Origin of the sequence: Pseudomonas sp. 67(2021) (assembly GCF_017491835.1) — a bacterium.
GTDB lineage: Bacteria > Pseudomonadota > Gammaproteobacteria > Pseudomonadales > Pseudomonadaceae > Aquipseudomonas > Aquipseudomonas atacamensis.
This window is the reverse complement of the sequence record NZ_JAFGYL010000021.1, coordinates 1-57,671: the sequence shown is the minus strand read 5'-3', so window position 1 is coordinate 57,671 and position 57,671 is coordinate 1. Positions and strand designations below refer to the sequence as shown.

Here is a 57,671-nt window from a genome sequence, read left to right as displayed (position 1 = left end):
TCATCACTTACGCCCTGGTCGCACTGGCCGGCCTGAGCATGTTGCTGGTGGGCTTCTATCACTGGCAAAAAGGCTACCGCCCGGCGCGTCTGTTCGTCGCCGCCATGGTCGTGTTCAACATTGGCACCCTGGTTATCCTGCCGGCGCTGCTGGGGCTGACACTGGTTACGCCGCAAGGCCTGATCATGACGCTGATGGTGTTCATCTGCATCAGCGGCCTGCTGATGAGCATTGCCTTGGGCGAGCGACAGCGCAGCATCACCGAAAGCCGTTTCAGCATCAGCCGCGACCTCGCGGCAAGCAACGCCGAAATCAACGCCAAAGCCGAATTCCTCGCCAAGATCAGCCACGAAATCCGCACACCGATGAACGGCGTACTGGGCATGACCGAGCTGCTGCTGGGCACGCCGCTGTCGGTCAAGCAACGCGATTACGTGCAGACCATCCACAGCGCTGGCAACGAACTGCTGACGCTGATCAACGAGATCCTCGACATCTCCAAGCTCGAATCCGGGCAGATCGAACTCGATGACGTGCAGTTCGACCTCAACGCCTTGATAGATGATTGCCTGAGCATCTACCGGGCCAAGGCCGAGCAACAGAACGTCGAGCTGATCAGCTTCATCCAGCCGCAAGTGCCACGGGTAATCAGCGGCGATCCGACGCGCCTGCGCCAGACCTTGCTGAGCCTGCTGGAAAACGCCCTGAAGAATACCGAAGAAGGCGAAGTGCTGATCGTCGTTGCCCTGGACGAGCGCAGCAGCAAACCGCGCCTGCGCATTGCCGTGCAGGACAGCGGCGTACCGATGGAGCCGGAAGAGCGCGAGGCGCTTCTGCACGCCGAGCTGCACAGCAAGCACTTCCTCTCGGCCAATCGCCTGGGCGGCAATCTCGGCCTGGTGATTGCGCGCCAACTGATTCGTCTGATGCAAGGCGAGTTCGGCATCAAGAGCGGCGCCACCCAGGGCAGCACTTTGTGGCTGACCTTGCCACTGGACCCGGATCGCCTCGAACATCCGACCTCCGATCTGGACAGCCCGCTGCAGGGCGCGCGGGTGCTGGTGGTCGACGATAACGACACCTGCCGCAAAGTGCTGGTACAGCAATGCAGCGCCTGGGGCCTGAATGTAAGCGCCGTGCCGTCGGGCAAGGAAGCGCTGGCGCTGCTGCGCACCAAGGCGCACCTGCGCGATTACTTCGACGTGGTCCTGCTCGACCAGAACATGCCCGGCATGACCGGCATGCAACTGGCAGCGAAGATCAAGGAAGACCCGAGCCTGAACCACGACATTCTGCTGATCATGCTCACCGGCATCAGCAACGCGCCGAGCAAGATCATTGCGCGCAATTCCGGGATCAAACGGATTCTGGCCAAACCGGTGGCCGGTTATACGCTCAAGACCACGCTGGCGGACGAACTCAATCAACGCAACAAGGGCCAGGTGGTGTTCCAGCCGCAGGTCGTTACGGCGGCCACAGCGGCCAAGGTGCCGAGCGACTTCCGCATCCTCGTCGCCGAAGACAACACCATTTCGACCAAAGTGATTCGCGGCATGCTCGGCAAGCTCAATCTGCAACCGGACACCGCGAGCAATGGCGAAGAAGCGCTGCAAGCGATGAAGGCCCAGCGTTACGACCTGGTGCTGATGGACTGCGAAATGCCGATCCTCGATGGCTTCTCCGCGACGCAGCAACTGCGCGCCTGGGAAGTCAGCAATCAGCGCATCCGCACACCGATCGTCGCCCTCACCGCGCACATTCTCGCCGAACATAAAGAACGCGCCCGCCAGGCCGGCATGGACGGGCACATGTCCAAACCGGTGGAGCTGTCGCAACTGCGTGAACTGATCGAGCATTGGGTCGCCGAACGCGATCAGCAGAACCGGGCCACGACCCAGCCGTCGTAAACCGACAGATTGTCCGGTGCCTGATAGACTCCCCCCGACTCCATCGCCAGTGAGCTTGCATCATGCTCCATGTGTTGTTCAGCGTTTATCTGAAGATGCTGGTGCTCTACAGCCCGTTCTTCGTGTTGTCCTGCTTTATCAGCCTGACCCGTGGCTATTCGCGCAAGGAACAGCGGCGTCTGGCGTGGAAGGTCGCCCTCGCCACACTGATTTCCAGTGTTCTGCTGTATTTGTTCGGGCGGGTGATTTTCGATGTCTTCGGCATCACCGTGGACGCCTTCCGCATCGGTGCCGGCAGCGTGTTGTTCATTTCCGCGCTCGGCATGGCTCAGGGCAAACCGGCGGTGCAGGCCGACAATGTGCAGCAGGACGTGACCATCGTGCCGCTGACCATTCCGCTGACGGTCGGCCCCGGCACCATCGGCGCCTTGCTGGTGATGGGCGTCAGCCAGCCGCACTGGGACGACAAGCTCACCGCAATCATGAGTATTGCGCTCGCCAGTTTCACTGTCGGTGTGGTGCTGTACCTGTCCAATCGCATCGAGCGGATTCTCGGCGATCAGGGCTTGCAGATTGTCAGCCGCTTGATGGGATTGTTCGTTTGCGCGCTGGCAGCGCAAATCATCTTTACCGGTGTGAAGGGTTATCTGGTGCCTTGAGCATTGTCGCAGTGCAACCGCCACAACAAACGCCGCGTACGGTCACCGTTCGCGGCGTTTTGTTGTGCATGGCGGCCTCAGCGCAGCGCTGCGATCACCGCTGTCAGGCTGACCGTTGCCTCGACACCGCGCGCAGTGGCGAAGGCTTGCAGCCCTTGAGCCAGCGTCAAGGTATGTGGCCGCCCGGCGATGGGCAGCATCAGTAGCAGTGGGCGTTGTCCGTCGAAATTACGCACGATCAGACTGTGTCCGGAGTCCGGATCGGTCAGCACCACATCGTCATCGACCCGTGACATCCACCAATGCCCGCACTCGTCCAGATCCAGATCCAGCAGGCAAGGTTCTGCCGTTTCAGCATCTGTAGCCTGTCGTCCATCGACCACGATGCAGTCCAGGCGCTGGAAGGACGCTTGCGACAGCCGATAACCCGAGGTCTGCGAACCGTAAGCCAGCAGCAGCCTGGCGACGCCTTCGGGCAGCAATGGCTCGATCTCTGTCATGTCATCACCCACCTCGAGCGCCAGGACTTCGGCGTCGCGCTGGGCATAACTGCCGGGCAGCCAGACGCCGTCGTTCGGGCCGGCGCTGAAAATCAACTGGTCGACCGGGTCGAACAGCATCGGCTGCTTCGACCCGCGCGTACCGAGAAATGCCGACCACTGCCCGTCGCTGCGCCCGGCCAGATCGAACAGCCGGTCAAGTTGCGGCAGGTAATACAGGTAGCGTCCGGTTGCACTTGCCACTTGTATGACAGACGCGTGGGCATGTCCGTGCAACAACGCTCGCAGGCGCGCACGTAACTGTTCATCACTCTGACCCGGCACATGAGACCAGCGATTTTCCACGCCAACGATCATTGCCGGCTGGTTATCCAGCAATTGCAGATGCACCCCGTCGAGGGTCTGCGCGACCAGCCCTTCACCCTGGCGTCGCACCTCAGCAAAAGTCCATGACGTCCAGACCTTTTCAGGCCTGCCGAGCGCCTCCGATTTCAGCAAGCGATGGTCCTCGGCAAACACTCCCCGCAGTGCTTCGATCGCCATCAGCGGCTGGCGATAAAGTTGTCCGGCGCTGACCTCAAGCAACCAGACAGCGCTTTGATCCGGGGTCAGACCGAGCAGCGCCAGCTCCTTGCCCTGACCGATATCGGCCACAGCGATTCTGCCATCGACACACCATGCCGCCAGGAACGCCTGACCTGCCACATCACGTAAACCGAAGATCGGCAACGGCAGCAACGGCGCTTTCGTGGCCAGCGCGGGTAATGCGCTCAACCAATCGGAATGTCGCTGCAACCAACGCTGCCCGACACCGGCGAACCGCAGAATCGACGGCTTATCGGCCTGATCAAGCCACGCCTCATCGCTTCTGTGGGCAAGGGAAGGTACCCCGTACTGAAACACAATCGCGTCGTCGATCGCTGCCGCTGCCGGCACGTCGACGATATCGATTTCGAACAGTCGGCCGTCGTCCTTGGTGGCGATGAAACGCTGATTGGTCTGAGTGACCTCCACCACATCGTGTTCGATCACCACATTCTGCCAATGACCGGCACGGGGTTCGATGCCGCGGCTGATCGTCCGCTCCTGCGGGCTATAGAACAGCACCGCGCTGTTTTCCGCGCTGGACGGCACCAGCATCAACAAGTCCTCGGGCCAGGACCGGTCCTGCCCGGCCTGAATGCACTTGCCCGTCGCCTTGTTCAGCCAGGCCCGGTCGCGCCGACGCAACCCGGCATAGCCTTCCACGACAATGAACGGAGCATAAGACCAGCCGCTACTGCTGGCGGCCGTATCTGGCGATTCGCGCCTGAACGGGGCATCGATTTGTCGAAGCGCTTCGCGCGGTTCGAACCGATAATCCTCTGCCGCGAAAGTGATCTTGCAAGCCGTCAGCTCCACATCCCGACCGGTGATCCGATACTCGATGGTGGTGGTGCCATGCAACGCTTCTGCCGTCAGCTTCTGCACAATCCGCAGCGCACCATCGGCTTGTTGTTGGCAGCCAATGATCGTCGATCCCATACGCGGATTTTTCAGTCGGTAGCGATGCTGGACAGTACCGGTCAGCACATCGACCCGCCACAGCGATGGATGATCGGGATGGTAGAACCACGCATGGCGGGCGCTGACGCCTGCCAGAACCACGCCCTCATTGACCTCCTGCGGCAGGTTACGTGCGAACAGCACCCGGTCCCGCGCAGTGTCGTAATAGCCGGTGGTCACCACTGGTTGGCCCGGCGAATTGAACGGCACTCTGAAGTTACGCAACGGCAAATACGCTGCGGTCAATTGCCCGCTTGTGACCTGAGCGCGCAGATAGCGCTGAACCGGCGCCGGGATGCCGCTGGCTGTCATGTCGGCGCTGCGCAGCTGATCCGCAGCTTCGTTTTCGTAGTCGAGAACAACACCGATCAGATGCAGGCTGAGGCCTGTCCAGTCGATCCGGAACAGCCCCTCGGCCAGCTCGATGACACCGTCGAAACGATTCAACATCACGCCATCGACCAGCATGTCAGGTGCGCTGTCGATGCTGTCCCGTGGCTTTTCCCGAAAGCTGACCTGTTCCACCCGGGCCCAGGACGCTTGCACCGTCCATGTCACCCGTTCCCAGCCCTGCGCTTGTTCGAAATTCACCGCCAGCAGGCCTGGCACCAATCGAATCCGGTATTGCCCCTGCGGCGCGGTGATCCGGTAGGCAATCTTCTCGCGCCACTCTGGTGGCAGGTCCGGAACCACCAGTTGGCTGACCTCAGCGCTCAACTGCACCTTGATCGTCGTGGCCATGAAGACCGGATGCAGCTTGTAAAGGATGTGTGGCGCAAACGGCGTGCTGAACAGGTAAAACACCCGGTTACCGAGCGCGTCATATTCCAGCTGATGTGCCAGACGGTCATGCAACCGCGGATAGCGGGTCGTGGAAAAAGGCACGGCCCCGGCGCTGCCGAGCTGATATTCGTAGCCGTAGTAACAGACGGGTGAACAGGGCAGCACCAGCGCCTCGGGCAAGGTCCCCCAGACGCTGCCGACAGCAGGCCGTTGAAAGGCTCTGGGGATGTTGATCGCGGCATGTCGCCTGGCTGGATCATCGTCGTACTGCGGCAGCTCCAGCGCACTGCCTTTCCAGGGGTAAAACTTCTGCCCCTCGAACGCCACCCTTCTGCTGTGCAGATCCACCTCGGTAATCACGGCCAGCGCGGGGAACTGCAAGACCGCGCCAGCGCGTTCGTAAGATTGCTGATAAGCGTCGTGAATCTGCGAGAGGTGCTCGCCAATGGCCGCAGCCTTGTCCATGATCTGCCCGAGATTGCTGGCAATGGCGGTCACCCCGATACCCACGCCCAGTAGCGGCACGGCCAGCGCTGCGGCGAACGCGGCCACCGTTCCGCCCGCTGCCAGGGCGACAAGATCCAGACCCAGCGCCGCCGTGTTGAACGCCAGGGACGTGGAGAACCGCGCTCGCTGCTCATGATTCTCTGCCTGCGTCAGGTTGTAGATGTCGAAGCCGATATTGGCCACGGAAAATGCCACACCAACGCCCGTCGTGGCCTGTCCTGCCAGGCGTGCGGCGAATGAGCCCTGCTGCAACGCCCGCTCGGCCGCTGCTGCCTGACGCACCAGCTGGACGATCTGCACAGCATCGCTGGCGACACCAAAGCCCAGCTGTGCATAACTGACGTACACCTGGATCTGCAGAGCAACGGTCAACGCCGGCACGGTATCGCCAGCGCGGTAATCGCGCTGGCGCATTTCACTGATCAGCGTCTGGATCGCAAAGGCAAAACTCAGCCGGCTGCCACCGTCGTGGTCAGCCGTCTGCCCGGGCCTGGCCGCACCGCCCTGCACGAGTCGTTCGACGTATTGCCTGATTTTCTGAAAGCGCGAATCGCGGGTGATCACCGTCAGGGTGTTTTGCGCATTGCGCGGATCGATCAGGGTAATGCTGTGGCCGCCGTCGGCTTTGTTGCCGAGGGTATCGAGCAACGGCACGTAATCACCCGCCAGCTTGTGCTCAAGGCGCAAGCGCTCGGTCGCCTGCTCGAACTCGCTGGCCCAGTAGCGTGCATCCAGTTGCGCGAGACTGGCGCCCAGTCGAGCGTTTTCGCCCAGAGATCGGGTGCGGGCCAACGCTTGTTTGTGCCAGATCGACGCTCCCTGCGGATCGGCCAGTGCAACGTTGTGCAGAAAACTGTCCACGCGCAGATCCGATGATAGCCTGCGTTCGGCGATCGCCGAGGTGTCCAGTTCGATCACGTTGAATGGCGCGTTGGCCGCATCGCCCAGACTATAAAGCTTCGCCAGCGCGTTATCGTCTGCGCTCAGATAATGCTCTACGCCACGCTGCAACTGCGCACCATCGGCAAACCCATAGATAGCAAAGTTGGGGTCGTAGAAGCGATAGGCCGCGTGCTCACCGGTTCGCACTTTGGCCAGCAGCAGGGCGTGGTCGCCGGTGTCGAGCAGCAACACCGCAGGTGCCGCACTGGCGTCAAGCGCAGCCATGATGCCGTCCAGGCGTTGCACGCCGCGAGCGCTGCCGACCTCGCCGGTGGGCAAGGCGCGCAGTTCGTCCAGCGCACTGCGCAACGCCCGCGAGCCAAGTTCGTCGGGACTCGCGCTGGCGCTGGCGACATGCCCGACCAACGCCCGCTCCGCCGGCTCGCCAGCTGCAACGGCGGCGCCCATCAGCAGCACCAGCGGATAACAGCGGCGCCCCGGGTCGCCTGCGTTGTGCTGCAACAGATCCTGCGGCAACTGCTTGACCGACACCGCGCCGGCCTTGAAAAAGACGTCACGCACCTGGCCGCTGCGCTGCAAGATCTGCGTGCGAAACTCCTGCCGGGCGCTGCGCTTGATCTGGCCGATACGCTCGCCCCACTGGCGCAGCGTCAGCGGCTCGGACATGGCTTGCACCTTGAGTTCGCGAGTCGTCGATGTGGCCGTCGGCAGGTCGCGTCCCAGCCCGTTCTCGAACGCCGCCGAGCGGCGCTGGCGCACGGCTTTTTCAATCGCATCGTAGCGCGCGAAAGTGCCGTCGCGGTCAGTTGCGATGGCCAGGTCGCGCACCTGTTGCCAGGTATCGGCGAAGCCGCCCTCGTCCACGCTCGTCGCGCCGAAAATCCCCCCGAGCACGACCCGCATCGCGGGGCTCAGTTGCTCCAGCGGCAGCGTGCCGTGGGCGATGCGGCTGAACAGTTCGTTGAGATGGCTGACGGAATCCGCGCCACGGGAGCTCGGCGCCACGACAGGTCCTTGCGCCAGCACCTGTTGGCGGGTGTCGAAGTCGATGACCACGGCTTGATCGAAGGTAACCTCCCCGCTCAGCTTGTCTCGCATCGCTCGGATGAACGGCTCGCCCAGATCATCCATCAAGCGCTGCAGCACCGCGGTCAACAGCACCGGTTTGCCTTCGACAACGGGCCAGCCGCGTTCGAAGGTCAGGCTTCGATCACTGAGCAGGTCGGACAAGCGTCCGGCATAACGGGATTTGAGCTTGCCCTCGGCCCACCGGGCGTGTTCCATCTCCAGCCAGTCTTTTTCCGTGCCCCTGACGATCCAGCCGGAAATGGTTTCCTCTTCGGTATTGACGTTGTAGCCCTCGCGCAAACGCTGTTGCGCCAGCACCTGACGAGTGAAAAACGGATCGCAATTGGCTTCAATGTATTCATGCAATCCGGCGAGGGCCGCGCCGGGGCCGGTGAGCGTTACCGTTCCCCCCGCGTCATTACGAATGCCGTCCTGGTAATAGGTGACAACCGCTTTGAGCAATTGGTAGGCATAAGCTTCATTCCAGTTGGTGAAGTTCGACCTGACCAACATCTCTTCGATGACTGCCGCAGCGACCGTGGTCAGGGTTTCACTGTCGGCCCACCCGGATCCCGAGTTGGCCATGCGTCTTTCAACTTCAGTAAGCACGTCGTAATTAAGCCGAATGACTTGCATGATCGACATCGTCATGCCGCTGCCCGGCTGGGCGATGAAATGTGCATTCATTTCTTCGCCGATTTGCAGCCCCATGCGAAAGCCGTTCTCACCGGCCTCCACGGTCTGTGGCGGCACGAACAGTTCAAGCACGTCCGGTTCGCTGCGAGCAAAATCCTCGAGAAGTTGTTTATGTTGTTCTGGGAGACTGCCGGTTCTGTCGGGGTAATGCTGCGGATCGCGTCCAGGCATCAACTGCGGGTTGTTGTTCAATAGAAGTTGCAGAACACCGATTTTCTGCGTCTGGCTGTAATCGCTGATATCGACACCGCCCAACTTATCGAGCAGTGGCGGCAGATAATCCATGTCGGTATAACGCCCGCCTTCACGAAGTTCTGCCTGCAAGCGCACCACATCGCTCGCTGCGGCAAAGTTACCGCGCATCGACACTTCGCGGCGGTAAACGTCCGCCAGCAAGTCATCGGCAAAGGCGTGAGATACATCGCGTAATTGCAGATCCGCGCCAACCATCGCCAGATGGCTGTCGAGGCAGCGCTGACGAAAAGCCTGCAGCGTCGCGCGGTCCTTGCCATAAGCACGCACCATCAGATCGATGCGCGCTTGATCGGCTCGCCCCTTCCACTTCGGCTGGCTGAGGTAGTCGAACATCTGCTGTTTCAACACCCGTGCGCGGTCTTCAATCATCGTCGCCAGTTGCCCGGCATGCTTGAGTGCAGCGCCACCGGACGCCATCGCATCAGCCCTGGCACTGTCGAGAATGACCCGGTTCATCTCGAAAGCCAGCAACGCATCGCTGTCGTACCAAAGGTTGAAGCGGTAACCCTCCGCCGCCATCACCTGACGCCAGATATTCATGTAATCGCGCTGATTGACCCCGACTTCGCTGCCGCCAACCCAAACGAAATGGATAACCTTCGGAACCGGCCGGGTCAGCCCCGACAACATTTCCACGGTCGTCGAAAGCCGTGACAGATAATGTTGCAGCCCGCGCGCAATGTCATCGACAGCCACCGGGACAGGGGTTTTCTTGCGTTTGAGCAGCGCTGCAAGTTGCTCTTGAAACAGGCTCGCCAGGGTCAACAACGACACCGGATCGGTCGTTTGACTGGCTTGCTGGTAACAGTCGTTCAGCGCTTGGTACTGCGCCGAGGCAGAGAACTCCCGTAACGCCCTGGAGATCACCGAATACTCTTGCGCAGATACGAACGCTCGCCCGAACGAATAATCGTTTTTCAAAGCCATTACACACTCCTTGTTTATTAAATGGCTCATTGACCGCGCACACTTTCGCGCCGCTGCAGAGCGGTAGATTGATTTGAACGACACTCGACAAGTGCTGTGAACACAGCACCCTAGTGGGCGAATACGCGCCACACAAACAACAAGGAATACAAAGCTTGTCACCGGCAATATCTGATAACACCGGAGCACTACGCTGTAACGGCAGCGAAATAATTAGCGGACCGGCGCGACCGTCGGGCATAAAAAATGGCCCTGCCCTGTGGGACATGACCATTGTTTATTGCTGGTGGAAAACAATTGAAACTTCAATCGGACTTACAACCGCTCAAACTTTCCCGTCGCTGAGAATTGCATGAGCGGAGGGTTTTTCAGGACAGCGGTTTTTCACCATACCAACGCGGCGTGTACACCCATTCACCGCCCCCGGCACGGGCGAAGGTGCAGGTGGTCGAAGAGCCGATCAACACCATGGTGCGCATGTCCACCTGTTCCGGTGTCAATGCGCCCAGGGTCGTGGTGCGCAGCGTCTGCCCCGGCCGGCCGATGTCCCGACCGAGCACCACCGGTGTTTCAGGCAAGCGGTGCTGCGCAACGATCTCCAGCGCCCGGCCCAACTGCCACGGGCGCGCCCGGGAAATCGGGTTGTAGAACGCCAGGGCCAGATCCGCTTCGGCGGCCAGATCCAGACGTTTCTCGATGATCGACCACGGCTTGAGGTTGTCCGACAGCGACATCACACAGAAGTCGTGGCCCAGCGGCGCACCGGCCTGAGCCGCAGTGGCCAGCGAGGCGGAAACGCCCGGGAGGATTTCCAGATCAACGCTGTGCCAGGCCGGATCGTTAGATTCGTGCAGGGCTTCGAGCACCGCAGCGGCCATGGCGAACACGCCCGGGTCGCCCGAGGAAACCACGATCACCGAGCGGCCTTCGGCGGCGAGCCTGAAGGCATGGCGGGCACGCTGCATTTCTTCGCGATTGTCGGTGCAGTGCTGCACCTGATCATCGCGGAACGGGCCGGCCATCCGTACGTAGGTTTCGTAACCCAGCACATCGGTGGCGCGGGCCAGTTGGGCTTTCACCGCTGGCACCATCAGTTCGGCGGCGCCGGGGCCAAGGCCAATGACCGCGAGGCGACCACGCGGGCGGCCGATCTGCGCGACGTCCAGCGGTTGCTCGGCAATCGCGATCGCCAGATGTTCTGCGCTGATCACCTTCGCCGCAGGCACTGCAACCCGGGCCAACGTCTGAAGATCGTTTTGCGCCGCGACGAAGCGCAGCGGCACGCCCAACTCGAGCGCAGCTTCGCGCAAATTCGATGCTGCCATTTCAGCGTCTGCTGCCACCAGACACGCCAGTGCCGGCACGGCGACGCTGGCCTGTTGCAACGCAGTGCGAATGGCGTTCGGCAGATCCGCCACCTCAGCACTCACCGCCACCGCCACACTGCGCGGGTAGATCAGCAATTCATCGGCACTGGCCACCCGCTGCGCACTGCTCACATGAATCGACCGCTGCGCCTGCGGATCCTGCGGCAACTGCGCCTGATCCAGCCATGGCGCCGCGCCTTCGATGCGCACGCTGTGCCCGGCGAGCAGGTCGGAAACGAAGCGTTTGCCCGATTCCAGATCCGCCAGTGCATAGCCGCTCGGCGGATTGAGCAGGCAGGTGCCAAAGCGCAATTCGCCGCTGGTGGTGATCGCCGGCGCGACTTGCAGCGCCGCCGCAATCTCCCGGGCCATGACGTTGACCCCGCCGAGGCCACCGAGCAACGGCACCACCGCGCTGCCGTCTTCGGCCACCGCCAGCACAGCGGGTTCAGCGCCTTTCTCCAGCAACAGCGGCGCCAGTGTGCGAATGACAATGCCGGCCGCGCACAGGGCAATGATCGGCGTGTCCTGTTGATACAACGCGCGCAGGGTCGCGCCGAATTCCTCATAGCGGCTGTCGGCGCCTTCAACCCGTCCGGCAAGGCCATGGATTTGCGCCGCCGGATAGACCTGCTGAATGCGCCGCGCCGTGGCGAGGCTGCCCTGGCCGAGGATGACGATGGCGGGAGTCGCTTGGCTCATCAACCTTGCCACCGTTCGCCCGGGACGATGATCAGCGAGAAGTACGGCGAGGACATCGGCTCGACCTGATCCATCGGCACGATCTTCTGATTGGCCATGGTCGCGCGCTCGACATACAGCGCGCGCTCGGCGAGACCGAGTTCTTCCAGCACCTGACGCACCTTGGGAAAGTTGCGCCCCAGTTTCATGATCACCGCCGCATCGGCATCGGCCAGACGCCGCTTCAATTCTTCATGGGGCAGCACGCCGGAAAGCACCGACAGGCTCTGATTGCGATACACCAGCGGCGCGCCGAGCACCGAAGCGCCGCCGAGCATCGAGCACACGCCGGGCACGACTTCGGCCTCATAACGGCTGGCGAGGCGGTCGTGCAGGTACATGTAGGAGCCATAGAAAAACGGATCGCCTTCGCAAATCACCGCCACATCGCGGCCGGCATCCAGGTGTTCGGCGACCGCCACAGCGGCTTCGTCGTAGAAATCGCTGATGACCTGTTCATAGGACAGCGGCGCCGGCAACGCCTCGGTGGTCACCGGATAGACCAGCGGCAGCAGATTCTGCGCCTCGACCAGATGCGCCTCGATGATGCCGAACGCATTGCCCTTCTTGCCCTTGGCCACGAAATACGCGACCACTGGCGATTCGCGCAGCAGGCGCAAGGCTTTGACGGTGATCAGTTCCGGATCACCGGGGCCGACACCGAGGCCGATCAGACGTCCTTTGGCCTCCATCATTCGATCTCCGTGGCGAGGGCATTGACGGCGGCGGCGGCCATGGCACTGCCGCCCAGGCGACCCTGCATGATCACGAACGGCACGCCGCGACTGTCGGCGGCCAGTGCCGCTTTCGACTCGGCAGCACCGACGAAGCCGACCGGGAAGCCAAGGATCAGTGCCGGTTTTGGCGCGCCGGCGTCGAGCATTTCCAACAAGTAGAACAGCGCGGTCGGTGCGTTGCCGATCACCACCACGCTGCCTTCAAGGTGCGGGCGCCACAGTTCCAGCGCGGCGGCCGAGCGGGTGTTGCCCAGCTCACGGGCAAGCTCAGGCACGCTGTCGTCGCGCAAAGTGCAGATCACTTGGTTATTGGCCGGCAGACGCGCGCGGGTCACGCCTTCGGAGACCATCCGTGCGTCGCAGAGAATCGGCGCACCGGCCGCCAGAGCATCGCGCCCGGCCTTGCCCGCGCCCTCGGAGAATTGCAGACCGTCGACGGCCTCGACCATGCCGCAGGCGTGGATCACCCGCACCGCCAGTTTTTCCAGATCGGCGGGAATGCGCGCCAGATTGGCCTCGCGGCGAATGATCGCGAAGGAGTTGCGATAGATCTCCTGACCGTCGCGGATGTAATCAAGCATCAAGGGGGCTCCGGGAGCGGGCGTCGAGCAGGGTCGCGGCCGCTTCAATAGTAAGGTTGCAGGCGTGCAGCGTGCCGAATCCGGGCTGTGCTGCATCGCGAAAATAGAGGTCGTAATGACCGGGGGCGGCCGCCAGCAGCGTGGCTGGCGCGCAATGGGCGGCGGCGCAGGAGCGCGAGCAGCCCGACAGGTGCACGCTGAGCCCTGCGGGCAGCAAAGGTGCCAGTTGCCGGGCATCCTGTTTGGTGTCGGCAAGGCCTTTTCCGCAGCCATCGGCGCCGGTGCAGGCGATCAGGCGAGCCAGTGGTTCGGCCTCGGTCGTCAACAGACCCAACGCCCGCAACTGCTCAAGCACGTTGTCGGTATCCGTGGCTTTCACGTTCGGCAGCAGCAGGCTCTGCCACGGCGTGAAGCGCAGACTGCCATCGCCAGACTGTCGGGCCAGTTGCGCCGCGCCACGCAGCATCGCCGGATCGAGACGGCCCAGTGGCGGCACCGCGACGACGTAGCAGCGGCCTTGCGTGTTCTGCTGATGAGCGCCGATGTGCAGCGCGTCTGCCGACGCCGGGCGCTGCCAATTGCTGATTGCCTTGAGCGATACGCGCTCGCGCAACGATTCCAGAAACGCGAGCCTGGGCAACTCATCGAGCAGATGGCGCATCCGTGTTTGCTCTGGCCGGGCCAGGTCGAGGAACAGTTCCAGCGCGGCGACCACCAGCGCGTGAGCGTTGTCCTGAGTCACAGCGCCAAGAGGGCGATCGGTCGGGCAACCGGCCAGACCGAATGCCCAGAGGACTTCGCCGTCACGCTCGAATGCCGACAACCACAGATCGTGCGGATGTTCGAGCATCGCCAGCGCTTCGCCGCCATCGAGCTGCACGGCGAACTTGGCGCTCAACTCATGGAAGCGCGGATGGCTTTGCAAGGTGTCGAGGATTTGCCCTGCGAGCGAGCGCGTGTCGATCAGCATCTGCCGATCGATGCCGGCGGCCGGGCTGAGCATCAGATTGCGCACATCGTCGCCGGCAGCGTTCTTTGGCCCGAGGCCAGCGGCCAGCAAGCGCTCGATCAGCGCCGCCGATTGCGCACCGATGCCGCGAATCTGCAGGTTGCCGCGATTGGTCGCTTCGATCGCACCGCTCGCAAACGCTTCGGCGACAGCGGCCACCGCATCGGCCTGATCCGCGCTGATCGAACCGCCATCAAGCTTGATCCGGCAGATACCGCCGTCCAGTGCCTGGACGATACGCAGCAACCCCGGGCAGGCCGAGGGGCGTAAGGCAGTGGACATCGGGCGTTCGTTCAAGGGGCTGACCAGTTGTGTGGCAGAAGCGCTTCGCGGGCGAAGGCGCGGTATTATGCCTGCTTTGCCCACCGGTATGAAAAGTCTGCCCTCTGTCTCGACCGGTGGGGCAGGCAGGCTTCAGTTGTTGCCTCTGCCGCGCTCTCAGGTCAGGGCGATAATCTGCTTTTCGCGCCGCTCACCCAATAACGCAATAATCCTGGCTCTCGAGAAACGGTAATCATCGGCATCTATAAGAGCCTTGTAGCAATCAACAGCAAGGTTGCCCACTATCTGCTCAGCATTGAAGCGTCGCTCAAGCACATTGCCCGGAACAGGCTCTTTGACGGCAAACGAAATGACGACCATCGTAAGCGTCGATTCCGCAGATACGCTGCCAAGCATGAAGCGAATCGACTTGCCCTCTTGCAGAATATTTCGCTGAAGCAACTCAAGGGCCGCACCGTTGCTCTCCAGTTGCGAGGTCAGATTGGCAATTACCTGTTGGTTCAAAACTGCCGGCGACCATCCTTGCAAGAGATCTTGAGTCAACTCCAGCAGAGTAAAAGTATCGGGCGTAGTGACCGGCGCGCTGATAACCGGATCGTCGAAAAACAAAGCACCGGTGACTTTCAAAGCCGTTTTATTGGCGTCATTCCATGCATCGCATTCAACAGCATCGGGAACTTTATGCGAGGCGACCGTTTGTGAATAAAGCAGCGCATCGAGACTGTCATCAATGTCAGATGCCGACAGCTCTTTACTCACCAGCACTAGTGCCCCTGCGCATACGAAAACCTTCGAAATCGCGAACATTTGCATCTCCCACAAAAAAACCAGAGGCTTGCGCCTCTGGCATTAATCACTTTCAGACCGATTGGCCAAATTCGTAGCTGAGCGCTTTCTCACGCTGCTCAGTCAGAGCCTTGACAATCAATGGTTCTACCATTGCATAGTCTTCCTCATCCATATACATCGTGGCGCCGGCGTTATAAATCTCCACAGCAGATGTTGCCCATTCTACAAACAGTACTTTGGTAGGTTGAGCCGAAGCCAGATATTGCACAGCAGCGATTGCCAGGGTGATACCACCTTCATCATCCTGCGAAGCCGCACTCATGCAAAAGTTGCCACCTTCGGCTTTCTTCGAGTTGTTCTCGAACAGCGTCAGGGCCTGTGGTTCATTTTTCAGCGCATCCATGGTCGCATCTGCCACAGAGGACAATACTTTAAGGGCTGCCTGGCCCTGCCCGACCGCAGCACCAACAGCGGTATGCAGAACAGACAGGACAACATTGTCCATGGTCAGCTTTTGCGAAGTAGCGGTATATCGATTATAAGGCTGGCTGAAAGCAAACCAGCCAGCCAGTTTCATCAATCGCATAAACTCGTTATAGCGCTGTTCTTTTTGGTTGGACGCCGGATATTTGAGCAAGGCAACCAGATCGGCATACATGTAGGTGTTTTTAACGATTCGCTTGCTGCGCTTGGACATGCTTGCATCAAAGCCTGCAATACCCGAGCCCATGATTGCAGCATTCAGTTCATCTTTATCAATCGGCAAGCTACTGCCAACACTTGCCGAACGCGAACGCAGCACTGGCTGCGCAGCGATAAAGTCATTGGTTTGTGCAATCAAACTAAACCGCTCAACAGCGGGCATTACATCTTTATTCAGCTCAGTCATAAATGGATTCCTTTCATGGTTAAAACACCGGCTTGGTGTGGAAAACAAACTAGCCACAGCACCGGAGTTAATCAAATCGAAAATCCATGCATTTAATTTCAGACCGTCATACAAACCATCAAACAAAGCTGTACAACTAACATCAAGCGCCCCGAGCCAACTCAATTTCACGCGTGCGCATATCAAGCACTGCAGCAGCCAACTGAAGCCGATTTTCATTTATCGCGGCAGACCTGATCAAAAAGCGCCTGGAGCGGATATCAAGCTCCGAACCCGTATGTTGAATAGTCCAGAACAAATAGGTAGAGGACCACTTCGCATCAAGCAAGCGAACATTACTGACGACAATCTCCAACTCCCTATTGAAATTGTATTGAGCAGGAGAAAAACGAAAATCGCTCCACTCCCGAGCGCTGCCTCTAAATACGTCTATGGCGTCCGAATGTGTCTCAAGCATATGGAACGCTTCCTTCATTAGCCCGACTTTTTCCCGACTTAGTTGTTGCGACAAGGATCGCGCCCAGACGTCCAGCGCATTGCCGGTAAAGTTCTTGTCAACATGGATTACCGGAGCCTGCTCAAGGCTCCAGCCGACAGACCAAAGCACCCCAGAATAATATTCGAACCAAGCAGCTGGCTCACTGTTTCTGTTATGACGCAAATCGGCTCTGTATTCTGCCCAGCGCATACTGTCTTTGACGAATCGTTTGTCTTCCGGCGTCAACCCGGAAAAGAAGGACAACAGATTATTCCCCATCACTGTCGCACTGCCTTGGTTGGGCAGTGCCGAGATACTGTTCAAAACATTGCTCATTTCAATTATCCATTCGATTATTCAACTTACTAAAAAAGTACCTTCCAGATATTCACAAGTACTTTCAGCGGAACGCCGATTCAATACTTGTGAAGAACTCGAAAAATCACAAAAAACAACGTAAACATTCAATGTCGGCGCTCCTGAAAAAAGGACAGCAGCCAGTTATCGATTGTCGCGTTATCATGTCGCCCGCTTCGCTGGACGCAGGATCTGGAGTATGAAATGGGCGATTGGCTGACCGTTGTGGGTATTGGTGAAGACGGCTTCAAGGGCCTGGGCAAGAACGCCCGGCGTGCTCTGATGGGCGCTTCGCGGATCGTCGGCGGCCAGCGTCAGCTGGATCTGCTGCCGCCGTGCATCGGCGGCGAGCGGCAATTGTGGCCGAGTCCGTTTTCCCTCGCGCCGGTGCTCGAGTCGCGGGGCGAGCCGGTCTGCGTGCTGGCCAGCGGTGATCCGATGTTTTACGGCGTCGGTGCCAGTCTGGCGCGTCATGTGCCGAGCGCCGAAATGGCGATCATTCCCGCGCCTTCGTCCTGCGCACTGGCCGCGGCGCGCCTGGGCTGGCCGTTGCAGGAGGTGACGGTTGTGTCGCTGGTGGCGCGTCCGTTGGCGGCACTCAATGCGCATCTGTTCAGCGGCGTGCGTCTGTTGCTGCTGAGCAATGACGGCAGCAGCCCGGCAGCCGCTGCGCAATTGCTGTGCGAGCGTGGTTTCGGCGCAAGTCGCATGACTGTTCTGGAACATCTGGGCGGCGACGCCGAACGACGTATCGAACGCAGCGCCAGCGAATGGGGCGATGCGGCGGTCGCCGACCTCAACGTCGTCGCTGTCGAGTGCCTGGCCGACCCCGGTGTTACCGGCCTGTCGCGCCTCGCCGGTTTGCCCGATTCGGCGTTCCGTCACGATGGCCAGTTGACCAAGCGCGACGTGCGCGCCATCACCCTCGCCCGCCTGGCGCCGAAACCCGGCGAACTGCTCTGGGATGTCGGCGCCGGCAGCGGCTCGATCGGCATCGAGTGGATGCGTGCGCACCCGAGCTGTCGTGCCGTGGCGGTCGAGGCCGACGAGGGCCGTCAGCAATTGATCGAACACAACCGCGATGCGCTGGGCGTACCCGGCCTGCAACTGATTCGTGGCAAGGCGCCGCAAGCACTGGATAACCTCGAACGGCCGGACGCTGTTTTTATCGGCGGCGGCGTCACCCGTGAGGGTGTATTCGAAACCTGCTGGGACCGGCTCAAGCCCGGCGGCCGTCTGGTGGCCAACGCCGTGACCCTGCAAAGCGAAGTCACCCTGATGCACTGGCGCGAACAATACGGCGGTGAGCTGACGCGCATCCATGTCGCCCAGGCGCAACCGCTCGGCGAGTTCGACACCTGGCGTCAGGCGTTGCCGATCACCCTGCTGGAACTGGTCAAACCCCTCGATGCGTGACGAAACCGCCGAACAACCCGCGCCCCTGCGCAGCGGCCTCACCACCGGCAGCTGCGCCACCGCCACCAGCCTCGCCGCCGCGCGCCTGTTGCTCACCGGCATCGCTGCCGACGCGGTGCACATCACTTTGCCCAAGGGCAAACAGGTGCAGATGCGCCTGGAGTTCTGCCGACTGAGCGAAGACGGCGCCGAAGCCGGTACGATCAAGGATGCCGGCGATGACCCTGATGTCACCCACGGCGCCCTGCTTTACTCACAGGTGCGCCTGTCAGCCGAACCGGGAATTCGCTTCAACGCCGGTGTCGGCGTCGGCACGGTGACCCGACCAGGTCTGGTATTGGCCGTCGGCGAGCCGGCGATCAATCCGGTGCCACGCAAAATGATCAGCGATCACCTGACCTTGCTCGCCGCCGAAACCGGCTACGGCGGCGGCTTCGAAGTCACGGTCAATGTTGAGGGCGGCGCAGAACTGGCGCTGAAAACCATGAATCCACGGCTGGGCATTCTTGGCGGCCTGTCGATCCTCGGTACCAGCGGCATCGTCCGACCGTTTTCCTGCGCCGCCTACATCGCCTCGATCCATCAGGGCATCGACGTGGCGAAAACCAACGGCTATCTGCACATCGCCGCGTGCACCGGCAACGCCAGCGAAGACACCATGCGCCGGGTCTATGACCTGCCGGAAATCGCCCTGATCGAGATGGGTGATTTCGTCGGTGCGGTGCTCAAGCATCTGCGCAAAGTGCATGTGGATAAACTCAGCCTGTGCGGCGGCTTCGGCAAGATCAGCAAACTCGCCGCCGGGCATATGGATCTGCATTCGCGGCATTCGAGCATCGATTTGCCGCAGCTGGCCGAATGGGCGGCGGCGATTGGCGCGGACCCGGCGTTGCAGCAAGGCATTCGCGAAGCCAATACCAGCCAACAAGCCTTGGCCATGGCGAGTGCGGCGGGCATTGCTTTGGGGGATGAGGTTTGTCGCCATGCGCTGGATTTCGCTCGCAGCGTAGTGCCGGCGCAGATCCAGGTCGAGGTGTTTGCCATTGATCGTCAGGGCGGGATTGTCGGCCACGCCGGAGGTTTTGCATGAAACGGCTCCTGTTGCTCGGCGGCGTGACTGAAGCGCTGGCGATTGCCCGCACGCTAGGCCCACAACATATCTACAGCCTCGCCGGCGTTGGCCGGGTGCCGAGCGATTTGCGCTGCCAGGTTCGGGTCGGCGGCTATGGCGGCGCGGAGGGTCTGGCGCAGTTCATCGCCGATGAAGGTGTCGATCTGCTGCTCGACGCCACGCACCCGTACGCCGCACAAATCAGCGCCAACGCCGCCCGCGCGGCACAGCTTGCCGGCATTCCCTGCTGGGCCTTGCGCCGCCCCGCCTGGCAGCCGCAAGCAGGCGATGACTGGCGCGAGGTCAGTGACTGGGCCGAACTGATCACAGCGCTGCAACCGTTCCACCGCCCGCTGTTCACCCTCGGTCGTGAACCGCTGCAACACCTCGACGAAATCCCCACCCACCAGTTCTGGACCCTGCGCGCCCTCGACGTCTATCCCGGCAACCCACGCTGCGAAGTGATCGGCGCACGCGGCCCGTTTTTGCTGGAAGACGAGCGAGCGCTGTTCGAGCGCAGGCAGATCGATGTGCTGATCAGCAAGAACAGCGGCAGCAGCGCGACTGAGCCGAAGCTGGAGGTGGCGCGTGAGCGGGGAGTGCCGGTGCTGGTGTTGAAGCGCCCGGGGTTGCCGGGGGTTGATCAGGAGTTTGAATCAGTCGCTGAAGTCCTCGCCGCCCTTTCCCACTGAATCGGCACGGCCCTTTGTGGGAGCGAGCCTGCTCGCGAAGACGTTCGGGACTACCTGAAAACCCCAGCGGATCTGGGCCAATACATCAAGGGCTGTGAACTGGAAGATTCGGACGATGGGCAACTTAACCGAGCAGCGGGTCGAGACGTTATGCAGACCATACGAGCACGAATAGAGACCGATGCGGATTTCGCCCAGGCATTGCGAATCGAAGCCGCTACACTCATTCACAACGGCGAAATCGAAACGGGGCGCAGACTGTTGCAACTTTTGCAGCAAGCACTGCGACACCAAACCGCACGACGCTTTTTTACTTATCGGCCCTGATCAGGCTAAATGGGCCGCGCCTGATCGCCCACCCAACGGACCTGTCCCATGAACCGACGCCGGTTAGCATTTGCCTGGATCGCCTGCCTTGCAGTGCTGTTCAACATGCTCGCCATGCCGCTGAGCGGGGCGATGGCGCAGGCGGCCAGTTCACCGGCCGAGCAGATACTCTGGAGCAGTTTCTGCACCGGCACCGGAATGAAGATGGTGGCGATCGACATCGGTGCCACGGATCAGAAGGCTCCGCAGAACGACAGCCATTCGAACATGCAGCACTGCTGGTGTTGCTCAGGTGGGGCGCCATTGCTGGCGCTGCCGGGGCATTCGCCGCAGCTGTATTTCGCGCAATTTGAAAGCAACCGCAGCGTTGCGCCCACCTCCCTGCAAACCCCGACGCCGCGCCAGCAATGGCCGAGTCTCAATCCCCGTGCTTCCCCTCTGGTCTGATTTGTTCGCGCCACAAATCCGCGTTTCAAATCGTTCTGGAGAACTGCCATGTTGAAGAAACTCTTCGTCCTCGCTGCGCTGTTGTTGCCGGCGTGCTTCGCCCATGCCCATGAATACAAGGCGGGTGCGCTGGAAATCGCCCATCCGTGGTCGCAGGAACTGCCGCCGAATGCGCCGACCGTCGCCGCCTACTTCATTATCCACAACACCGGCAAAAGCGCCGATCGCCTGCTCAGCGTCGACTCGCCCATCACTGCACAAGCGCAGTTGCACGAGCACGTGATGCAGGGCGATCTGATGAAGATGCAGCAAGTGCCAAGCGTGGAAATCCCCGCCGGCGGCACCGTGACCTTCGCGCCGATGGCTTATCACGTGATGCTGCTCAACCCGAGCGATCGCAGTCTGCTCAGCGACGGCAAGCGTTTCCCGATGACCCTGCATTTCGAAAAGGCCGGTGACGTCAGCGTTGAAGTTGCCGTGCAGAAGAAAGCGCCGGAATCCGCTCAGGGCCACGTCCACGCTCAGTAACCGACCCGGCTGACTTCGCCCATGCGTCCGTTGCGCGCCAGGCCCGTCCCGCATCACCGTCAGACTCAAGCGCTGACGCGTGGCAGCTGGATCGCCCTGTTCGCCATGCTGATGATTTTCATCGGTCCACTGATTTCTCAGTCGATGCCGATGGATCAACACGCCTCGACGTCGATGCCAATGAGCATGGACATGTCGATGGACATGCCCGGCATGAATCACAGCGGCCATGCAGCCCAGCCTGCGGCCGAGCATTGCCCGCCGCAATCTTCGCATCACGTGCTGTGGGAAAAATGCGGCTATTGCAGCCTGCTGTTTAACTGCCCGGCACTGACCGGCGGCGGCGATTTCGTCGCCTTCAACATCCCGCCACCGAACACCTTCACCCCACCCTCCCCGCGTCTGGGCCATGCCCGCCAACCCTTCTTCCCCGGCGCCCGCACCCGCGCCCCGCCCATCGCCACGTAAACACGCACCTCTGATTGCACACGGTTGAGAAGACAGCGCCAGGCTGCCGGCCGTGGTGTTTACGACTGTTCGATGGAAATTGTCATGTCCAGGTTTACTGCTGTCCCCTGCGCGGAATCTGCCCGCGCGCACTTTGCCCTGAATGAATCGCGGATTCGTTGCAGGCACGCGATTGCCGTCCTTTGCGGCGTACTGCTGACACCGCTGGCGCTGGCTGATGATCACACCGGCCACGGAAATCAACTGAGCCCGACGGTGATCACTGCCATCGCCCCGAGCTCACCACTGACGATCGTCACCAACCCCAAGGATCCGCGCCAACCGGTGCCGGCCAGTGACGGCGGCGATTACCTGAAGACCATTCCCGGCTTCGCTCTGGTGCGCAATGGCGGCACCAACGGCGATCCGGTGCTGCGCGGCATGTTCGGTTCGCGCCTGAATATCCTCACCAACGGCAGCATGATGCTCGGCGCTTGCCCTGGCCGGATGGACGCGCCGACCTCGTACATCTCGCCGGAAACCTACGACAAGCTCACGGTGATCAAAGGCCCGCAGACGGTCCTGTGGGGGCCGGGCGCATCGGCCGGTACGGTGCTGTTCGACCGTGAGCCGGAGAACTTCGGCGAACTCGGCACTCGCGTCAACGCCAGCATCCTGGCCGGCTCGCATGGGCGTTTCGACAAGGTTGTCGACGCGGCTGCCGGCGGTCCGTTGGGCTACGTGCGAGTCATCGGCAACACCGCGCATTCCGACGATTACCGCGATGGCAACAACGACATCGTCGCCTCGCGTTACGACAAGTGGAACGGCGATGTCGCACTAGGCTGGACGCCGGATGCCGACACCTTGATCGAACTCACCGCCGGCAAGGGCGACGGCGAGGCGCGGTATGCCGGGCGCGGCATGGACGGTTCGCAATTCCTGCGCGAAAGCCTCGGCCTGCGTTTCGAGAAATCCAACATCAGCGAGGTGCTGGAAAAACTTGAGGCACAGGTCTATTACAACTACGCCGACCATGTGATGGATAACTACACCCTGCGCACCCCGTCCGGCACCGGGATGATGGCAGGGCCCATGGCGTCCAACGTCGACCGCCGGACCCTCGGTGCACGGATCAAAGCAACCTGGCGCTGGGCTGATGTTCAGCTGATCACCGGCCTCGACGCACAGACCAACGAGCACCGCCAGCGCAGCTCAATGGGCATCGATACCTACAAGGACCTGCCGTACAGCAAGGACGCCGATTTCCATAACTACGGCGTGTTCAGCGAAATGACCTGGTACGCCGCCGAGCGTGATCGCTTGATCACTGGCGCCCGTGTCGACCATGCTTCGGCGAAGGATTACCGGCAGACCACCGGGTCGGGGATGATGTCCCGCCCCAACCCGACCGCCGACGACACCCGCGCCGACACCCTGCCCAGCGGCTTCATCCGTTACGAGCATGACCTCGCCGACAGCCCGACCACGCTCTACGCCGGCCTCGGCCATGCGCAACGCTTCCCGGATTACTGGGAGTTGTTTTCGCCCAAGTCCGGCCCGGCAGGATCGGTCAATGCGTTCGACTCGATCAAACCGGAAAAGACCACGCAGTTCGACTTCGGCGTGAACTACAAGAGCGCCGACCTCGAAGCCTGGGCCTCGGGTTACATCGGTGTGGTACGCGATTACATCCTGTTCGACTACACGCCGGGAATGATGGGCATGAGCACCTCGCGCGCCGAGAACATCGACGCGCGGATCATGGGTGGCGAACTCGGTGCTGCCTACAACCTGACCGACAACTGGAAAGCCGATGCGACCCTGGCCTATGCCTGGGGCAAGAACAGCAGTGACGGCTCGACATTACCGCAGATGCCGCCGCTGGATGCGCGTTTCGGCCTGACCTTCAGCCAAGACAACTGGAGCGCCGGCGCACTCTGGCGAGTGGTCGCCGCGCAGCACCGCATCGACGCGAACAAGGGCAACGTGGTCGGCAAGGATTACGCCCAGAGCTCGGGCTTCGGCGTGTTCTCGCTCAACGGCGCGTACCGCATCAACCAGCACTGGAAGGTCAGCAGCGGCGTCGACAACCTGTTCGGCAAAGCCTACGCCGAGCACCTGAACCTGGCTGGCAACGCCGGGTTCGGTTACCCGGCCAATGACCCACAGGCAATTAATGAACCGGGGCGCACGCTCTGGACCAAAGTGGATATGAGTTTCTGACACCAACACCTACCCATGTGGGAGCGAGCCTGCTCGCGAAGACGGCGCCACGGTCGGCATTGATATCGACTGAACAACCGCTTCGCGAGCAGGCTCGCTCCCACAGGTAAACAGACAACGAAAAGAACCAAGCCAAGCGGAGCACACGTGATGCAAAAGCCTCAACCCAATTTCTACAACCTGGCCTGGCGCTGGCATTTCTATGCCGGGCTGTTCGTCGCGCCGTTCATGGTGATGCTGGCCCTGACCGGGATCATTTATCTGTTCAAACCGCAGCTCGATTTGCTGATGTACAGCAGCCTGCTCGAAGTACCGGTCGGGCACCACACGGTGCCAGCCGATGACTTGCTGCAACGGGTGAAAGCTGCCTATCCGCAAGGCCAGGTCACTCAGTACCTGCCGCCGGTGAATGCCGAGCGCAGCGCGCAATTCGTGGTGAAAAACGCGGGTCACGAACTCAACGTATTCGTCGATCCGTACCACGGTGACATCCTCGGCGAGCAGGATGCCAAGCAGAATCTGCAAGCCATCGCCCGTGCGATCCACGGCGAATTGATGATCGGCACGGTCGGCGATCGCCTGATCGAAATGGCCGCTGGCTGGGGCGTGGTGCTGGTGGTGTCGGGGCTGTTTCTGTGGTGGCCACGCGGTCAGGCGGCGGGCATCCTGTGGCCGCGCCTGAGCAGTCGCGGTCGGCTGTTGTGGCGCGATCTGCATGCGGTTACCGGTTTCTGGGGCGCGACATTGCTGCTGGTGATGTTGCTCAGCGGCATGACCTGGACCGGTTTCTGGGGCAAGCAATACGCGCAGGTGTGGAACGTGTTTCCAGCCGCCATGTGGGACAACGTGCCGACCTCCGACATCGAGGCACGCAGCCTCAACAGCGCGACCCGCCAGACCGTGCCATGGGCGATGGAAAACACACCGATGCCGATGTCCGGCGACCACGCCGAACACATGAATCACGGCACCGCCCACGCCGGCCCCGCTGCACCCGAAGTCAGCCTGCAGGATGTGCAGAACATCGCCAGTGAGCGCAAGGTCGAGCCCGGCTACAGCATCACCCTGCCGACCACCGCCACCGGCGTGTTCACCATTGCCGTATTCGCCGATGACCCGCGCAACGACGCCACCCTGCACGTCGATCAGTACACCGGCAAGGTCCTCGCCGATGTGCGTTTTGAGCACTACGGCACCGTTGCTCGCGCTACCGAAATCGGCGTGATGCTGCACGAAGGCAAGATGTTCGGCACCTTCAACCAGATCGTCGTGCTGCTGATCTGCCTGATGATTCTGCTCAGCGCCGTCAGTGGTGTAGTGATCTGGTGGAAACGCCGCCCCGAAGGCAAGTTCGGCGTGCCGCCGTTGCGCCATGATTTACCGACATGGAAAACCGGCGTGGCGATCATGCTGGTGCTGGCGGTGGTGTTTCCACTGGTGGGGGCTTCGCTGCTGTTCGTGTGGTTGCTTGACCGGTTCGTCTTGCCACGAGTCGCCCGGCGCACCGTCGATCTACCGCGCTGATAGTGTGGCGCGGGCTCAGTGGCCCGCGCTCGACTCGGCATTCGAATTACAACTCATCTCTGATTCGCACGGCACCTTCGGCCGTCGGCTGCTGCCGACGGGTTCGCCAACCACTGCCCAGGTGCCCGGTATGGCGCCAATACGCGCCTGCCACCAACACCTGAAATTCGCCCAATTGCAGGAGTCGGGAGACAAATTGCCCAGGCGTGAGGCGGCTGACCCATTGCCCGTTTTCATAAACGACCGAACGGGTCAGCAGCAGATCCCGTTCGGCGTCTGAGTACACTGGCGTGTATTTGAGCAACTCATGGCCGGGCGTGGAGTAGTAATACCCACGAATATCGAAACCTTGGTTTTTCAACTCGTGGGTGTGTGCATACACCAGCGCGGGTTCGGCGAAATTACTGCGGATCTGTTCGTTGTCAGCGACCAGCAAGGTATTGCCCGACAGGCTGAATTGATGACTGGCCACGACGGCATAACCGTCAGGGAAGCGCGGTGCCGGTCGGCGCCAGTCGGTCGCAGGGTCCTCGGCAGTACGGAAAAGACGCAGACGAAGATTTTCCTCGTTGGCGAACCACGCAACAGGCTCCAGCGGGACAAAGCGCTGGCCGGAGTTTTCCCCGAGAACCGCGCCCTCATAACCGGTCCGAGCGAGTATTTCATTGTCGGTCCGTTGCTGGGCATAGCGGGCAGCATCGTCGGGATGCTGGAAGATCGGTCCCAGCGCCGGAACCGGATGATTTTGCCAGTGGCGCTCACGAGATATCTCGGCCAGACCCGGTTGCCAGCCCTCCTCGACCCGACCACGGCGAGACCAGCAGGCGCTGGTTTCAATGACATGCAGGTCACCGGCTCGCGCCATCCGATTTACGTATTCGACAAGGCTGAAAGTGCCCTTGCTGTTGTTGCGTTCATCAATCGCCGCCTGCTCCATTGACACAAAAGCGTTGGGGCGCAATTCCACTTGCCCGAACCGGTCGAAGAATGTACCGGGCTCGAACGCGTGCAGTTGCAGCCTCAGCAGCGCTCCGTCGGCGCAGGAGAAGTAGATCGGCTTGTAACCCTGTGGCGTACTGGCCCGTCGACACGCCTGCTGGACTTCGCTGGGCATGATCAGCACATGCCGGATATCCGTGGATCGTGCGCCAAGCGGCGGCAGGACGGCGCGCAGATAAATCGAATCCAGCAGAAAGCCTGATGGCAGTCGCCCGTGCTCGAAGATCCGATCCAGCGCCAGCGCAGATCGTTGTGCAGTCAGCGGCAGACTGGCAAGAAACACACCGCCGGCCGAGCGCAGGATGACACCGAAAGTCTGCATATCGCGGCTCACCGCCAGCTCATGGACATATCGAGCGGCCGCATCTGCCTGAAGAAATAACGGGCTGCACACCGCCGCAGTAGCGGCTTTGCTGTAATCCGTCACGATCTGCAGATCGGCGGAGAACGGCACCCAGCGCGATACTTGCCGGGGCAGGCCCCACAGGTCACTGCCGGTGACGACCTGCAAATAACCTGTTCTGGCGAGCGAGTCGATCCAGTCGATCGGTTTCAATTCACCGCTGTAAAGGCGCTGCTTGATGGTCTCGCCATCCAGTGATGCGGGCAGGCTATTGCTTGCCGTCAGGGCAATCGACAGATCGGCGCGCAGACGCTCCCACAACCCAGGCTGATAGCGAATCGTCGCACCGTCCGGCGCAAACAGGTATTCATCCCAGACCACAGGCTTGCGCGTGAATGCCGAGTACAAGGTGTCGACCGACAGCATGTTCAAGTAGATCTGTTTGTCGATGGCCGAAAACGCTACCGACAGCTCCCTCGGGACTCTGGAGCGGTAACGCGCAACGATCCGGCAATTTTCTGGAAACAGTCCGGCAGCGCGAGTCTCGTCGGCGATGATCTCGCTACTGTCGAAATTTTCGCGTGTCACTTCAATCGGCAAGGTAGCGACATAGAGGCCGTCGGAGCGTTTCAGAATGGCACCGCCATAGAGCTTGTCGGTGCTCTGCGGCAACAGCGATCGGGCATGCACCGCCGCATCGTCGGCACTGTGAAAAACCGGCCCCAGGGCGCGTCGCTGCAGATTTGCGTAAGGCTGCCAGGTTTTCTTTACCAAACCCGGCCGGTCCCAGCACAGACTCGTACGCAGCACGTCAAGTTGACCACTCTCGACCACGGTGTGCACGAAGTCGGATGGCAACAGCCTTTGCGCAGCGAGATCGTCCTTGAGCGTTTGCAGCGTCGTCTGCGAGCTGTCGTCGTAGAACAACTTGCTGGAGCTGTTGAACACATACCTGAGCAGAGCACCATCACCAGTGGCGATATACAAAGTTCTGTGCCGGCCAGTGGCGACGACCGGGCGCCGCTCGGAGAGATACATGGCAACGGTCAGCGTCTCTGGCGTGACGAAGTAATGCGCGAGCCAGTCCTGGGGATGGCGCAAGGTTTCCCCGATTCGCTGGTGCATGTAATACACGGCATGCAGGTCGAAGCCATCCGGGTACTGATACCAGGGAGCCGTCCTGCTGGAACTGAACACCGACTCCTGACGAAACAGATTGGTGCCGCTATCGCTGACGGGTATCAGCTCGCTGGCGATGTATTCCTCCCGCCCCACGTGCTTGAGAATGAAGCCGAACCAGGTTTTCTTCTCGTCGTGCAAATGCACGTCAGTACTGGATTGACTCAGTGCTGCATCGTCCGCCGAGGAAAACACCGCACCAAAGAAAATCCTCGCAGGACGCTTCCACGGCATTGTTGTAGCGCCAGGCGCAGGCACTTGCGTTGGCGGATATGGCTGCAAAGAAAGATCTGGCAATGACGGTTTCGGTAACGTCGGCAGCGGCGGCTCAGACTCGCCTGGTTCAGCCACTGACGCTACTGGCAGGCTCCAGTCAGCGCCGATTTGCCCGCGATAGCCCCACAGTGCGTGATCGATCAGGTTGAACAAGACGCCGGCCTGCGCCTGTTCACGCACAAAGGCTTGTGGCCGTTCAGTGCCGTTGCGCAGCGCACTGGCTAGCTCGCCCGGGTGCTTGCCAGTGCCGAGGCGTCTGGCCAGCTCCCTGGCGACGATGGTGGTGTAGGGCTGGAACCTGATCAGGCTGTCACCGGCACCAGAGCAATACAGAGCGATCCCGTCGACCAGGGTCTGCCGCAGCTCGTCAACGTTGAGCATCTGCACGTTCAGCAGAGCCTCGGCACGGGTCCAGCGCAGATACCGGATATGCACCGGGTCAAGTTGCGAAAGCGCAACGTGAGCGACATAACGCGCATGCATGGTGTGGTCGTCTGGAAACACCGGCCGACCGTGATTGTCCAGAGGATAAAGCCGCCCCTGGCTGAGCGTATCGATATCCCCGGGCAAGGGTTCGGTCACCACGAAACGCTTGTCGCTACGCTGAAAAACATACCCCGCGTACTGCTGATCACGGCGAATGCCCACGAGCTCATGGGCATGGCGAACCGCATCATCGGCCGCCAGAAAAGCCCGGCTCAATCGCGGCCAGGGGAAATTGGCGAAGGGCTGCCATTGCAGATCTACCGGCCCCAGATGCGCCCACAACGCACTGCCGCGCACGACCTCCAGGGTCCCGGCCAGTACCAGCATCGAAACAAATGCGCGGGTATCCAGTGTGCCGGCCAATAGCCTTGCCTGCACACCATTGTCACTGACCGTGCCGTCCGACTGCGTAACGCTCAGTGCCGCTTCGATCGAATCGCCGCTGAAGCGGTACTTCAACATCGCATGATCCTGCGCCCGCATGTACAGCGACAACGCACGCCCTGCTTGCGCCAGATGTTGGCTGCGGGCATTCGCTTCGATAGCCCAGGCGATCTCCCGGGGCGTGAAGAAGTTCTCGTAGAGCCACGGCTGGCCAGGTGGAAACTGTGCCGGGTCGGGTCGCGAGGCGAAGTAAAAGCCCTCCAGCAAATACCCCTTGGGCAGCTGCAATTGCCCTTGGGCATCAACCGGAAATATTCGCTCAGGATCCCAAGCGGCGAGCCCGGCCGGCCGCGCATGGGTGGCCACATACTCCTCGCCAACCAATTTTTTCAATATCAGGCCCGTCGTTTGCGCGCCTCTGGATTTCAAAGCGGCCAGCACGGCGCGTTCGGCATTGACGCAGACACGGGTCATCAGCGGCAGTTCGGTGACTGCACCCTTTGAAAACGACGCGCCGGCCTTCCAGTCCGCAGGTACGCGCCCCACCGAGTAGCCCCAGTCGGCATTCGAAACAATCACTTTTAGTTCACCCACGGTCGCCAGTTTGTTGATCACCGCCATCACGTCATAGGCCCCCGCCGGATGGCCCGACGGCCCGCCGGACTGCTGCCATAGAAAGTAGTCGCGCTCCTCGGGCGAGCCGCTCGAGACGTATTTGAGCAAGCTGCCATCCGGGCCTGAAAGGTAAGCGCTGCGGAAAAAATCCCGCGCCGACACATCGCCAATGAAATCGCCGCCTGAATAGAAACTCATGAACAGCCGGAGCAGCGTTTCATCCTGACGCCGATTGCCATTGCGGAACTCGGCATGGATCGGCGGATGGCTGTGAACGCTGGCGACGCACCGGTAGCCCAGCGGATGAAGCATGCCGCCAAGGACATCGGTCTGCACAATTGTGCCGAAGTCAAAACCCGTGGCTTGCCCGGCGATGGGAGAAGTGGCGAGCAATTTCCCGTCCGGACGCAGCAGGATCACGCTGCCGTACTCTTTGTCCGGGTTCAGTGGAATCCGCGTGTGCACCCAATAGGCGGCGTCCTCTTCAGTCAGAAAGGCCGGGCTCAGTGGCGGCAGCTTGAACGTTGCTGAAGAACTTGCGGTACGACCGGATCGGCCTGAGACATGACTCATAAAAACCTGCGCTGAGAATCGGGATGAGCGCGTGAGTGTGGGCCGTCGGTTTTCACCTGCTGTGGTACATGTTTATCGTTTCTGTATCCGCATCTGCGCGACAGCTGCGCCCCAATCTGGCGCAACTGGACGCACCACCATCCGAGTACCGTCCCCTCCTGGTGCACGCCCTCAGCGCGCAAACGCTCTGGCACGACATTTTCTTGCCTGAACGCGACCGGGCACAGCCTTTGCAAAACACACCTTCAGTCGTCCGCATCTGCCAACCAGAAAAAATCGAATGTTCATGGAGATCGCACAATGAAGCGTCGCAGTTTGATCAAGGCTTTCACACTCACGGCATCCATTGCCGCGATGGGCATGACCTGGACTGTCCAGGCCGCCGAGACCATCAAGGTCGGGATTCTGCATTCGTTGTCCGGGACCATGGCGATCTCCGAGACGTCGCTCAAGGACATGGCGCTGATGACCATCGACGAGATCAACGCCAAGGGCGGTGTGAACGGCAAGATGCTCGAGCCGGTGGTGGTCGACCCCGCTTCCAACTGGCCGCTGTTCGCCGAAAAGGGCCGACAGCTGCTGACCCAGGACAAGGTCGCGGTGGTGTTCGGCTGCTGGACCTCGGTGTCGCGTAAATCGGTATTGCCGGTGTTCGAAGAGCTCAATGGCCTGCTGTTCTACCCGGTGCAGTACGAAGGCGAAGAGATGTCGCCGAACGTCTTCTACACCGGCGCCGCGCCGAACCAGCAAGCGATCCCCGCCGTTGAATACCTGATGAGCGAAGAAGGCGGCAGCGCCAAGCGCTACTTCCTGCTCGGCACCGACTACGTCTACCCGCGCACCACCAACAAGATCCTGCGCGCGTTCCTGCATTCCAAAGGCGTGGCCGACAAGGACATCGAAGAGGTCTACACGCCGTTCGGTCACAGCGATTACCAGACCATCGTTGCCAACATCAAAAAATTCTCCGCCGGCGGCAAGACTGCCGTCATCTCCACCGTCAACGGCGACTCCAACGTGCCGTTCTATAAAGAGCTGGCCAACCAGGGCCTGAAGGCCACCGACGTACCGGTGGTGGCGTTCTCGGTCGGCGAAGAAGAACTGCGCGGCATCGACACCAAACCGCTGGTGGGCAACCTCGCGGCGTGGAACTACTTCGAGTCGGTGGAGAATCCTGCGAACAAGAAATTCGTCGCGGACTGGAAAGCCTACGCGAAGAAACACAACCTGCCGGGCGCCGATAAAGCCGTGACCAACGACCCGATGGAAGCCACCTACGTCGGCATCCACATGTGGGCGCAGGCGGTCGAGAAAGCCAAATCCACTGACGTCGACAAAGTGCGCGAAGCACTGGCCGGGCAGACCTTTGCTGCGCCGTCCGGTTACACGTTGACCATGGACAAGACCAATCACCACCTGCACAAGCCCGTGATGATCGGCGAAATCCAGAGCGACGGGCAGTTCAACGTCGTGTGGCAGACCGAAGGCCCGATCCGCGCGCAACCATGGAGCCCGTACATTCAGGGCAACGACAAGAAGCCGGATTATGCGGTGAAGAGCAACTGAGTCACCGGATGTCAGTCTCGCGCCTGGCGTGAGGCTGATGCAATTCCCTGTGAGAGCGGACCTTTGTGGTGAGGGGATTTATCCCCGATGGGTTGCGAAGCAGCCCCAACGCCATCAGTCGCGGTGTATCAGATCGATCGCGTCGACCGATATCACGACTGCTTCGCAGCCGAGCGGGGATAAATCCCCTCGCCACAAAGGCTCGCTCCCACAATGTCCGCGTCAAGGCGACTGACTATGCCCACTGCCCTTTTCCGATTTATCTGTGCCATCGCACTGTTGCTGCCACTCCTGGCCCACGCCGGCGATGCCGAAGACTTCGTCGCGGCCAATCCGATGCAACAGGCCAAACTGCTGGAAGCCTGGGCCGCGCAGCCCGATCCGGCGCGTATCGAATTGCTCAACGCCCTGCAACAAGGCGAGCTGACGATCGACGGCCAAGCGAAAACCCTGCGCCTGAACAATCGCCTGCGGGGTCTGATCGACACCGCGATGGCCAGCCATCAATTGCTCGCCGCTGACAGCAAGATCCGTCTGGGCGCCGCGCAGCAGTTGCAGAAAAGCGCGAAACCCGCGCAGCTGAAATTTCTCGACCGGCAGCTCGCTGGGGAAAAAGATGAAAGCGTGCATGCCGCCTTGAGCCTGGCGCTGGCCAATCTGCAACTGGTCGACAGCGACCCGGCGGTGCGCCTTGCAGCGGTGCGGTTGCTCGGTGAAACCGGCGACCCGCTGGCACGCACGCGCCTTGAAGGTCTGCTCGAACCGGGCGTGGAAAGCGATGCCGGCGTGCGCACCGCCGCCGAAACCAGCCTCGCGCAGGTCAAGCGCAAATTGCTGATCGGCGAAGTGCTCGGCCAGGCCTTCAGCGGCATGTCGCTGGGCTCGATTCTGCTGCTCGCCGCCCTCGGTCTGGCGATCACCTTCGGCCTGCTCGGGGTGATCAACATGGCTCACGGCGAGATGCTCATGCTCGGCGCCTACTCGACCTATGTCGTGCAGTTGATGTTTCAGCGTTACGCGCCGCAGGCCATCGAGTTCTATCCGCTGATCGCGCTGCCAGTGGCGTTTTTCGTCACCGCCGCCATTGGCATGGCGCTGGAGCGCACGGTCATCCGCCACCTTTACGGTCGACCACTGGAAACGCTGCTCGCGACCTGGGGCATCAGCCTGATGCTGATCCAGCTTGTGCGTTTGTTGTTCGGGGCGCAGAACGTTGAAGTGGCCAACCCGGCGTGGCTGTCCGGCGGCATTCAAGTGCTGCCGAACCTGGTGCTGCCGTACAACCGCATCGTCATCATCGCTTTCGCATTGTTCGTGGTGGTGCTGACCTGGCTGCTGCTGAACAAGACCCGCCTCGGCCTCAACGTGCGCGCCGTTACCCAGAACCGCAACATGGCCGCCTGCTGCGGCGTGCCGACCGGGCGCGTGGACATGCTCGCCTTCGGTCTCGGCTCGGGCATTGCCGGCTTGGGCGGCGTGGCGCTGAGCCAGATCGGCAACGTCGGTCCCGACCTTGGCCAGAGCTACATCATCGACTCGTTCCTGGTGGTGGTGCTCGGCGGCGTCGGCCAATTGGCCGGTAGCGTGCTGGCGGCATTTGGCCTGGGCATCGCCAACAAGATTCTCGAACCGCAGATCGGTGCGGTGCTCGGCAAGATCCTGATCCTCGCGCTGATCATTCTGTTCATTCAGAAACGTCCGCAAGGCCTCTTCGCACTGAAAGGACGGGTGATCGACTGATGAACCAGCCTCTGTTAGTCACGGCCACACAAAAGGCCGGGCCGAAAGCCACGCTCGCGGTCGGCGGGGTGATCCTCGCGCTGCTGATCGTTCTGCCGCTGCTCTCGTTGTTGTCGCCAGACAATGCCCTGCACGTCTCGGCCTACACGCTGACCCTGGTCGGCAAAATCCTCTGCTACGCCATCGTCGCCCTTGCGCTGGATCTGGTCTGGGGTTACGCCGGCCTGCTGTCGCTGGGCCACGGTCTGTTCTTCGCCCTCGGCGGGTACGCGATGGGCATGTACCTGATGCGGCAGGCAGCCGGCGATGGCTTGCCAGCGTTCATGACTTTCCTGTCTTGGAGCGAATTGCCGTGGTACTGGACCGGCACCAGCAGCTTTATCTGGGCCATGTGTCTGGTGGTGCTGGCGCCGGGTCTGCTGGCGCTGGTGTTCGGCTTTTTCGCCTTCCGTTCGCGGATCAAGGGCGTGTATTTCTCGATCATGACCCAGGCCCTGACCTTCGCCGGCATGCTCCTGTTTTTCCGCAACGAGACCGGTTTCGGTGGCAACAACGGCTTCACCAATTTCCGCACGATCCTCGGCTTCGGCATTACCGAACCGGGCACCCGCGCGGTGCTGTTTCTGGCCACGGTGTTGCTGCTGGTGGCGAGCCTGTTCATCGGCTGGCGCCTGGCGCAAAGCAAGTTCGGTCGGGTGCTGACGGCGTTGCGCGATGCGGAAAACCGTTTGATGTTCTGCGGCTACGACCCGCGCGGTTTCAAGCTGTTCGTCTGGGTGCTGAGTGCGGTGCTGTGCGGTCTCGCCGGAGCGCTGTACGTGCCGCAAGTCGGCATCATCAACCCCAGCGAAATGTCGCCGACCAATTCGATCGAAGCGGCGGTGTGGGTCGCCCTTGGCGGGCGCGGCACGCTGATCGGGCCGCTGCTCGGCGCCGGCGTGGTCAACGGCATGAAGAGCTGGTTCACCGTGGCCTTCCCGGAATACTGGCTGTTCTTCCTCGGCGCGCTGTTCATCGTCGTGACGTTGTACATGCCCAAGGGCGTGATCGGTCTGCTGAAGAAACGAGGTGAACAATGAGAGTCACAGCGAGTGCTGAATTCATGCTGGAGCCGGCGTTTTTCCCCGTGGAACCGAACAAGGACGAAGGCACCAGCCGCGACTCGATCGGCCTCGGCCAGCGCGTCGGCCCCGGCCTCGATACGCGCCACGGCACCATCCTGACCCTGGAAGACATCAGCGTCAGCTTCGATGGCTTCCGTGCCTTGAACAATCTCAACCTGTACATCGGCGTCGGCGAACTGCGCTGCATCATCGGCCCCAACGGCGCGGGCAAGACCACGCTGATGGACGTGATCACCGGCAAGACCCGGCCCAGCCACGGCAAGGCCTGGTTCGGCGAAACCCTGGATCTGACGCAGATGAGCGAAGTGCAGATTGCCCAGTCCGGCATCGGCCGCAAGTTTCAGAAACCGACGGTATTCGAAGCCTTGAGCGTGTTTGAAAACCTGGAGCTGGCGCAGAAGACCGACAAGTCGGTGTGGGCCAGTTTGCGTGCGCGCTTGAATGGCGAGCAGAAGGATCGCATCTGCGAAGTGCTCGAGACGATTCGCCTGACCACCTCGGTCAATCGCCAGGCCGGGTTGTTGTCCCACGGCCAGAAGCAGTTTCTCGAGATCGGCATGTTGCTGATGCAGGACCCGCAATTGCTCCTGCTCGACGAACCGGTGGCGGGCATGACCGACGCCGAAACCGAGTTCACCGCCGAGCTGTTCAAATCGCTGGCGGGCAAGCATTCGCTGATGGTGGTCGAGCACGACATGGGCTTTGTCGGCTCGATTGCCGACCACGTCACGGTGCTGCATCAGGGCAGCGTGCTGGCCGAGGGCTCGCTTGAGCAAGTGCAGGCCGATGAGCGAGTAATTGAGGTTTATTTGGGACGATGAATCGGCCAGCTGCAAGCTGCAAGCTGCAAGCTGCAAGTAAAAGCCCTGTCATACCGCCCTGCCCTTGCTTTCGGCTTGAAGCTTGAAGCTTGAAGCCCAACTAACGGAGTTCCGATGCTACAGGTCCAACAACTTCATCAATACTACGGCGGTAGCCACATCCTGCGCGGCCTGAGCTTTGACGTGAAGGTCGGCGAAGTGACCTGCCTGCTCGGCCGTAATGGCGTGGGCAAGACCACCCTGCTCAAATGCCTGATGGGCCTGCTGCCGGCCAAGGAAGGTGCGGTGAACTGGGAAGGCAAACCGATCACCACGTTCAAACCGCATCAGCGTGTGCATGCCGGTATCGCCTACGTGCCGCAGGGCCGTGAGATCTTCGGGCGCCTGACGGTAGAAGAAAATCTGCTGATGGGCCTGTCACGCTTTCCAGGCTCAGAAGCCAAAGAAGTTCCAGGTTTCATCTACGAACTGTTCCCGGTGCTGCTACAAATGAAGCAGCGCCGTGGCGGCGATCTGTCCGGTGGTCAGCAACAGCAACTGGCGATCGGCCGCGCATTGGCCAGCCGCCCGCGCCTGCTGATTCTTGATGAGCCCACCGAAGGCATTCAACCGTCGGTGATCAAGGAAATCGGCGCGGTGATCAAGCAGCTCGCGGCGCGCGGTGACATGGCGATTCTGCTGGTCGAGCAGTTCTACGATTTCGCCGCCGAACTGGCCGATCAATACCTGGTGATGTCGCGGGGCGAGATCGTCCAGCAGGGTCGCGGTGAAAATATGGAGGCCGAGGGTGTACGCGGGCTGGTCACGATCTAACGCGCCGGTCTAATCTGTAGCTTCCTAACGATAATCACAAAACCATGAATTCGATTGTTGCACCTGCCCTGTTTACCCCGAGCTGGCACGCCGAGCTGGAACTGGCCTACGCGCGTTTCGGCGATTGCACGCGCCCGGTCATGCGCCGTCACCTCGGCCCGCTGCGGGTGCAAAAGCATCTGTACGCCGAAGGCCCCGAGGTCTGCCAGCACATCATCGTCCACCCACCGGGCGGAATTGCCGGTGGTGATCGGCTCGATATCAGCGCGCGCGTCGAGCACAACGCCTGGGCACAGATCACCAGCCCCGGCGCCGCCAAGTGGTATCGCGCGGGCGGGCCGGCTTATCAGCAGCTCGACTTGCAAGTCGCTGCCGGCGCGACCCTGGAATGGCTGCCGCAGGAAACCATCGTCTACAGCGCCGCGCAGGCCGAGTTGAGCACAACGATCGAGCTCGAAGGCGATGCGCGGCTGTTCTACTGGGACGTGGTGGCGCTCGGTCGTCCGGCCAGCGGCGAGCGTTTTGACCTCGGGCATTTTCAGGCGCACCTGGACATCCGCCGCGATGGTCAGTTGCTCTGGCACGAACGGCAGCGCATTGTCGGTGCGGACGGTTTACTCGACTCGCCGATCGGCCTGGATGGCAATCCGGTGTTCGCAACGATGCTGGTGACCGGTGAGATTGAGGCCGAGTTGCTGGAGCGCTGCCGCTCGCTGGGGCATGAGGTACGCGGGGATTTGACCCAGCTGCCAGGGTTGCTGGTGGCGCGGTGCCTGGCCGGTGAAGCGTTGCTCGCCCGCGCCTGGCTGATTGATTTATGGCGACTGCTAAGGCCTGCGCTCCTGGGCCGCGAGGCCATGCCCCCCCGAATCTGGAACACCTGAAATGCATTCCAACTGTGGGAGCGAGCCTGCTCGCGAAAGCGTCATGTCAGCCACCCCATACGCTGAATATGAAACCGTATTCGCGAGCAGGCTCGCTCCCACAGGGGATGTGCGCAATCAGATAATTTTTCAATCTGCCCTGATGGAACCCGAACCATGGACCTGACCCCACGCGAAAAAGACAAGCTGCTGATCTTCACCGCCGGCCTCGTCGCCGAGCGGCGGCTGGCCCGTGGCGTGAAACTCAACTACCCGGAAGCCATGGCCTACATCTCCGCCGCGCTGCTCGAAGGCGCCCGCGACGGCCAGACCGTGGCCGAGCTGATGCATTACGGCACCACCCTGCTCAGCCGCGAACAAGTGATGGAAGGCATCCCGGAAATGATCCCGGAGATCCAGGTCGAGGCGACGTTCCCCGACGGCACCAAACTGGTCACCGTTCACCAGCCGATCGTCTGAGGCCGCGCCATGACTTACAGCATTCGCGATGCGAGCCGGGCCGACCTGCCGGCGATCCGCGACATCTACAACGACGCCGTGCTCAACACCACGGCGATCTGGAACGAACAAGCGGTCGACCTCGGCAATCGCCAGGCATGGTTCGACGCGCGGCAGTTGCAGGCGTACCCGATTCTGGTGATCGTCGACCGTGAAAACGCAGTGCTGGGTTATGCCTCGTTCGGCGACTGGCGGCCGTTCGACGGCTTCCGTCACACCGTCGAGCACTCGGTGTACGTGCGCAGCGATCAACGCGGCAACGGCCTCGGCCCGCAACTGATGACCGCGCTGATCGAACGCGCCCGCACTTGCGGCAAACACGTCATGGTCGCCGCTATCGAAAGCGGCAACGCTGCCTCGATCCGCTTGCACGAGCGTGCCGGTTTCAGAATCACCGGGCAGATGCCGCAAGTGGGCACCAAGTTCGGCCGCTGGCTCGATCTGACCTTCATGCAGTTGACCCTCAATCCCGGCGCACAGCCGCCGGGTGCCCACAAGGAGTGATGTCGATGAACGCCGCCCAGTTGCGCCGCGTCAACGCTGAGAGCTTTGCCCACTATCGCCAGGGCCTGGTCGATCTGCTGCTCGACGCCGTCGGTTACGGCGCCAGCGTCGGCTTCATGGCCGACCTCGATGCCGCGCAGGCGCGCGCGTATTTCGATGAGGTGCAGGACAACATCAACAAGGGCAGCACGCTGCTCTGGGTGGTGGTGAAGGACGAGCAGGTGCTGGCCAGCGTGCAACTGGGCCTGTGCCAGAAGGCCAATGGTCTGAACCGCGCCGAAGTGCAGAAACTGCTGGTGCGCGAACACGCGCGGCGCCGTGGCCTCGGCCAGCAACTGATGCAGGCGCTGGAACTCGAAGCGCCCAAGCACAAGCGCGGCATGCTCTATCTCGACACCGAGGCCGGCTCGCCGGCAGAAGATTTCTACAAGGCGCTGGGCTACGTGCGCGCCGGCGAAATCCCCGATTACGCCTGCGATCCCAACGGCACCTATCGCCCGACCGCTCTCTATTACAAAGTCCTGCAAGGAGCCCAGCGATGATTCCTGGCCAATACCAGATCCAGCCCGGCGACATCGAACTCAACGTCGGCCGCCGCACCGTGAGCCTGAAAGTCGCCAACAGTGGTGACCGGCCGATCCAGGTCGGTTCGCACTTTCACTTTTTCGAAACCAACGACGCGCTGACCTTCGACCGTGCCGCCAGTCGCGGCATGCGCCTGAACATCCCCGCCGGCACCGCCGTGCGCTTCGAGCCGGGGCAAAGCCGTGAAGTCGAGCTGGTCGATTACGCCGGGCATCGCCGGGTGTTCGGCTTTGCCGGCCGCATCATGGGTGATCTCTAAACAACACGGTGCCCGCTCTGGCCCCTTCGCGAGCAGGCTCGCTCCCACATGAGAACGCGATCAAATGTGGGAGCGAGCCTGCTCGCGAAAGCGAGTAATGCGAGCGATTTCAGACCCAATTGAATCTCAAGGCATGCCCATGAAAATCTCCAGACAAGCCTACGCCGACATGTTCGGCCCCACCATCGGCGACAAGGTGCGCCTGGCCGATACCGAGCTGTGGATCGAAGTCGAAAAGGACTTCACCACCTACGGCGAGGAAGTGAAGTTCGGTGGCGGCAAAGTGATCCGCGACGGCCAGGGCCAGAGTCAGTTGCTCGCCGCCGAAGTGGTCGACACGCTGATCACCAACGCGCTGATCATCGACCACTGGGGCATCGTCAAGGCCGACGTCGGCCTCAAGGACGGGCGCATCGCCGCGATCGGCAAGGCCGGCAACCCCGATGTGCAGCCCAACGTGACCATCGCCATCGGCGCCGGCACCGAAGTGATTGCCGGCGAAGGCATGATCCTCACCGCTGGCGGCATCGACACGCATATCCACTTCATTTGCCCGCAGCAGATCGAAGAAGCGTTGATGAGCGGCGTCACCACCATGATCGGCGGCGGCACCGGTCCCGCTACCGGCACCAACGCCACCACCTGCACCTCCGGCCCGTGGCATCTGGCGCGTATGCTCCAGGCCGCCGATGCCTTCCCGATGAACATCGGCCTCACCGGCAAAGGCAACGCCAGCCTGCCGGAGCCGTTGATCGAACAGGTCAAGGCCGGCGCCATCGGCCTCAAGCTGCACGAAGACTGGGGCACCACCCCGGCGAGCATCGACAACTGCCTCAACGTCGCCGACCAGTACGACGTGCAGGTAGCGATCCACACCGACACCCTCAACGAATCCGGCTTCGTCGAAACCACCCTCGGCGCATTCAAGGGCCGCACCATCCACACCTATCACACCGAAGGTGCCGGTGGCGGACACGCGCCGGACATCATCAAGGCCTGCGGTTTCCCCAACGTGCTGCCGAGCTCGACCAATCCGACCCGGCCGTTCACCCGCAACACCATCGACGAACACCTCGACATGCTGATGGTCTGCCACCACCTCGACCCGAGCATCGCCGAAGACGTCGCCTTCGCCGAAAGCCGTATCCGCCGCGAAACCATTGCCGCCGAAGACATCCTCCACGACCTCGGCGCGTTCTCGATGATCAGCTCCGACAGTCAGGCCATGGGCCGCGTCGGTGAAGTCATCACGCGCACCTGGCAGACCGCCGACAAGATGAAAAAACAGCGCGGCCCACTGCCCCAGGACGGTGAGGGCAACGACAACTTCCGCGCCAAGCGTTACATCGCCAAGTACACGATCAACCCGGCGATTACCCACGGCATCAGCCATGAAGTCGGCTCGATCGAAGTCGGCAAGTGGGCCGATCTGGTGCTGTGGCGTCCAGCGTTCTTTGGTGTGAAACCGACGCTGATTCTCAAGGGCGGCGCGATTGCCGCAAGCCTGATGGGCGACGCCAACGCCTCGATTCCCACGCCGCAACCGGTACATTACCGCCCGATGTTCGCCAGCTACGGTGGCTCGCTGCACGCCACCAGCCTGACCTTTATCAGCCAGGCGGCGCAGGAAGCCGGATTGCCAGAAGCCTTGGGATTGAAGAAGCAGATCGCTGTGGTGAAGGGCTGCCGCGACGTGCAGAAAACCGACCTGATCCACAATGACTATCTGCCGAACATCGACGTCGATCCGCAGACCTATCAGGTCAAGGCCGATGGCGTGTTGCTGTGGTGCGAACCGGCGGAAACGCTGCCGATGGCGCAGCGCTATTTTCTGTTTTGATGAAGGCGTGCGCTGAATACGGACGCGCAGGTCCGTATTCAGTCGCGACCGCTCAGGCAGTCACGGGAACAACTTCGCGATGTCCGCGTCGCTGTAGTTGTAATTGATGCGTAACTCGGTTCCTGCCGGAATATCTTCGGTAGCGAAGATGGCGTTGAGAATGAAGTCGCGGGTGACCAGTTCCTTGCCTATCAACTGTTGCGCTTCAACATCGAATGGCACGAATTCGACGTTATAACCATCCGTAGCCTGGCGAACCGGCTTGCCCGTTGCGTTGTACCAGAAATGCGTATTGATCCTGGAGATGATCGTGTCACCGACCATCGCCAGCTGGACGGGGATCAGATATCCAGGTCCTGGCTGGTAACGCACGCCGACCTTCATGGTGTATGACTGCTGGGGGAGCGGCACAAGACGTCCTGGCATGATGGCGCCAGCATAGACGCCGACCACCTCGCCTCGGCTGATGCGCCGGTTGGCAACCACCATGGACTGGCCGACCAGGGCCCGCTCACCGGGCGCACGCATGTCGGCCTCGGTGAACAATCGCCATTGCAGCTTTTCTTCATACAGCCGCGCGACATGCTCGTAGGCGCCAAACTTGATGTACGGTTTGATCTGCTCGGAGGTGTATCGGCCGCCGTCTTCGAAACGCACGAGGGTCTGGAGCTTCTTAATGCGGATAGGCGTGCCGGCGATGTCCCGGAATGGATATTTGCCGTTATTGGCTCGGTCGTAGACCCCGGGCCGATTGCTGAGAAACGAAAAGCGCGTTTCGCTGCGCATTGCACTCAACTCGTCAGCAGTGAAAGGTTTGAAGGGCATCGACTCGGACGCCAGATAGAAATGTTCATCTGCCGCATCGACATCGTCGGGCAGCTCTTCAAGGGCTGACTCATAGTCTTCATCACTCTGCCGCGCCGCCCTGCGGCTTTTACCCGGTACAACGGCGGCGTCCGGCGATGCGCTGAAATCCTCCAGCGAGTACCAGTGCTTGTGCAACGGATCATAGGCAAGCACTGGACCGGACGGCTGCAGCTCGCTGGACAGCCGGGCCCGATGCAGACCGGTCTCGGCATCGACGCCGATCAGCACCGTACCGCCGCCCTGCAAGTCCACGTATTGGCGCCCCTTGAATAGGCGAAACCCGTCAACGTCCGCTTGCGGTAGAGGGGCTGTCGAGGCGATCAGGTAACGCTCCAGCGCGGAGGCTGCGACCGTTGGGACGGAACCCGAGGTAGACGGCGTCGGATGGACTTGCACGCTGTGCGGCATGGCTGCAATTTCCATTTGCTGCGTGCTACTGCCGGGTTCGCTGGTATCGGGCGGGGTCTTGCGAATGAACGGACCGGGGGTCAGGTGCGGCGACTCGATACCGTGCGTGGCGGAATCCCGGGTTGTGCGCCCAGGGGTGGTGATATCGACTGCGCCCGGCTTGGGCGGCTTGGGTCTGACTGGCATTGACAGGCTTCCTTGCAAAGATTGCGCAGCGCTGGCCGGCCTGGCTGGCGCTACGACCGTCGGCATCCATTGCCAACATGTGCCCGGAGAACTATCAGACCATCCAGCCGGTTCATACCGGGTGAAACACTCGCAAACACTAACCCGGCACAAGCGGGCCGACTCGCGATGAGGCCGAAACAGACCTCATCGCCTCAAACAACTTATTCGACCACCAGCCGCCCCAACCGTTGACGCAACATGCGGTTCTCGGCGCGCAACTGCTTCACCTCGTCCAGCAGATCCAGCGCCAGCGCCACGCCTTCCCACTCCAGTTCCAGATCACGGCGCAGCTTCGCCGCGCGCTTGGCCAAGGCCAATTCGTAATCGGTGAAACGCCATTCCCGGGGCTGCGCGCCCTGAGGTTCGAGGATGCCGTGCTCGACGATTTCGATCACGTAGACGTCCGACAAATCGGCCGCCTCACAGAATTCTGCCAGGTCCAGTTGAACGATCAGGGGGCTGCTCATGATGGGCTACTCCGTCGTCGGGTTCAGAAGTTCTCTCGCGGATTGAAGGCGGCTTTCTTCGCCAGTTCCTGCCACAGCGCCTTGACCTCCTCGTCGGAGGCTTTTGGCATCACGGCCTTGAGCTGCACGAACAGATAACCGCGTTCGCCGGCCTTGTTCAGCAGGCCATGGCCCTTGGCGCGCATGCGCTGGCCGTTCTGGCTGCCGGCCGGGACCTTGAGGTTGATCTTGCCGGTCAGGGTCGGCACGGCCACTTCAGTGCCCAATGCCAATTCCCACGGAGCCAGGGGCAAGGTGATGATCAGGTTTTCGCCTTCGACATCGAATTTCGGGTGCGGCGCAAAACGGATGGTCAGGTACAGATCGCCATTCGCCCCGCCACCGATGCCCGGTGCGCCCTGGCCCTTCAGGCGAATCCGCTCGCCGTCGGTAACGCCGGCCGGAATCTTCACGTTCAGGCTCTTGCTGGTGTTGCTGACGTGCTGGCCGTGCGCGTTGTATTGCGGCACCTGAAAGGTGACTTTCTTCGATTCGTTCGACAGGGTTTCTTCGAGGAAGACCGGCAGTTCCATTTCCACGTCTTGCCCTCGGCGTCCGCGTGATTGGCGGCTCTCGGCGCCACCGAAACCGGGGCCGCGATTGCCGAAGATCGAACTGAAGAAGTCCGAGAAGTCGCCCGTGTCGCCACCGCCACCGCCGAAGCCGCCACGGCTCTGCCAGCCCGGCGGGCCCTGGAACGGCTGACCGTGCTGGCCATAACGGCGCAGTTCGTCGTATTCGGCGCGTTTGTCGGCACTTTTCAGCGCTTCATAGGCTTCCGAGGCGTCCTTGAACTTGGCCTCGGCGTCTTTTTCCTTGCTGACATCGGGGTGGTATTTGCGCGCCAGCTTGCGATAGGCCGCCTTGATGGCCTTGTCGTCGGCTGTCGGCTCCACGCCGAGTATCTTGTAATAGTCTTTGAAGTCCATGGAAGGATCACCATCCGTTATCGATTTCGCGCCGAGACCAGCATGCGCCGATTGGCACGTGCCGGGTTGACCGATCTCAAGTTTGTGACCGGGTGGCGCCGCAGAAGTTTATCGGCAGTGGACGACGGTTCTTGCGACCGCCGGTGTGTCTGCCGGCCCATGCCAGCAAGTTTGGGGCGAAGCGGTGCTTTTCAAGCTGTCTGCCGGCGAAATAGCGGATGACCGGCCTTCGAATCTGCCGCGCACTGGCATACACTGCGCGGCCGTTTTTTCACCGGAATCCGAAAGACATGAAAGACGCCTCTCCAGCCCGTGCCTGCGGCATCGACTTCGGCACGTCCAACTCCACCGTCGGCTGGCTGCGCCCCGGCATGGACACCATGATCGCGCTGGAAGACGACAAGATCACCCTGCCGTCGGTGGTCTTCTTCAACATCGAGGAACGTCGCCCGGTCTACGGTCGCCTGGCCCTGCACGAGTATCTGGAAGGTTACGAAGGCCGGCTGATGCGCTCGTTGAAAAGCCTGCTCGGCTCGAAGCTGATCAAGCACGACACCAGCGTCCTCGGCACGGCGATGCCGTTCAAGGACCTGCTCGGGCTGTTCATCGGCCAGCTCAAGAGCCGCGCCGAAACCGCCGCCGGTCGGGAATTCGAGCAAGTGGTGCTGGGTCGTCCGGTGTTCTTCGTCGACGACGATCCGCTGGCTGACCAGGAAGCCGAAGACACGCTGGTCGAAGTGGCGCGCAAAATCGGTTTCAAGGACGTGTCGTTCCAGTACGAGCCGATCGCGGCGGCATTCGACTACGAGTCGACCATCGAGAAAGAAGAGCTGGTGCTGATCGTCGACATCGGCGGTGGTACCTCCGACTTCTCGCTGGTGCGCCTGTCGCCCGAGCGTCGCGGTCTCGACAACCGTCACGATGACATCCTCGCCACCGGCGGTGTGCACATCGGTGGTACCGACTTCGACAAACAGCTGAGTCTGCAAGGCCTGATGCCGCTGTTCGGCTACGGCAGCCGCATGAAGAGCGGCGCGTACATGCCGACCAGTCACCACATGAACCTGGCGACCTGGCACACGATCAACTCGGTTTACTCGCAGAAATCCACGCTGGCGCTGGGCAGCATGCGCTACGACATCGAAGACACCGGCGGTATCGATCGCCTGTTCAAGCTGATCGAACAGCGCGCCGGGCACTGGCTGGCGATGGAAGTGGAAGAAACCAAGATCCAGCTGACCCACGCCGACAGCCGCCATGTGCCGCTGGACCGCATCGAAGCCGGGCTGAGCGTCGAGCTGAGCCGCGCGTTGTTCGAATCGGCGATCGAGGCCTTGCTGGAACGGGTGCGCGGCAGCGTTACGCAATTGCTCAATGATGCCGGCGTGGCGGTCGATCAGGTCGACACGGTGTTCTTCACTGGGGGCTCCAGCGGCATCCCGGCCCTGCGCAACAGCGTCTCGGCAATGCTGCCGAACGCCCGGCATGTCGAAGGCAACATCTTTGGCAGCATTGGTAGCGGTTTGGCGATTGAAGCCCGCAAACGCTATGGCGTTTAGGGGCAGCTGCAAGTTTTAAGCTGCAAGCTGCAAGCTGCAAGCTGCAAGCTAGAGCAAAAGCCACTGCGGCTCTCGCTTCTGCTTTAACTTGCAGCTTGAAGCTTGCAACTCGAAGCTGCTTTTCTAGACCATTCCTCCGAGCTTCAACTCACTCTTCAGATATGCGTAATAAATCGGCCCCGCCACCACCCCCGGCAGGCCGAACGCGGCTTCGAACACCAGCATCGCCAAAAGCAACTCCCACGACTTGGCACTGATCTGCCCGCCGACAATGCGCGCGTTGAGGAAGTATTCGAGCTTGTGGATAACGATCAGGTAGCCCAGCGCGGCGATCGCCACCCAGATCGACAGCGACAGGCCGACGATGGTGATCAGCGTGTTCGACATCAGGTTGCCGATCACCGGCAGCAGGCCGAGCAGGAAGGTCAGCACGATCAGGGTTTTGGTCAGCGGCAGCTTGATGCCGAACATCGGCAGGATCACCGCGAGGAAGATCCCGGTGAACACGGTGTTGAGCAGGGAAATCTTGATCTGCGCGAAGACGATATTGCGAAACGCCTGCACCAGCAGATGCAAACGGTCGAACAAAGCGGCGGCCAGCGGCTTGCGCTTGGTCACGTCGGGGATGCGCTGCAAGGCGATGATCGCGCCGAGCACCATGCCGATCAGCAGGGTGACGAACATGTGCGCAGCGTCCTTGCCGACAAGTTGCAGGTCGGCCAGATGCTTGCTCGCCCACTCGCCGATCGCCACGCGAAATTCCGCCGCGCTGGCCGGCAGGTAAGCGTCGATGAACGGTGGCAACTGTCCGCGCGCGCGATCGACCACGCCCATGAATTTATCGAGCGAGGCGCCGGGGTTTTCCGCTTCATGCAGGAGGAAACTGATGGCGCCGGCGAAGATCAGCGCCAGCGCACTTACTACCAGCGTGCCGAGCAGCGCCACCGCCAACCAGCGCGCACGCCGCCCTTCGATCAGCCGTTGCAGTTGCGGGGTGAGCATGTTCACCAGCTCGAACACCAGCAACCCGGCCAGCAGGCTCGGCAGCAGGCGCAGCGGCAGCACCAGCAGCAAACCGCCAAAAATGATGATGCAACTGACCCAGAACACAACATGACGCTGAGAAAACGTTGGCATACAGCCTCAAAACGAACGGCGTGAAAGGATGGGCAGTCTGCCAGCGATCCGGGGTTAGCACTAGGGATATGCGGGCCGTGGGAATGGCGGTGCATTCACCGACGCTTTCGCGAGCAGGCTCGCTCCCACAGGAGTGCGCGTTTCAAATGTGGGAGCGAGCCTGCTCGCGAAGAGGCCGGCAAGCTCACCACATTATTTACCGTTTCACTTTTTCTTCAGACACTCACTCATGAACGCCTTGCGCGCATCGCCGGCCAGCGCCTTGGTTTTCGCATCGGCATTGCAGGTGGTCATCTTCTGCTGCTGCGGGGTCAGCTCCTTGCCATCGTTGGCTGCGGGTGCCGCTTTCAGGCAGGTGCTCATGAACGCCTTGCGCTCGTCGCCCTTCAGGCTTTTGGCGGTCGCATCGGCATTGCAGGTGGTCATCTTGTTCTGTTGCGCCGTGGCGGCGAAACCCTGGGAACACACAAGCAGCCCGATCATCAACAACGGCACACGCAACATCTTCATGGAGTTTTCTCCTTGTTGCCGCACCGATGGATGCGGCCTCTGTCGCAGTGTAGTCAAAGCTTGTTACACCTTCCTGCCCTCGAGGTGGCTGCGCCGATACTGCTCCGGCGTGCAACCGGCCTGGCGGGCGAACATGGCGATGAACGCCGAGCCGCTGCTGTAGCCGAGGTCGAAAGCGATTTCCTGCACCGAACGCGAGGTTTCCAGCGCCTCGATCGCCGCCAGATAACGCAAGCGCTGACGCCACTCGCCAAAGCTCATGCCCAGCTCGCGGACAAACTGCCGCGCCAGAGTGCGCTCGCTGACATGCACTTGCGCGGCCCAATACGCCAACGGTTGGTTGTCGCCCGGCGCAGCCTGCAAGGCGTCGAGAATCGTCAGTAAGCCCGGGCTGCTCGCATATGGCAGGTAACATTCCTGCACCGGTGCCTGTTGCAGTTGATCGACCAATACCTGGGCCAGACGCTGATCGGCCTCATGCTCCGGAATCTTCACATCGCGGGCGGCGAAGTCCTTGAGAATCGCCTTGAGAATGTCACTGATCGCCAAGGTGCAGGCGCGCGCCGGCAACCGTGTGCAAACACTTGGATCAAGACACACCGCGCGATAGTTGACCGGCTGATGACTATAGAAACTGTGCTCGACCTCGGGCGGCACCCACACCGCGTACTGCGGCGGCGACATGAAGCGGCTGCCGTCGACATCCATGTGCAACACGCCATGGGCCGCGTATTCCAGCGTGCCCCAAGGATGGCGATGCGGCGCGGCATATTCGTGGGCATTGAAATCGGCGTAGCGGAAATACACCGCTGACGGCAATTCGCTGAAATCGAGCAGATCGATGTGTTTGCTGTTCATGCTGTCCGGATGCAGAGGCAGGTTGTCCGGTTCGCAGTATAGGCCTGCATCCAGACAGGCGATAATCGCGCTTCATCAACGTTCTGGTTTTTGTCCCATGCAATACGCGTTTCCCCTGCTGGCGATTTTCATCTGGGCCGGCAACACCGTGATCAACAAACTGGCGGTCGGCGCGATCTTTCCCGCCGAGATCGGTTTCTATCGCTGGCTGCTCGCCGGCGTGCTGTTCACGCCATTCATGCTGAAGAAAGTCATCGCCCACTGGCCGCAGATTCGGCCGAACCTGGGGCGGATTTTCATCCTCGGCGTACTCGGCATGGCGGTGTATCAGAGCCTCGCCTATTTCGCCGCAACACTGACCACCGCAACCAATATGGGCATCATCCTGTCGTTGATGCCATTGATGTCGCTGGCCATGGCGATCATCAGCCTCGGCCAGCGCCTGACGGCTGGTGCGCTGGTCGGTGCGGTGCTGTCGTTCGCTGGCGTGCTGGTGGTGGTGTCATCCGGCAGCCTCGGAGCGCTGCTGCAACACGGGGTCAATCTGGGCGATGCGATGATGCTGATCGCCACGCTGGCCTACGCCGTTTACAGCACGCTGCTGAAAAAGTGGCAACTGCGCCTGCCGCCACTGGTGCTGCTGTACTTGCAGGTGCTGGTGGCGATTGTGGTGTTGTTTCCATTGTTCGCTGCTTCGCCAAAGACCGGGCTGAACCTGCAGAACGTGCCGCTGGTGCTGTATGCATGCCTGCTGGCCTCGATGGTCGCGCCGCTGGCGTGGATGCAGGCGGTGCAGCGACTGGGGCCGAGCCGGACGACGTTGTTCTTCAATCTGCTGCCATTGATTACCGCGCTGATTGCGGCGGTGGTGTTGAAGGAACAGTTGGCGATGTATCACCTGGTGGGTGGGTTGCTGACCTTGGCTGGGGTGGTTTTGTCGGAGCGCTGGACCACGGTGCTGGGCCGGCGGGTCGGCGTTGCCTGATAAGGCCCCTTCGCGAGCAGGCTCGCTCCCACGTTGAAATGCAGACACCTGTGGGAGCGAGCCTGCTCGCGAAGAACGATGACGCGGTCTGTTTGGCTATAACCCTGCAGCCTCCAGCCGCGCCGCATGCTCGACAAACAGCCTTACCGGATCTGCGCCCTTGCCCACCAGCCCCAGCGACTGATTGACGATGTCGAAATGATCCAGCGGATAGTCATCACCGATCACCGTGCCCAGATGCGAGCTGTAACGGCCGACCATGCCGTCGCACTGCCCCGGCTCGCGAACGAAGGTCCTGGCGAACAAGCGACAACTGCGGTTGGTGCCGTCAAAAAGATTGCCGCCACGATCGGTCTTGCCCGGTTGCAGCGTCCCTGACCAGGAGTAATAGCGCACACCATTGGCCTCTTCCGGCCCCGGCCCGCCCCACGTTTCCGGCAGCCCCTGTGGATAACGCTGATTGAATAATGCAACGCCCGCCGTCGTCAGCGATTGGTGAGAAGCGTGGATATCCACCGGCAGTTTCGGCCCGTGATAACCCGTGTCGAGCAATGCCATGACCCAGCCGATCAGGCGCAGCAACGCTTCGAGCAAGCGCCCCTTGGCGCTGTTGGCGGGATAGTGCTTTTCCAGATAATCGGCCAACTCCGAACCATGATTAGGCCCGGCCACCGATGTTACCGAGGCGACCAGATCCGGGCGCTTCGCCGCCGCATACCGTGCGGTCAACGCGCCTTGGCTGTGACCGAACAGATTGACCTTCGGCGCCCCGCTCTCGCGCAGAATTTCCTCGATCCGCGCCAGCAATTGCTCGCCGCGCACTTCCGTGGAGTTGAGTGGCGAGACCTGCACCGCGACCACCGTCGCACCACCACGGCGCAAGGCCTTGATGATGCCGAACCAATACGGATAAAGCACCAGCCGGACAAAGCCGAGCATGCCCGGCACCAGCACCAGTGGATAACGTGTCGACATGGGGTACATCCTTGTGCGCGGTGGGTGGAGGCCAGACGTGCAAGACGCTCGCCAAGCATCCACCTCGACGATGACAACTCAACGATAAGCCTATTCCAGCTCTGACCCTGCCGACATCGCAGTCCTCAGCAGTTCCTGAACCGAGTCCGGCGTAAATCGCATAAAACTTTTCGCTTCGCTCAAGACTCACACCCTGAGTAGCGACCGCGTCTTCAGAACGTGGCGCCTATCGGATTAGCCTCCAGGAGAATGAAATGAGTGACGTGCATTTGTCTGATGTTCAAACCCTGCGCGAACGCGCGCGGCAACACGTGGAAAACGGCGCGGTCACCGAGGGCTACAACGCCAACCGTGAGGAAATACTGCGTTTGCTCAATGAGTCGCTGGCCACCGAGCTGGTGTGCACCTTGCGCTACAAGCGCCACTACTTCATGGCCAACGGCCTGAAAGCCAACGTCGCCGCCGACGAATTTCTCGAGCACGCCAACCAGGAAGCCGAGCACGCCGATCGCCTCGCCGAGCGCATCGTGCAACTGGGCGGTGAGCCTGAGTTCAACCCTGACCTGCTGAGCAAGATGTCCCACGCGCAATACGTGGCCGGCAACACGCTCAAGGAAATGGTTTACGAAGATCTGGTGGCCGAGCGCATCGCCATCGACAGCTACCGCGAAATCATCCAGTACATCGGTGACAAGGACCCGACCACCCGCCGCATCTTCGAAGACATCCTCGCCCAGGAAGAAGAACACGCCGACGACATGGCGGATATCCTTAACGATCTGTAATCCTTAACAGCAAAAGATCGCAGCCTTCGGCAGCTCCTACAGGGGGAACGCATTCCAAATGTAGGAGCTGCCGAAGGCTGCGATCTTTTGATCTGCCCTGCTTACTTGCTGGGTTTAACGGTCACCGGCGCCTTGCCCTGCTTCATCTGTTCCAGCAACGGCGCACATTGATTCGGTTCGCCACCGCTCGGCGCCACCAGCGCCAGCAATCCCGCCGCCGGTGCGGCTATCACGCCCAGCGCAACCATCCCCGCCCCGCGCAGCATCAACGGTACGGCTTTGACGCCGGCATCCGGTTTGATGAATTTGCCGCGCACATACAGCGGCGAGCGCAGGGAGATCAGTCGCCAGCCTTTCGACTCAGGGGTCACGGTCAGATCGAGTTGCTCGGTGGCCATGTTCGCCGTGCCATCGATGTAGATGATTGCGTTCTCGGTATCGAAGACAAACAGCCGTGTCGTGGCCAGGCCGGTCTTGATGTCGAAGTCCGCGGCCGCGCAATTGATCTTCACTTCCTTGTCGCCAAAGATCTTGCCGACCACGTAGTTGCCGACGTTGAGCCCGGCCAGTTCCATCAGCTCGCGGCTGATCGCACCGTCGTTGGTCAGCATCTTCAGATTGCCGTTGGCGCCACCGAGGAGCTTGGCCACGGAGTTGCCCCGGCCACTGATGTCGGCATCGCCATTGAGCTCACCGAAACTGGTTTTCATCGGCTCGAAAGTGGGGAACAGCTCTTTGAGTTTGAATTTGCGTGCGGTCAACCGCGCCCGGCCTTCCAACGGCTCGGTGCGGCCATTGAGGCGGATCAGCGCATCCAGGGTGCCGCCGGCGACGCCAAAGCGCAGCGGTTCCAGGCTGAGTTCGCCGTCGTTGAGTTTCAGATGGGTATAGAGGTCGTTGAACGGCAGCTTCTCGCTGTGAACGATGCGCTTGCCGGTGAACTCGACATCCGCGTCCATGGCGCGCCAGCGATCAGTCTTAAACTCTTCGACCGGCAGGACTTTGTCTGCCGGCTGCTTGCTCGCGCCGCCACGGGCCTTTTGCTCGGTGTTGGAATCGGCACCGATCAACGGTGCAAGGTCGGCGAACAGCAGTTGATTGGAGAGCAACGCACCCGTGAGTTTCGGCCGTGGCTGGCTGGCCACGTAGGTCAGGTCGCCGTGGATGTCGCTGTCGCCGATCTTGCCGTTGAATTTCTCATAAGTGAATTTTGCCCCGGCCTCGTCATGCAGCTTGGCGATCAGGTGGCCGTCGGTGGAATACGGTGGGGTGTCCGGCAGCGTCACGCCGGTCAGTGGGTAGAGATTGCCGAGACTGTCGCCAGCGAGTTTCAAGCGCAGGTCGAGGGCGCCGAGATTCAGCGGGTCAGTCAGGGTGCCGGCCAGTTCGATACGGGTATCGCCGATCTTCGCCTGGGCCTGCAACGGGAACGGCTTGCTCGCGTCCTGCAAGGCCAGCAACCCGCCGATCTTGCCCTGCCCGGTGAGGTTCTGCGCGTGGTATTGGCCTTTGACCTTGAGTGCAAAGGCATAGTCCTGCGGTGCGCCGCCCTTGTCCTGAGCGGTTTTCGCCGCTTTGTCGCCAACAATCTCGCTGAAGGGAATCGGCTTGCCGAGCGGGTCGATCAGCACATCGAGGTTGGTCTTCAGGGTCTGGTCGTCGAGGGTCACGTGGCCCTTGTCGAAACCGATCGCGCCGATATCGACCACCCAGCTCGAAGGCTCGGCGTTCGGGTCCTTGGGATCGAATTTGAACGTCCAGTTGGCGCGGCCATCGGCCAGACGTTGCAGCTCGGCATTCGGCTCGGTCAGGTCGATGCGCGGAATCACCACGCGTTGAGCCAGCAGGGCCAGCGGCGAAATGCGCAGCTCGACGCGTTTCAGGGTGACCATCTGCGGCTGCTTCGACCAGTCCGGGTTGCCCAGGCTCAGATCCTCGGCGACCACGTGCGGCCAAGGCACCCAAGAGCGCCAGCCGCCTTCTTCCGGCTCGCGCTGCCAGATCACTGCGAGGTTGCCATTGATGGCAAACGCCCGGTGCAGTTCTTCCGAAACTTTGGCGTTGATCGTGGGTTTGATCCGGTTCCAGTCGAAAAACACGATGATCAGAATCAAGGCTGCCAGCAGCAGCGCGAGGATGGCGAAGGTCCAGCTGAAGATTTTTCCAGTGCGCGTCATGCACAAAGCTCCTGATCACGACCGCACGCCGAACATCCCGACGCACAGCTGAAACGGCAGACCGAAGCGGCCCCTATGCAGTCTGTGACTGGCGAAAGGCCCGCAGGTTTAATTGAAAGGCAGTTTAAGCCATAAAAAGCCCGGCAAAACTGACCGATCGGTCGAGCAGTGTTACCGCCACCCGCACTTTTGCGAGGCACGAGTGAGTCGAAAATACCCACGACGGTGCAAAACCGTCGCCCGCAAAGGCGCGATCTAGAGCCTTCGCGCCGAACAATCAATTCTGTTGATTATTACCATTGCGTTTATGAACTTTTATATCGACTTATCGAGAGTAGCATTGCCCTCGTACCCACTTTATCGCCCTCCCAAGGAGCCACTATCATGAAACGCCAATTACTGCTCAGCCTTACCCTGTCGATGCTAGCCAGCACTGCTTTCGCCCTGCCCGCTGCCGATCAGGCCACTCCGCAAGTCAAAGACAGCCACTCGGTGTTTAGCCAGACCGTAGCTTCCGACGGTTCCGAGCGCACTCCACAAGGTCAGACCCTGGCTGAAAACGGCCGCAACCGCCTCGAAGAAAAAGGCCTGGTTCAAGACGGCTCGGATCGCACCCCTCAAGGCCAGGCCCTGGCTGAAAACGGTCGCAACCGCCTCGAAGAAAAAGGCCTGGTTCAGGACGGCTCTGATCGCACCCCACAAGGTCAGATCCTCGCTTCCGACGGTACCGAGCGCACCCCACAAGGCCAGACCCTGGCATCTGACGGTTCCGAGCGCACTCCACAGGGCCAGACCCTGGCTGATGACGGCTTCGATAAAACCCCACTGGGTCAAGCCCTCGCTGAAGGCGGTGGTGACCGTGTGATCGAACGCAACAGCAAATTGAGCTGAGCCCATGACGGCCCGGCAAAAAAGCCCAATCAGCGGATTGGGCTTTTGACTTTTCAGCTTCTGTAAAACCCTCGCTGAACGACTCCCCGTTCGACGCCGACAAAGCCGATTTGCTAGAGTGCGGCGCTTGTCCTGCCGAAGAACACACCCTGCGATGCTGCCCCGCGCCGAACAGAAACAACAGACCCGCAACGCCCTGATGGACGCTGCCCGCCACCTGATGGAAAGCGGCCGAGGATTCGGCAGCCTGAGCCTGCGCGAAGTGAGCAAGACCGCCGGCATCGTGCCCACCGGTTTCTACCGGCACTTCGCCGATATGGACGAGTTGGGGCTGGTGCTGGTCAGTGAAGTCGGCCAGACCTTCCGCGAGACCATCCGCCTGGTGCGGCACAATGAATTCGTCATGGGCGGCATCATCGACGCTTCGGTGCGCATCTTCCTTGATGTGGTCAACGCCAACCGCTCGCAATTCCTGTTTCTCGCCCGCGAACAATACGGCGGCTCGCTGCCGGTACGTCAGGCAATCGGACGCCTGCGGGAGAACATCAGCGCCGACCTCGCGGCGGACCTGGCGCTGATGCCCAAGCTGCAACATCTGGATCTGGCAGGCCTCAGCGTGATGGCTGACCTGATCGTCAAATCGGTGTTCGCCACCCTCCCCGACATCATCGACCCGCCCGCCGAAGCCTTGCCGGAGCATCTGACCCCACAGGCGAAGATCACCCAGCAACTGCGCTTCATCTTCATCGGCCTCAAGCACTGGCAAGGGCTGGGCAGTACCGAGTAATCCCTTCTTTATCTGACACAGCGCAAAGCCCCTGTGGGAGCGAGCCTGCTCGCGAAAGCGCTGGGTCAGCTGAATACATCTGTCTGACACGGCGCATTCGCGAGCAGGCTCGCTCCCACATTGAACATCCGCCATCGCCTCGCTTTGGTGCATGACAAATTGTTCATGCACCAAAACCTTCCAGAATCGCCGCGCCTGTTGAAAGATCAGGCACGCGCCGACAGCTATTTCCTACAGATCGCCCGATTGGCGCGGCGCTTGCTCTAGCCCAATCAACGTTCATTGCTGGAAGCTTTCCGATGCTGGTGATTCATCGCAGAATCGACCCTCAACCCGCCTGGGCCGCCGAGCTGCACCTGACCTTCGAAGCGCGCAGCAAAAGCCGTTTGCGCTGTTTCAGTGCCGAAGGCGAAGACGTCGGGTTGTTTTTGGAGCGCGGCCAGCCACCGCTGTATGACGGCGAATGTCTGCAGGCCGAAGACGGCCGTGTCGTGCGCGTCTGCGCCCGTCCCGAACAACTGCTCCACGTCACTTGCGCCAATGCGTTCGAACTGACGCGCGCGGCCTATCACCTCGGCAACCGCCACGTCGCCCTGCAAGTCGGCGACGGCTGGCTGCGCCTGCTCGACGATTACGTGCTCAAAGCGATGCTCGAACAGCTCGGCGCACAGGTCGAGGCCATCGAAGCGCCGTTCCAGCCGGAACACGGCGCCTACGGCGGCGGCCATCATCACTCCCGCCACGGTGATGAAGACTTCAACTACGCGCCAAAACTTCACCAGTTCGGCGTGCGCCTGTGAATCCGGCCTGGGCGCTGCTGCGTCTGGCCAGTCCGCAACTGCCGATTGGCGGCTACAGCTATTCCCAGGGTCTGGAAATGGCGGTGGATAACGGCCGGGTCCACAACCCTGACGCCGCCCGGCGCTGGATCAGCGATCAACTGCTGCTCAATCTCGCCCGCTTCGAAGCGCCGCTGCTGTTGGCGCATTGCCAAGCCGCAGCAAATGAAAACTGGGCCGAATTACGACAACTCTGCGAGAGCCACCGCGCCAGTCGCGAAACCCGCGAGTTGCATCTGGAGAGCCGGCAGATGGGTTACTCCTTGCAGCAGTTGTTGAACGGCTTGCCGGAACTCGACGAGCCTGCCCGCGACTTTCTTGACCAGACCACAGAACCGCACCTGGCCTTGTGCTGGGCGCTGGCAGCACGCGCCTGGGGCATCAATCCGCAGGATGCCCTTGCCGCGTGGCTGTGGAGCTGGCTGGAAAACCAGCTCGCCGTGTTGATGAAGACCCTGCCGTTGGGCCAGCAAGCCGCCCAGCGCCTGACCAGCGAACTGCTGCCGCTGCTGCAACAGGCGCAGCACGATGCAACCCGCATAAATCCCGAACACATCGGCAGCGCCGCCTTTGGCCTGTCCTTGGCGTGCATGGCCCACGAGCGCCAGTACAGCCGTCTCTTCCGCTCTTAGGGCTGTTTATTTTGGAGAATGAAATGGATACACAACCCCTGCGCGTCGGCATCGGCGGCCCGGTCGGTTCCGGCAAGACCGCGCTGACTTTGGCCCTGTGCCTGGCCCTGCGCGAGCGTTACAACCTCGCCGTGGTCACCAACGACATCTACACCCGCGAAGACGCCGATTTCCTCGTGCGCAACGAAGCCCTCGCGCCGGAGCGGATCATCGGCGTGGAAACCGGCGGCTGCCCGCACACGGCGATCCGCGAAGACGCCTCGATCAACCTCGAAGCGGTCGATCAACTGAACCGGCGCTTTCCGGGGCTGGATCTGATTCTGGTGGAGTCCGGCGGCGACAACCTCTCGGCGACCTTCAGCCCGGAGCTGTCGGATCTGACCATCTACGTGATCGACGTCTCCGCCGGCGACAAGCTGCCGCGCAAGGGCGGCCCGGGGATCTGCAAGTCCGACCTGCTGGTGATCAACAAGATCGACCTCGCGCCACTGGTGGGCGCCTCGCTGGAAATGATGGACAGCGACACCAAACGCATGCGCAACGGCAAGCCGTTCGTGTTCAGCAACCAGAAAACCGGTCAGGGCCTCGAAGAAATCATCGCCTTCATCGAACGTCAGGGCCTGCTGACCGCCGCCTGATCCATTTATTCACAAGGAAGCTTATCCATGACACTCAAACGCATTCTTGGCGCTCTGGCGTTGCTGCTGACACCGGCGCTGGCCTTCGCTCACCCGGGCCATGGCGACAGCGGCCTCGTCGCGGGCATCAGCCACCCGATCGGCGGGCTCGACCACTTGCTGGCAATGCTCGCCGTCGGTTTGTGGGCGGCGCAGCAACAAGGCGCGGCGCGCTGGGCGCTGCCGTGCACTTTTGTCGGCACCATGTTGCTCGGAGGTTTGCTCGGTTTTGAGGGGCTCGAGTTGCCGGCGCTGGAAAGCGGGATTGCCGCTTCGGTATTGGCGCTAGGCCTGGCCGTGGCACTGGCGGTGCGTCCGCCGCTGGTGATGGCGGTGGCCGCGACGGCACTGTTTGCGCTGTTCCATGGCGTGGCGCATGGGCTGGAGCTGCCGGACATGAGCAGCCCGTGGGCGTATGCGGCCGGGTTTGTCGCGGCGACGGCGGTTTTGCATGCGCTCGGTTATGGCGTGGTGCGAGTTCTTCCGCAGGCAGCGGCGCCGCTGGTGCGGTTGGCGGGTGCGGCTTCGGCGGCGACCGGGGTGTGGTTGTTGGCAGGCTGATTTTTTAGCGCCTGCACTGGCCTCTTCGCGAGCAGGCTCGCTCCCACAGGTTTTGTGTACGCTGCAAATCCACTGTGGGAGTGAGCCTGCTCGCGAAGACGGCCTGGCAGACACCGCCTCTCTCAAGCGGTGCTCTCTGCTACCATGTCGCGCAATCGCCCCAGCCCGTGACG

General features: G+C 61.3%; 47 protein-coding genes (1 of these 47 running past the window's edge). 30 read left to right on the top strand and 17 right to left on the bottom strand.

Annotated elements, in window-relative coordinates; translation table 11 throughout:
- Both J5M66_RS22145 and J5M66_RS22140 read left to right on the top strand, forming a co-directional pair.
- Nucleotides 1-1,907: the 3' portion of a hybrid sensor histidine kinase/response regulator gene (locus J5M66_RS22145; protein ID WP_207809476.1), read on the top strand. Its footprint begins 871 nt before the window's first position; 1,907 of the gene's 2,778 nt are visible here — the last part of the coding sequence; the start codon falls outside the window, past its left edge; it ends in the stop codon at nucleotides 1,905-1,907.
- Nucleotides 1,908-1,969: 62 nt separating this feature from the next.
- The gene (locus tag J5M66_RS22140) at nucleotides 1,970-2,566 is read left to right on the top strand and encodes a MarC family protein (protein WP_016771870.1); all 597 of its coding nucleotides are present in this window, start codon (nucleotides 1,970-1,972) and stop codon (nucleotides 2,564-2,566) included.
- 77 nt (nucleotides 2,567-2,643) lie between these two features.
- Here J5M66_RS22140 and J5M66_RS22135 read toward each other — a convergent pair whose 3' ends face one another.
- The 8 genes from J5M66_RS22135 to J5M66_RS22100 form a co-directional block, all read right to left on the bottom strand.
- Nucleotides 2,644-9,750 carry a TcdA/TcdB pore-forming domain-containing protein gene (locus J5M66_RS22135; protein ID WP_207809478.1) on the bottom strand — a complete coding sequence of 2,369 codons (7,107 nt, stop codon included), beginning with the start codon at nucleotides 9,748-9,750 and terminating at the stop codon, nucleotides 2,644-2,646.
- 368 nt (nucleotides 9,751-10,118) lie between these two features.
- Nucleotides 10,119-11,819, bottom strand: coding sequence for a precorrin-3B C(17)-methyltransferase (cobJ, locus tag J5M66_RS22130; RefSeq protein ID WP_207809480.1), 1,701 nt, complete (start codon nucleotides 11,817-11,819; stop codon nucleotides 10,119-10,121).
- Nucleotides 11,819-12,550, bottom strand: coding sequence for a precorrin-2 C(20)-methyltransferase (locus J5M66_RS22125; protein ID WP_197890667.1), 732 nt, complete (start codon nucleotides 12,548-12,550; stop codon nucleotides 11,819-11,821). Before J5M66_RS22125 ends, cobJ begins: the two co-directional genes overlap by 1 nt.
- Complete coding sequence (locus J5M66_RS22120; protein WP_024011415.1) at nucleotides 12,550-13,176, bottom strand: precorrin-8X methylmutase; 627 nt, start codon at nucleotides 13,174-13,176, stop codon at nucleotides 12,550-12,552. Before J5M66_RS22120 ends, J5M66_RS22125 begins: the two co-directional genes overlap by 1 nt.
- Nucleotides 13,169-14,467, bottom strand: coding sequence for a precorrin-3B synthase (gene cobG / locus J5M66_RS22115; protein ID WP_243433024.1), 1,299 nt, complete (start codon nucleotides 14,465-14,467; stop codon nucleotides 13,169-13,171). The genes J5M66_RS22120 and cobG overlap by 8 nt, the downstream gene beginning before the upstream one ends.
- Before the next feature lie 156 nt (nucleotides 14,468-14,623).
- Complete coding sequence (locus tag J5M66_RS22110) at nucleotides 14,624-15,274, bottom strand: hypothetical protein (RefSeq protein WP_207809482.1); 651 nt, start codon at nucleotides 15,272-15,274, stop codon at nucleotides 14,624-14,626.
- 52 nt (nucleotides 15,275-15,326) lie between these two features.
- Nucleotides 15,327-16,364 carry a hypothetical protein gene (locus J5M66_RS22105; protein ID WP_207809484.1) on the bottom strand — a complete coding sequence of 346 codons (1,038 nt, stop codon included), beginning with the start codon at nucleotides 16,362-16,364 and terminating at the stop codon, nucleotides 15,327-15,329.
- Nucleotides 16,288-16,959: a hypothetical protein gene (locus J5M66_RS22100; RefSeq protein WP_125917535.1), complete on the bottom strand. Its 672-nt coding sequence runs from the start codon at nucleotides 16,957-16,959 to the stop codon at nucleotides 16,288-16,290. Before J5M66_RS22100 ends, J5M66_RS22105 begins: the two co-directional genes overlap by 77 nt.
- A 225-nt stretch (nucleotides 16,960-17,184) precedes the next feature.
- On the opposite strand from J5M66_RS22100, the gene cbiE reads away from it, so the two are divergent.
- The 8 genes from cbiE (at nucleotide 17,185) to J5M66_RS22060 (ending at nucleotide 25,698) form a co-directional block, all read left to right on the top strand.
- The gene (gene cbiE / locus J5M66_RS22095) at nucleotides 17,185-18,396 is read left to right on the top strand and encodes a precorrin-6y C5,15-methyltransferase (decarboxylating) subunit CbiE (protein WP_207809487.1); all 1,212 of its coding nucleotides are present in this window, start codon (nucleotides 17,185-17,187) and stop codon (nucleotides 18,394-18,396) included.
- A complete protein-coding gene (locus J5M66_RS22090) occupies nucleotides 18,389-19,486 on the top strand; it encodes a cobalt-precorrin-5B (C(1))-methyltransferase (protein ID WP_207809489.1) in 1,098 nt (365 codons plus the stop codon). The genes cbiE and J5M66_RS22090 overlap by 8 nt, the downstream gene beginning before the upstream one ends.
- Nucleotides 19,483-20,199: a cobalt-precorrin-6A reductase gene (locus tag J5M66_RS22085; protein WP_207809491.1), complete on the top strand. Its 717-nt coding sequence runs from the start codon at nucleotides 19,483-19,485 to the stop codon at nucleotides 20,197-20,199. The genes J5M66_RS22090 and J5M66_RS22085 overlap by 4 nt, the downstream gene beginning before the upstream one ends.
- A 375-nt stretch (nucleotides 20,200-20,574) precedes the next feature.
- On the top strand, nucleotides 20,575-20,973 hold the full coding sequence (locus J5M66_RS22080; protein ID WP_207809493.1) for a DUF2946 domain-containing protein: 399 nt from the start codon (nucleotides 20,575-20,577) through the stop codon (nucleotides 20,971-20,973).
- Between the two features lie 48 nt (nucleotides 20,974-21,021).
- Nucleotides 21,022-21,501, top strand: coding sequence for a copper chaperone PCu(A)C (locus J5M66_RS22075; RefSeq protein WP_122610392.1), 480 nt, complete (start codon nucleotides 21,022-21,024; stop codon nucleotides 21,499-21,501).
- 21 nt (nucleotides 21,502-21,522) lie between these two features.
- Complete coding sequence (locus J5M66_RS22070; RefSeq protein ID WP_207817501.1) at nucleotides 21,523-21,969, top strand: DUF2946 domain-containing protein; 447 nt, start codon at nucleotides 21,523-21,525, stop codon at nucleotides 21,967-21,969.
- A gap of 84 nt (nucleotides 21,970-22,053) precedes the next feature.
- Entirely contained in the window at nucleotides 22,054-24,174 is a 2,121-nt protein-coding gene (locus tag J5M66_RS22065) for a TonB-dependent copper receptor (protein WP_207809792.1), read from the top strand.
- Between the two features lie 150 nt (nucleotides 24,175-24,324).
- Entirely contained in the window at nucleotides 24,325-25,698 is a 1,374-nt protein-coding gene (locus J5M66_RS22060) for a PepSY domain-containing protein (protein ID WP_207809789.1), read from the top strand.
- 46 nt (nucleotides 25,699-25,744) lie between these two features.
- Here J5M66_RS22060 and J5M66_RS22055 read toward each other — a convergent pair whose 3' ends face one another.
- On the bottom strand, nucleotides 25,745-30,553 hold the full coding sequence (locus J5M66_RS22055; RefSeq protein ID WP_207809786.1) for a DUF4329 domain-containing protein: 4,809 nt from the start codon (nucleotides 30,551-30,553) through the stop codon (nucleotides 25,745-25,747).
- A 300-nt stretch (nucleotides 30,554-30,853) separates the two neighbouring features.
- On the opposite strand from J5M66_RS22055, the gene urtA reads away from it, so the two are divergent.
- The 11 genes from urtA to ureC all read left to right on the top strand — a co-directional run bounded on the left by urtA (nucleotide 30,854) and on the right by ureC (nucleotide 41,187).
- Nucleotides 30,854-32,119: an urea ABC transporter substrate-binding protein gene (gene urtA / locus J5M66_RS22050; protein ID WP_016771886.1), complete on the top strand. Its 1,266-nt coding sequence runs from the start codon at nucleotides 30,854-30,856 to the stop codon at nucleotides 32,117-32,119.
- Between the two features lie 237 nt (nucleotides 32,120-32,356).
- Complete coding sequence (gene urtB / locus J5M66_RS22045) at nucleotides 32,357-33,859, top strand: urea ABC transporter permease subunit UrtB (protein WP_207809784.1); 1,503 nt, start codon at nucleotides 32,357-32,359, stop codon at nucleotides 33,857-33,859.
- Nucleotides 33,859-34,938 (top strand): urea ABC transporter permease subunit UrtC, encoded by a 1,080-nt coding sequence (gene urtC / locus J5M66_RS22040; RefSeq protein WP_207809782.1) that lies wholly within the window; start codon nucleotides 33,859-33,861, stop codon nucleotides 34,936-34,938. Before urtB ends, urtC begins: the two co-directional genes overlap by 1 nt.
- Nucleotides 34,939-34,961: 23 nt before the next feature.
- Nucleotides 34,962-35,804 carry an urea ABC transporter ATP-binding protein UrtD gene (gene urtD / locus J5M66_RS22035; RefSeq protein WP_185015455.1) on the top strand — a complete coding sequence of 281 codons (843 nt, stop codon included), beginning with the start codon at nucleotides 34,962-34,964 and terminating at the stop codon, nucleotides 35,802-35,804.
- A gap of 114 nt (nucleotides 35,805-35,918) precedes the next feature.
- Nucleotides 35,919-36,617, top strand: coding sequence for an urea ABC transporter ATP-binding subunit UrtE (urtE, locus tag J5M66_RS22030; RefSeq protein ID WP_056787636.1), 699 nt, complete (start codon nucleotides 35,919-35,921; stop codon nucleotides 36,615-36,617).
- 44 nt (nucleotides 36,618-36,661) lie between these two features.
- Nucleotides 36,662-37,501 carry an urease accessory protein UreD gene (locus tag J5M66_RS22025; protein WP_207809780.1) on the top strand — a complete coding sequence of 280 codons (840 nt, stop codon included), beginning with the start codon at nucleotides 36,662-36,664 and terminating at the stop codon, nucleotides 37,499-37,501.
- 156 nt (nucleotides 37,502-37,657) lie between these two features.
- The gene (ureA, locus tag J5M66_RS22020; RefSeq protein ID WP_003221215.1) at nucleotides 37,658-37,960 is read left to right on the top strand and encodes an urease subunit gamma; all 303 of its coding nucleotides are present in this window, start codon (nucleotides 37,658-37,660) and stop codon (nucleotides 37,958-37,960) included.
- A gap of 9 nt (nucleotides 37,961-37,969) precedes the next feature.
- A complete protein-coding gene (locus J5M66_RS22015) occupies nucleotides 37,970-38,503 on the top strand; it encodes a GNAT family N-acetyltransferase (RefSeq protein WP_207809778.1) in 534 nt (177 codons plus the stop codon).
- A gap of 5 nt (nucleotides 38,504-38,508) precedes the next feature.
- Nucleotides 38,509-39,045 (top strand): GNAT family N-acetyltransferase, encoded by a 537-nt coding sequence (locus J5M66_RS22010; protein WP_024011401.1) that lies wholly within the window; start codon nucleotides 38,509-38,511, stop codon nucleotides 39,043-39,045.
- The gene (locus tag J5M66_RS22005) at nucleotides 39,042-39,347 is read left to right on the top strand and encodes an urease subunit beta (RefSeq protein WP_024011400.1); all 306 of its coding nucleotides are present in this window, start codon (nucleotides 39,042-39,044) and stop codon (nucleotides 39,345-39,347) included. The genes J5M66_RS22010 and J5M66_RS22005 overlap by 4 nt, the downstream gene beginning before the upstream one ends.
- A 139-nt stretch (nucleotides 39,348-39,486) precedes the next feature.
- Complete coding sequence (gene ureC, locus J5M66_RS22000) at nucleotides 39,487-41,187, top strand: urease subunit alpha (protein ID WP_207809776.1); 1,701 nt, start codon at nucleotides 39,487-39,489, stop codon at nucleotides 41,185-41,187.
- 60 nt (nucleotides 41,188-41,247) lie between these two features.
- On the opposite strand, the gene J5M66_RS21995 is transcribed toward ureC, so the two are convergent.
- The 3 genes from J5M66_RS21995 to J5M66_RS21985 all read right to left on the bottom strand — a co-directional run bounded on the left by J5M66_RS21995 (nucleotide 41,248) and on the right by J5M66_RS21985 (nucleotide 44,125).
- On the bottom strand, nucleotides 41,248-42,648 hold the full coding sequence (locus J5M66_RS21995) for a hypothetical protein (RefSeq protein WP_243433025.1): 1,401 nt from the start codon (nucleotides 42,646-42,648) through the stop codon (nucleotides 41,248-41,250).
- A gap of 203 nt (nucleotides 42,649-42,851) precedes the next feature.
- Nucleotides 42,852-43,157 carry a chaperone modulator CbpM gene (locus tag J5M66_RS21990; protein WP_016771896.1) on the bottom strand — a complete coding sequence of 102 codons (306 nt, stop codon included), beginning with the start codon at nucleotides 43,155-43,157 and terminating at the stop codon, nucleotides 42,852-42,854.
- A 23-nt stretch (nucleotides 43,158-43,180) separates the two neighbouring features.
- Nucleotides 43,181-44,125, bottom strand: coding sequence for a DnaJ C-terminal domain-containing protein (locus J5M66_RS21985; protein WP_110603615.1), 945 nt, complete (start codon nucleotides 44,123-44,125; stop codon nucleotides 43,181-43,183).
- 290 nt (nucleotides 44,126-44,415) lie between these two features.
- On the opposite strand from J5M66_RS21985, the gene J5M66_RS21980 reads away from it, so the two are divergent.
- Nucleotides 44,416-45,684: an Hsp70 family protein gene (locus J5M66_RS21980; RefSeq protein ID WP_024011396.1), complete on the top strand. Its 1,269-nt coding sequence runs from the start codon at nucleotides 44,416-44,418 to the stop codon at nucleotides 45,682-45,684.
- 123 nt (nucleotides 45,685-45,807) lie between these two features.
- On the opposite strand, the gene J5M66_RS21975 is transcribed toward J5M66_RS21980, so the two are convergent.
- From J5M66_RS21975 to J5M66_RS21965, 3 genes are all read right to left on the bottom strand, one after another.
- Nucleotides 45,808-46,821: a membrane protein gene (locus tag J5M66_RS21975; RefSeq protein ID WP_016771899.1), complete on the bottom strand. Its 1,014-nt coding sequence runs from the start codon at nucleotides 46,819-46,821 to the stop codon at nucleotides 45,808-45,810.
- 204 nt (nucleotides 46,822-47,025) lie between these two features.
- Nucleotides 47,026-47,331 (bottom strand): PsiF family protein, encoded by a 306-nt coding sequence (locus tag J5M66_RS21970; RefSeq protein WP_122881171.1) that lies wholly within the window; start codon nucleotides 47,329-47,331, stop codon nucleotides 47,026-47,028.
- A 63-nt stretch (nucleotides 47,332-47,394) separates the two neighbouring features.
- Nucleotides 47,395-48,189, bottom strand: coding sequence for a helix-turn-helix transcriptional regulator (locus J5M66_RS21965; protein ID WP_207809774.1), 795 nt, complete (start codon nucleotides 48,187-48,189; stop codon nucleotides 47,395-47,397).
- 97 nt (nucleotides 48,190-48,286) lie between these two features.
- Between J5M66_RS21965 and J5M66_RS21960 the strand changes: the two genes are divergently transcribed.
- The gene (locus J5M66_RS21960) at nucleotides 48,287-49,174 is read left to right on the top strand and encodes a DMT family transporter (RefSeq protein WP_016771902.1); all 888 of its coding nucleotides are present in this window, start codon (nucleotides 48,287-48,289) and stop codon (nucleotides 49,172-49,174) included.
- A 96-nt stretch (nucleotides 49,175-49,270) separates the two neighbouring features.
- On the opposite strand, the gene J5M66_RS21955 is transcribed toward J5M66_RS21960, so the two are convergent.
- Entirely contained in the window at nucleotides 49,271-50,149 is an 879-nt protein-coding gene (locus J5M66_RS21955) for a triacylglycerol lipase (RefSeq protein WP_206421129.1), read from the bottom strand.
- A gap of 254 nt (nucleotides 50,150-50,403) precedes the next feature.
- Between J5M66_RS21955 and J5M66_RS21950 the strand changes: the two genes are divergently transcribed.
- Nucleotides 50,404-50,934: a ferritin-like domain-containing protein gene (locus J5M66_RS21950; RefSeq protein WP_016771904.1), complete on the top strand. Its 531-nt coding sequence runs from the start codon at nucleotides 50,404-50,406 to the stop codon at nucleotides 50,932-50,934.
- A gap of 101 nt (nucleotides 50,935-51,035) precedes the next feature.
- Here the strand turns inward: J5M66_RS21950 and J5M66_RS21945 are convergent, their stop codons facing one another.
- Nucleotides 51,036-53,111: an AsmA family protein gene (locus J5M66_RS21945; protein ID WP_207809772.1), complete on the bottom strand. Its 2,076-nt coding sequence runs from the start codon at nucleotides 53,109-53,111 to the stop codon at nucleotides 51,036-51,038.
- A gap of 384 nt (nucleotides 53,112-53,495) precedes the next feature.
- On the opposite strand from J5M66_RS21945, the gene J5M66_RS21940 reads away from it, so the two are divergent.
- From J5M66_RS21940 to J5M66_RS21915, 6 genes are all read left to right on the top strand, one after another.
- Nucleotides 53,496-54,002, top strand: a complete 507-nt coding sequence (locus J5M66_RS21940; protein WP_123443926.1) for a hypothetical protein — start codon at nucleotides 53,496-53,498, stop codon at nucleotides 54,000-54,002.
- 154 nt (nucleotides 54,003-54,156) lie between these two features.
- Entirely contained in the window at nucleotides 54,157-54,789 is a 633-nt protein-coding gene (locus J5M66_RS21935) for a TetR family transcriptional regulator (protein ID WP_016771906.1), read from the top strand.
- 299 nt (nucleotides 54,790-55,088) lie between these two features.
- Nucleotides 55,089-55,589 carry an urease accessory protein UreE gene (gene ureE, locus J5M66_RS21930; protein ID WP_024011390.1) on the top strand — a complete coding sequence of 167 codons (501 nt, stop codon included), beginning with the start codon at nucleotides 55,089-55,091 and terminating at the stop codon, nucleotides 55,587-55,589.
- Nucleotides 55,586-56,260: an urease accessory protein UreF gene (locus tag J5M66_RS21925; RefSeq protein WP_207809770.1), complete on the top strand. Its 675-nt coding sequence runs from the start codon at nucleotides 55,586-55,588 to the stop codon at nucleotides 56,258-56,260. Before ureE ends, J5M66_RS21925 begins: the two co-directional genes overlap by 4 nt.
- 23 nt (nucleotides 56,261-56,283) lie before the next feature.
- Nucleotides 56,284-56,898 carry an urease accessory protein UreG gene (ureG, locus tag J5M66_RS21920; RefSeq protein ID WP_016771910.1) on the top strand — a complete coding sequence of 205 codons (615 nt, stop codon included), beginning with the start codon at nucleotides 56,284-56,286 and terminating at the stop codon, nucleotides 56,896-56,898.
- A gap of 27 nt (nucleotides 56,899-56,925) precedes the next feature.
- Complete coding sequence (locus J5M66_RS21915) at nucleotides 56,926-57,498, top strand: HupE/UreJ family protein (protein WP_016771911.1); 573 nt, start codon at nucleotides 56,926-56,928, stop codon at nucleotides 57,496-57,498.
- Nucleotides 57,499-57,671: the final 173 nt, after the last annotated feature.

What these genes read in the sequence shown, in the direction of transcription:
- J5M66_RS22140 (WP_016771870.1), top strand. Translation starts at nt 1,970, where the DNA reads ATGCTCCATGTGTTGTTCAGCGTTTATCTGAAGATGCTGGTGCTCTAC.
- J5M66_RS22135 (WP_207809478.1), bottom strand. Translation starts at nt 9,750, where the DNA reads ATGGCTTTGAAAAACGATTATTCGTTCGGGCGAGCGTTCGTATCTGCG.
- cobJ (WP_207809480.1), bottom strand. Translation starts at nt 11,819, where the DNA reads ATGAGCCAAGCGACTCCCGCCATCGTCATCCTCGGCCAGGGCAGCCTC.
- J5M66_RS22125 (WP_197890667.1), bottom strand. Translation starts at nt 12,550, where the DNA reads ATGGAGGCCAAAGGACGTCTGATCGGCCTCGGTGTCGGCCCCGGTGAT.
- J5M66_RS22120 (WP_024011415.1), bottom strand. Translation starts at nt 13,176, where the DNA reads ATGCTTGATTACATCCGCGACGGTCAGGAGATCTATCGCAACTCCTTC.
- cobG (WP_243433024.1), bottom strand. Translation starts at nt 14,467, where the DNA reads ATGTCCACTGCCTTACGCCCCTCGGCCTGCCCGGGGTTGCTGCGTATC.
- J5M66_RS22110 (WP_207809482.1), bottom strand. Translation starts at nt 15,274, where the DNA reads ATGTTCGCGATTTCGAAGGTTTTCGTATGCGCAGGGGCACTAGTGCTG.
- J5M66_RS22105 (WP_207809484.1), bottom strand. Translation starts at nt 16,364, where the DNA reads ATGAAAATCGGCTTCAGTTGGCTGCTGCAGTGCTTGATATGCGCACGC.
- J5M66_RS22100 (WP_125917535.1), bottom strand. Translation starts at nt 16,959, where the DNA reads ATGAGCAATGTTTTGAACAGTATCTCGGCACTGCCCAACCAAGGCAGT.
- cbiE (WP_207809487.1), top strand. Translation starts at nt 17,185, where the DNA reads ATGGGCGATTGGCTGACCGTTGTGGGTATTGGTGAAGACGGCTTCAAG.
- J5M66_RS22090 (WP_207809489.1), top strand. Translation starts at nt 18,389, where the DNA reads ATGCGTGACGAAACCGCCGAACAACCCGCGCCCCTGCGCAGCGGCCTC.
- J5M66_RS22085 (WP_207809491.1), top strand. Translation starts at nt 19,483, where the DNA reads ATGAAACGGCTCCTGTTGCTCGGCGGCGTGACTGAAGCGCTGGCGATT.
- J5M66_RS22080 (WP_207809493.1), top strand. Translation starts at nt 20,575, where the DNA reads ATGAACCGACGCCGGTTAGCATTTGCCTGGATCGCCTGCCTTGCAGTG.
- J5M66_RS22075 (WP_122610392.1), top strand. Translation starts at nt 21,022, where the DNA reads ATGTTGAAGAAACTCTTCGTCCTCGCTGCGCTGTTGTTGCCGGCGTGC.
- J5M66_RS22070 (WP_207817501.1), top strand. Translation starts at nt 21,523, where the DNA reads ATGCGTCCGTTGCGCGCCAGGCCCGTCCCGCATCACCGTCAGACTCAA.
- J5M66_RS22065 (WP_207809792.1), top strand. Translation starts at nt 22,054, where the DNA reads ATGTCCAGGTTTACTGCTGTCCCCTGCGCGGAATCTGCCCGCGCGCAC.
- J5M66_RS22060 (WP_207809789.1), top strand. Translation starts at nt 24,325, where the DNA reads ATGCAAAAGCCTCAACCCAATTTCTACAACCTGGCCTGGCGCTGGCAT.
- J5M66_RS22055 (WP_207809786.1), bottom strand. Translation starts at nt 30,553, where the DNA reads ATGAGTCATGTCTCAGGCCGATCCGGTCGTACCGCAAGTTCTTCAGCA.
- urtA (WP_016771886.1), top strand. Translation starts at nt 30,854, where the DNA reads ATGAAGCGTCGCAGTTTGATCAAGGCTTTCACACTCACGGCATCCATT.
- urtB (WP_207809784.1), top strand. Translation starts at nt 32,357, where the DNA reads ATGCCCACTGCCCTTTTCCGATTTATCTGTGCCATCGCACTGTTGCTG.
- urtC (WP_207809782.1), top strand. Translation starts at nt 33,859, where the DNA reads ATGAACCAGCCTCTGTTAGTCACGGCCACACAAAAGGCCGGGCCGAAA.
- urtD (WP_185015455.1), top strand. Translation starts at nt 34,962, where the DNA reads ATGCTGGAGCCGGCGTTTTTCCCCGTGGAACCGAACAAGGACGAAGGC.
- urtE (WP_056787636.1), top strand. Translation starts at nt 35,919, where the DNA reads ATGCTACAGGTCCAACAACTTCATCAATACTACGGCGGTAGCCACATC.
- J5M66_RS22025 (WP_207809780.1), top strand. Translation starts at nt 36,662, where the DNA reads ATGAATTCGATTGTTGCACCTGCCCTGTTTACCCCGAGCTGGCACGCC.
- ureA (WP_003221215.1), top strand. Translation starts at nt 37,658, where the DNA reads ATGGACCTGACCCCACGCGAAAAAGACAAGCTGCTGATCTTCACCGCC.
- J5M66_RS22015 (WP_207809778.1), top strand. Translation starts at nt 37,970, where the DNA reads ATGACTTACAGCATTCGCGATGCGAGCCGGGCCGACCTGCCGGCGATC.
- J5M66_RS22010 (WP_024011401.1), top strand. Translation starts at nt 38,509, where the DNA reads ATGAACGCCGCCCAGTTGCGCCGCGTCAACGCTGAGAGCTTTGCCCAC.
- J5M66_RS22005 (WP_024011400.1), top strand. Translation starts at nt 39,042, where the DNA reads ATGATTCCTGGCCAATACCAGATCCAGCCCGGCGACATCGAACTCAAC.
- ureC (WP_207809776.1), top strand. Translation starts at nt 39,487, where the DNA reads ATGAAAATCTCCAGACAAGCCTACGCCGACATGTTCGGCCCCACCATC.
- J5M66_RS21995 (WP_243433025.1), bottom strand. Translation starts at nt 42,648, where the DNA reads ATGCCAGTCAGACCCAAGCCGCCCAAGCCGGGCGCAGTCGATATCACC.
- J5M66_RS21990 (WP_016771896.1), bottom strand. Translation starts at nt 43,157, where the DNA reads ATGAGCAGCCCCCTGATCGTTCAACTGGACCTGGCAGAATTCTGTGAG.
- J5M66_RS21985 (WP_110603615.1), bottom strand. Translation starts at nt 44,125, where the DNA reads ATGGACTTCAAAGACTATTACAAGATACTCGGCGTGGAGCCGACAGCC.
- J5M66_RS21980 (WP_024011396.1), top strand. Translation starts at nt 44,416, where the DNA reads ATGAAAGACGCCTCTCCAGCCCGTGCCTGCGGCATCGACTTCGGCACG.
- J5M66_RS21975 (WP_016771899.1), bottom strand. Translation starts at nt 46,821, where the DNA reads ATGCCAACGTTTTCTCAGCGTCATGTTGTGTTCTGGGTCAGTTGCATC.
- J5M66_RS21970 (WP_122881171.1), bottom strand. Translation starts at nt 47,331, where the DNA reads ATGAAGATGTTGCGTGTGCCGTTGTTGATGATCGGGCTGCTTGTGTGT.
- J5M66_RS21965 (WP_207809774.1), bottom strand. Translation starts at nt 48,189, where the DNA reads ATGAACAGCAAACACATCGATCTGCTCGATTTCAGCGAATTGCCGTCA.
- J5M66_RS21960 (WP_016771902.1), top strand. Translation starts at nt 48,287, where the DNA reads ATGCAATACGCGTTTCCCCTGCTGGCGATTTTCATCTGGGCCGGCAAC.
- J5M66_RS21955 (WP_206421129.1), bottom strand. Translation starts at nt 50,149, where the DNA reads ATGTCGACACGTTATCCACTGGTGCTGGTGCCGGGCATGCTCGGCTTT.
- J5M66_RS21950 (WP_016771904.1), top strand. Translation starts at nt 50,404, where the DNA reads ATGAGTGACGTGCATTTGTCTGATGTTCAAACCCTGCGCGAACGCGCG.
- J5M66_RS21945 (WP_207809772.1), bottom strand. Translation starts at nt 53,111, where the DNA reads ATGACGCGCACTGGAAAAATCTTCAGCTGGACCTTCGCCATCCTCGCG.
- J5M66_RS21940 (WP_123443926.1), top strand. Translation starts at nt 53,496, where the DNA reads ATGAAACGCCAATTACTGCTCAGCCTTACCCTGTCGATGCTAGCCAGC.
- J5M66_RS21935 (WP_016771906.1), top strand. Translation starts at nt 54,157, where the DNA reads ATGCTGCCCCGCGCCGAACAGAAACAACAGACCCGCAACGCCCTGATG.
- ureE (WP_024011390.1), top strand. Translation starts at nt 55,089, where the DNA reads ATGCTGGTGATTCATCGCAGAATCGACCCTCAACCCGCCTGGGCCGCC.
- ureG (WP_016771910.1), top strand. Translation starts at nt 56,284, where the DNA reads ATGGATACACAACCCCTGCGCGTCGGCATCGGCGGCCCGGTCGGTTCC.
- J5M66_RS21915 (WP_016771911.1), top strand. Translation starts at nt 56,926, where the DNA reads ATGACACTCAAACGCATTCTTGGCGCTCTGGCGTTGCTGCTGACACCG.